The 57,671-nt window shown below is 29.2% G+C and carries 55 protein-coding genes, 1 tRNA gene and 1 pseudogene; 34 read left to right on the forward strand and 23 right to left on the reverse strand.

What is annotated here, in order from left to right:
- The 4 genes from HALO113_RS10670 to HALO113_RS10685 form a co-directional block, all read left to right on the forward strand.
- The coding region (locus tag HALO113_RS10670; protein ID WP_159779002.1) for an AraC family transcriptional regulator at window positions 1-1,314 on the forward strand (1,314 nt) is incomplete at its 5' end.
- 135 nt (window positions 1,315-1,449) lie between these two features.
- Window positions 1,450-1,671, forward strand: a complete 222-nt coding sequence (locus HALO113_RS10675) for a hypothetical protein (RefSeq protein ID WP_159779003.1) — start codon at window positions 1,450-1,452, stop codon at window positions 1,669-1,671.
- Window positions 1,672-1,687: 16 nt separating this feature from the next.
- Window positions 1,688-3,346, forward strand: coding sequence for a S8 family serine peptidase (locus tag HALO113_RS10680; RefSeq protein ID WP_159779004.1), 1,659 nt, complete (start codon window positions 1,688-1,690; stop codon window positions 3,344-3,346).
- A 2-nt stretch (window positions 3,347-3,348) separates the two neighbouring features.
- Window positions 3,349-4,968: a S8 family serine peptidase gene (locus HALO113_RS10685; RefSeq protein WP_159779005.1), complete on the forward strand. Its 1,620-nt coding sequence runs from the start codon at window positions 3,349-3,351 to the stop codon at window positions 4,966-4,968.
- Window positions 4,969-5,163: 195 nt separating this feature from the next.
- On the opposite strand, the gene lptB is transcribed toward HALO113_RS10685, so the two are convergent.
- The 4 genes from lptB to HALO113_RS10705 all read right to left on the reverse strand — a co-directional run bounded on the left by lptB (window position 5,164) and on the right by HALO113_RS10705 (window position 8,254).
- Window positions 5,164-5,970 carry an LPS export ABC transporter ATP-binding protein gene (gene lptB / locus HALO113_RS10690; RefSeq protein ID WP_159779006.1) on the reverse strand — a complete coding sequence of 269 codons (807 nt, stop codon included), beginning with the start codon at window positions 5,968-5,970 and terminating at the stop codon, window positions 5,164-5,166.
- 128 nt (window positions 5,971-6,098) lie between these two features.
- A complete protein-coding gene (locus HALO113_RS10695; RefSeq protein WP_130734344.1) occupies window positions 6,099-6,452 on the reverse strand; it encodes a carboxymuconolactone decarboxylase family protein in 354 nt (117 codons plus the stop codon).
- A 6-nt stretch (window positions 6,453-6,458) separates the two neighbouring features.
- Window positions 6,459-7,289: a twin-arginine translocase subunit TatC gene (gene tatC / locus HALO113_RS10700; RefSeq protein ID WP_159779007.1), complete on the reverse strand. Its 831-nt coding sequence runs from the start codon at window positions 7,287-7,289 to the stop codon at window positions 6,459-6,461.
- Window positions 7,289-8,254, reverse strand: a complete 966-nt coding sequence (locus tag HALO113_RS10705) for an SIS domain-containing protein (RefSeq protein WP_236554655.1) — start codon at window positions 8,252-8,254, stop codon at window positions 7,289-7,291. The genes tatC and HALO113_RS10705 overlap by 1 nt, the downstream gene beginning before the upstream one ends.
- An 86-nt stretch (window positions 8,255-8,340) precedes the next feature.
- On the opposite strand from HALO113_RS10705, the gene recQ reads away from it, so the two are divergent.
- Window positions 8,341-10,536 (forward strand): DNA helicase RecQ, encoded by a 2,196-nt coding sequence (recQ, locus tag HALO113_RS10710; protein ID WP_159779008.1) that lies wholly within the window; start codon window positions 8,341-8,343, stop codon window positions 10,534-10,536.
- 75 nt (window positions 10,537-10,611) lie between these two features.
- Here the strand turns inward: recQ and HALO113_RS10715 are convergent, their stop codons facing one another.
- Window positions 10,612-10,869, reverse strand: coding sequence for a DUF983 domain-containing protein (locus HALO113_RS10715; protein ID WP_236554656.1), 258 nt, complete (start codon window positions 10,867-10,869; stop codon window positions 10,612-10,614).
- 187 nt (window positions 10,870-11,056) lie between these two features.
- On the opposite strand from HALO113_RS10715, the gene HALO113_RS10720 reads away from it, so the two are divergent.
- Window positions 11,057-11,929, forward strand: coding sequence for an AraC family transcriptional regulator (locus HALO113_RS10720; RefSeq protein ID WP_159779010.1), 873 nt, complete (start codon window positions 11,057-11,059; stop codon window positions 11,927-11,929).
- Here the strand turns inward: HALO113_RS10720 and HALO113_RS10725 are convergent.
- Entirely contained in the window at window positions 11,917-12,153 is a 237-nt protein-coding gene (locus tag HALO113_RS10725) for a hypothetical protein (protein ID WP_159779011.1), read from the reverse strand. The two genes, HALO113_RS10720 and HALO113_RS10725, sit on opposite strands and share 13 nt — an antisense overlap.
- A gap of 69 nt (window positions 12,154-12,222) precedes the next feature.
- Between HALO113_RS10725 and HALO113_RS10730 the strand changes: the two genes are divergently transcribed.
- Window positions 12,223-13,272, forward strand: a complete 1,050-nt coding sequence (locus tag HALO113_RS10730; protein WP_159779012.1) for a DUF2891 domain-containing protein — start codon at window positions 12,223-12,225, stop codon at window positions 13,270-13,272.
- Between the two features lie 35 nt (window positions 13,273-13,307).
- Window positions 13,308-14,867 (forward strand): NAD(P)/FAD-dependent oxidoreductase, encoded by a 1,560-nt coding sequence (locus HALO113_RS10735; RefSeq protein WP_159779013.1) that lies wholly within the window; start codon window positions 13,308-13,310, stop codon window positions 14,865-14,867.
- Between the two features lie 50 nt (window positions 14,868-14,917).
- Here HALO113_RS10735 and HALO113_RS10740 read toward each other — a convergent pair whose 3' ends face one another.
- A complete protein-coding gene (locus HALO113_RS10740) occupies window positions 14,918-15,367 on the reverse strand; it encodes a cold-shock protein (protein WP_159779014.1) in 450 nt (149 codons plus the stop codon).
- Window positions 15,368-15,653: 286 nt separating this feature from the next.
- On the opposite strand from HALO113_RS10740, the gene idi reads away from it, so the two are divergent.
- The 6 genes from idi (at window position 15,654) to HALO113_RS10770 (ending at window position 18,675) form a co-directional block, all read left to right on the forward strand.
- Window positions 15,654-16,181 carry an isopentenyl-diphosphate Delta-isomerase gene (idi, locus tag HALO113_RS10745; protein WP_159779015.1) on the forward strand — a complete coding sequence of 176 codons (528 nt, stop codon included), beginning with the start codon at window positions 15,654-15,656 and terminating at the stop codon, window positions 16,179-16,181.
- A gap of 41 nt (window positions 16,182-16,222) precedes the next feature.
- Window positions 16,223-16,633 (forward strand): 6-carboxytetrahydropterin synthase, encoded by a 411-nt coding sequence (locus tag HALO113_RS10750; RefSeq protein WP_159779016.1) that lies wholly within the window; start codon window positions 16,223-16,225, stop codon window positions 16,631-16,633.
- Window positions 16,630-17,082, forward strand: a complete 453-nt coding sequence (locus HALO113_RS10755) for a peroxiredoxin (RefSeq protein ID WP_159779017.1) — start codon at window positions 16,630-16,632, stop codon at window positions 17,080-17,082. Before HALO113_RS10750 ends, HALO113_RS10755 begins: the two co-directional genes overlap by 4 nt.
- Before the next feature lie 115 nt (window positions 17,083-17,197).
- Window positions 17,198-18,157, forward strand: a complete 960-nt coding sequence (locus tag HALO113_RS10760; RefSeq protein ID WP_159779018.1) for a type I phosphomannose isomerase catalytic subunit — start codon at window positions 17,198-17,200, stop codon at window positions 18,155-18,157.
- Window positions 18,158-18,214: 57 nt separating this feature from the next.
- Window positions 18,215-18,484, forward strand: a complete 270-nt coding sequence (locus HALO113_RS10765) for a hypothetical protein (RefSeq protein WP_159779019.1) — start codon at window positions 18,215-18,217, stop codon at window positions 18,482-18,484.
- 117 nt (window positions 18,485-18,601) lie between these two features.
- Window positions 18,602-18,675: transfer RNA gene (locus tag HALO113_RS10770), tRNA-Thr, on the forward strand.
- 48 nt (window positions 18,676-18,723) lie between these two features.
- On the opposite strand, the gene HALO113_RS10775 is transcribed toward HALO113_RS10770, so the two are convergent.
- From HALO113_RS10775 to HALO113_RS10790, 4 genes are all read right to left on the reverse strand, one after another.
- A complete protein-coding gene (locus tag HALO113_RS10775) occupies window positions 18,724-19,491 on the reverse strand; it encodes a LytTR family DNA-binding domain-containing protein (RefSeq protein WP_236554657.1) in 768 nt (255 codons plus the stop codon).
- Window positions 19,472-20,518 carry a sensor histidine kinase gene (locus HALO113_RS10780; protein WP_159779020.1) on the reverse strand — a complete coding sequence of 349 codons (1,047 nt, stop codon included), beginning with the start codon at window positions 20,516-20,518 and terminating at the stop codon, window positions 19,472-19,474. Before HALO113_RS10780 ends, HALO113_RS10775 begins: the two co-directional genes overlap by 20 nt.
- Before the next feature lie 67 nt (window positions 20,519-20,585).
- Window positions 20,586-21,329, reverse strand: a complete 744-nt coding sequence (locus HALO113_RS10785) for a hypothetical protein (protein WP_159779021.1) — start codon at window positions 21,327-21,329, stop codon at window positions 20,586-20,588.
- A gap of 211 nt (window positions 21,330-21,540) precedes the next feature.
- The gene (locus tag HALO113_RS10790) at window positions 21,541-26,301 is read right to left on the reverse strand and encodes a chemotaxis protein CheB (RefSeq protein ID WP_159779022.1); all 4,761 of its coding nucleotides are present in this window, start codon (window positions 26,299-26,301) and stop codon (window positions 21,541-21,543) included.
- A gap of 144 nt (window positions 26,302-26,445) precedes the next feature.
- On the opposite strand from HALO113_RS10790, the pseudogene HALO113_RS10795 reads away from it, so the two are divergent.
- Both HALO113_RS10795 and HALO113_RS10800 read left to right on the forward strand, forming a co-directional pair.
- Window positions 26,446-26,621, forward strand: a pseudogene (locus HALO113_RS10795) (hypothetical protein); the annotation flags it as partial.
- Window positions 26,622-26,670: 49 nt separating this feature from the next.
- Window positions 26,671-27,111: a response regulator gene (locus HALO113_RS10800; protein ID WP_159779023.1), complete on the forward strand. Its 441-nt coding sequence runs from the start codon at window positions 26,671-26,673 to the stop codon at window positions 27,109-27,111.
- Between the two features lies 1 nt (window position 27,112).
- Here HALO113_RS10800 and HALO113_RS10805 read toward each other — a convergent pair whose 3' ends face one another.
- The 6 genes from HALO113_RS10805 to HALO113_RS10830 all read right to left on the reverse strand — a co-directional run bounded on the left by HALO113_RS10805 (window position 27,113) and on the right by HALO113_RS10830 (window position 31,608).
- Window positions 27,113-27,505, reverse strand: coding sequence for a DUF2721 domain-containing protein (locus HALO113_RS10805; protein WP_159779024.1), 393 nt, complete (start codon window positions 27,503-27,505; stop codon window positions 27,113-27,115).
- 92 nt (window positions 27,506-27,597) lie between these two features.
- Window positions 27,598-28,401, reverse strand: coding sequence for a hypothetical protein (locus HALO113_RS10810; protein ID WP_159779025.1), 804 nt, complete (start codon window positions 28,399-28,401; stop codon window positions 27,598-27,600).
- Window positions 28,402-28,412: 11 nt separating this feature from the next.
- Complete coding sequence (locus tag HALO113_RS10815) at window positions 28,413-29,243, reverse strand: hypothetical protein (protein ID WP_159779026.1); 831 nt, start codon at window positions 29,241-29,243, stop codon at window positions 28,413-28,415.
- A 100-nt stretch (window positions 29,244-29,343) separates the two neighbouring features.
- Complete coding sequence (locus HALO113_RS10820) at window positions 29,344-29,862, reverse strand: GNAT family N-acetyltransferase (protein WP_159779027.1); 519 nt, start codon at window positions 29,860-29,862, stop codon at window positions 29,344-29,346.
- Window positions 29,862-30,782, reverse strand: a complete 921-nt coding sequence (locus HALO113_RS10825; protein ID WP_159779028.1) for a PD40 domain-containing protein — start codon at window positions 30,780-30,782, stop codon at window positions 29,862-29,864. Before HALO113_RS10825 ends, HALO113_RS10820 begins: the two co-directional genes overlap by 1 nt.
- Window positions 30,783-30,789: 7 nt before the next feature.
- Window positions 30,790-31,608, reverse strand: a complete 819-nt coding sequence (locus HALO113_RS10830; protein ID WP_159779029.1) for an alpha/beta hydrolase — start codon at window positions 31,606-31,608, stop codon at window positions 30,790-30,792.
- 101 nt (window positions 31,609-31,709) lie between these two features.
- Between HALO113_RS10830 and HALO113_RS10835 the strand changes: the two genes are divergently transcribed.
- The gene (locus HALO113_RS10835) at window positions 31,710-33,830 is read left to right on the forward strand and encodes a TonB-dependent receptor domain-containing protein (protein WP_159779030.1); all 2,121 of its coding nucleotides are present in this window, start codon (window positions 31,710-31,712) and stop codon (window positions 33,828-33,830) included.
- Window positions 33,831-33,960: 130 nt separating this feature from the next.
- Here the strand turns inward: HALO113_RS10835 and HALO113_RS10840 are convergent, their stop codons facing one another.
- Both HALO113_RS10840 and HALO113_RS10845 read right to left on the reverse strand, forming a co-directional pair.
- The gene (locus HALO113_RS10840) at window positions 33,961-34,833 is read right to left on the reverse strand and encodes a M12 family metallopeptidase (protein WP_159779031.1); all 873 of its coding nucleotides are present in this window, start codon (window positions 34,831-34,833) and stop codon (window positions 33,961-33,963) included.
- 105 nt (window positions 34,834-34,938) lie between these two features.
- Window positions 34,939-35,505 carry a YdeI family protein gene (locus HALO113_RS10845; protein WP_159779032.1) on the reverse strand — a complete coding sequence of 189 codons (567 nt, stop codon included), beginning with the start codon at window positions 35,503-35,505 and terminating at the stop codon, window positions 34,939-34,941.
- Window positions 35,506-35,548: 43 nt separating this feature from the next.
- Between HALO113_RS10845 and HALO113_RS10850 the strand changes: the two genes are divergently transcribed.
- A complete protein-coding gene (locus HALO113_RS10850) occupies window positions 35,549-36,175 on the forward strand; it encodes a hemolysin III family protein (RefSeq protein ID WP_159779033.1) in 627 nt (208 codons plus the stop codon).
- Between the two features lie 79 nt (window positions 36,176-36,254).
- Here the strand turns inward: HALO113_RS10850 and htpG are convergent, their stop codons facing one another.
- Window positions 36,255-38,141, reverse strand: a complete 1,887-nt coding sequence (gene htpG, locus HALO113_RS10855) for a molecular chaperone HtpG (RefSeq protein ID WP_159779034.1) — start codon at window positions 38,139-38,141, stop codon at window positions 36,255-36,257.
- 177 nt (window positions 38,142-38,318) lie between these two features.
- Between htpG and HALO113_RS10860 the strand changes: the two genes are divergently transcribed.
- Both HALO113_RS10860 and HALO113_RS10865 read left to right on the forward strand, forming a co-directional pair.
- The gene (locus tag HALO113_RS10860) at window positions 38,319-38,792 is read left to right on the forward strand and encodes a lipocalin family protein (protein WP_159779035.1); all 474 of its coding nucleotides are present in this window, start codon (window positions 38,319-38,321) and stop codon (window positions 38,790-38,792) included.
- A gap of 11 nt (window positions 38,793-38,803) precedes the next feature.
- Window positions 38,804-39,499, forward strand: a complete 696-nt coding sequence (locus HALO113_RS10865; RefSeq protein ID WP_159779036.1) for an OmpA family protein — start codon at window positions 38,804-38,806, stop codon at window positions 39,497-39,499.
- Between the two features lie 89 nt (window positions 39,500-39,588).
- Here the strand turns inward: HALO113_RS10865 and HALO113_RS10870 are convergent, their stop codons facing one another.
- Window positions 39,589-40,191, reverse strand: a complete 603-nt coding sequence (locus HALO113_RS10870; RefSeq protein ID WP_159779037.1) for a hypothetical protein — start codon at window positions 40,189-40,191, stop codon at window positions 39,589-39,591.
- 149 nt (window positions 40,192-40,340) lie between these two features.
- Here HALO113_RS10870 and HALO113_RS10875 point away from each other — a divergent pair, with 149 nt between their 5' ends.
- A complete protein-coding gene (locus tag HALO113_RS10875) occupies window positions 40,341-41,270 on the forward strand; it encodes an ABC transporter ATP-binding protein (RefSeq protein WP_159779038.1) in 930 nt (309 codons plus the stop codon).
- Between the two features lie 28 nt (window positions 41,271-41,298).
- Here HALO113_RS10875 and HALO113_RS10880 read toward each other — a convergent pair whose 3' ends face one another.
- Window positions 41,299-43,713: a S9 family peptidase gene (locus HALO113_RS10880; RefSeq protein ID WP_159779039.1), complete on the reverse strand. Its 2,415-nt coding sequence runs from the start codon at window positions 43,711-43,713 to the stop codon at window positions 41,299-41,301.
- 186 nt (window positions 43,714-43,899) lie between these two features.
- Here HALO113_RS10880 and HALO113_RS10885 point away from each other — a divergent pair, with 186 nt between their 5' ends.
- Complete coding sequence (locus tag HALO113_RS10885) at window positions 43,900-44,907, forward strand: 3-oxoacyl-ACP synthase III family protein (RefSeq protein ID WP_159779040.1); 1,008 nt, start codon at window positions 43,900-43,902, stop codon at window positions 44,905-44,907.
- Window positions 44,908-44,973: 66 nt separating this feature from the next.
- Here HALO113_RS10885 and HALO113_RS10890 read toward each other — a convergent pair whose 3' ends face one another.
- The gene (locus tag HALO113_RS10890; protein WP_159779041.1) at window positions 44,974-47,328 is read right to left on the reverse strand and encodes an outer membrane beta-barrel family protein; all 2,355 of its coding nucleotides are present in this window, start codon (window positions 47,326-47,328) and stop codon (window positions 44,974-44,976) included.
- A gap of 175 nt (window positions 47,329-47,503) precedes the next feature.
- On the opposite strand from HALO113_RS10890, the gene argS reads away from it, so the two are divergent.
- From argS to HALO113_RS10950, 12 genes are all read left to right on the forward strand, one after another.
- Window positions 47,504-49,294, forward strand: coding sequence for an arginine--tRNA ligase (gene argS / locus HALO113_RS10895; protein WP_159779042.1), 1,791 nt, complete (start codon window positions 47,504-47,506; stop codon window positions 49,292-49,294).
- A gap of 104 nt (window positions 49,295-49,398) precedes the next feature.
- On the forward strand, window positions 49,399-49,599 hold the full coding sequence (locus tag HALO113_RS10900) for a DUF6132 family protein (protein ID WP_159779043.1): 201 nt from the start codon (window positions 49,399-49,401) through the stop codon (window positions 49,597-49,599).
- Window positions 49,600-49,685: 86 nt separating this feature from the next.
- Complete coding sequence (locus tag HALO113_RS10905) at window positions 49,686-49,994, forward strand: hypothetical protein (RefSeq protein ID WP_159779044.1); 309 nt, start codon at window positions 49,686-49,688, stop codon at window positions 49,992-49,994.
- Window positions 49,995-50,062: 68 nt separating this feature from the next.
- Window positions 50,063-50,359, forward strand: coding sequence for a hypothetical protein (locus HALO113_RS10910; protein WP_159779045.1), 297 nt, complete (start codon window positions 50,063-50,065; stop codon window positions 50,357-50,359).
- Window positions 50,356-51,957, forward strand: coding sequence for a hypothetical protein (locus tag HALO113_RS10915; RefSeq protein ID WP_159779046.1), 1,602 nt, complete (start codon window positions 50,356-50,358; stop codon window positions 51,955-51,957). The genes HALO113_RS10910 and HALO113_RS10915 overlap by 4 nt, the downstream gene beginning before the upstream one ends.
- Window positions 51,958-52,011: 54 nt before the next feature.
- Window positions 52,012-52,215: a hypothetical protein gene (locus HALO113_RS10920; RefSeq protein ID WP_159779047.1), complete on the forward strand. Its 204-nt coding sequence runs from the start codon at window positions 52,012-52,014 to the stop codon at window positions 52,213-52,215.
- 151 nt (window positions 52,216-52,366) lie between these two features.
- The gene (locus HALO113_RS10925; protein ID WP_159779048.1) at window positions 52,367-53,713 is read left to right on the forward strand and encodes a cytochrome ubiquinol oxidase subunit I; all 1,347 of its coding nucleotides are present in this window, start codon (window positions 52,367-52,369) and stop codon (window positions 53,711-53,713) included.
- 11 nt (window positions 53,714-53,724) lie between these two features.
- A complete protein-coding gene (cydB, locus tag HALO113_RS10930) occupies window positions 53,725-54,762 on the forward strand; it encodes a cytochrome d ubiquinol oxidase subunit II (RefSeq protein ID WP_159779049.1) in 1,038 nt (345 codons plus the stop codon).
- Between the two features lie 120 nt (window positions 54,763-54,882).
- Window positions 54,883-55,407 (forward strand): DUF2202 domain-containing protein, encoded by a 525-nt coding sequence (locus HALO113_RS10935; protein ID WP_159779050.1) that lies wholly within the window; start codon window positions 54,883-54,885, stop codon window positions 55,405-55,407.
- A gap of 13 nt (window positions 55,408-55,420) precedes the next feature.
- Window positions 55,421-56,881 carry an NAD(P)/FAD-dependent oxidoreductase gene (locus HALO113_RS10940; RefSeq protein ID WP_159779051.1) on the forward strand — a complete coding sequence of 487 codons (1,461 nt, stop codon included), beginning with the start codon at window positions 55,421-55,423 and terminating at the stop codon, window positions 56,879-56,881.
- A 56-nt stretch (window positions 56,882-56,937) separates the two neighbouring features.
- A complete protein-coding gene (locus HALO113_RS10945; protein ID WP_255477900.1) occupies window positions 56,938-57,069 on the forward strand; it encodes a hypothetical protein in 132 nt (43 codons plus the stop codon).
- Between the two features lie 294 nt (window positions 57,070-57,363).
- Complete coding sequence (locus HALO113_RS10950; RefSeq protein ID WP_159779052.1) at window positions 57,364-57,660, forward strand: hypothetical protein; 297 nt, start codon at window positions 57,364-57,366, stop codon at window positions 57,658-57,660.
- Window positions 57,661-57,671: the final 11 nt, after the last annotated feature.

Raw genomic sequence — 57,671 nt, forward strand, 5'->3', positions numbered from 1 at the left:
ATATATAATAACCCCAAAAAAAATAAAGAGTTTTTAAATATTGATGTATTAGAAAAAATCGCAACTATTAAATCGGAAGATTTAGGAAAATTTGAAGAGAGTATAAAACTTTTTTTAAAAGTATCAAATTACTACAAAGAAAGTAATGAAATTAAAAAATTTGATGCAAAAGCAAAGTATTATTGGTCTTTATTTGCCATTGCAAGTAATTATAAAGATTTACATAAACTTGATTCAGCAACCTATTATAATAAATTAGGATTTAAATTAACAAAAGAAAATGATTATACATGTTGTAATTGTTTATTTACATTAAATCAAGCAGCCGTTGAAGTTCAAAATAAAAAATTTCAAATAAGCATTGATAGTATAGATAAAGCAATTCCAACACTTGAAGCTTGTCGCCTAGAAGGTAATTTAGCTGCTGCATATTATTATAAAGCTAAAAATTATGAAGGTTTATATAATTCTAAATTAGCAGTAATCAATTATAAAAAAATGGACTCTCTCTTTAATGATCCAAATATTTTAAATCCTAAATTTATAGATGCGTATAAGTATTTAATAAGGCATTATAAAAAGAAAAAAGATTTAAAAAGACAATTGCTATATATTGATAAGTTTGTGACAATTGACAGTATATTACAATCTAAAAATAATCATTACAGGGATTTATTAAAGGATAAATATGAAATACCTCAATTGCTAGCTGAGAAAGAAAAAATTATTAAATCTCTTAATACTAAAAGTAGTTCGCTAAAATTTTACCTTAGCTTAACTTTTATATTTATTCTTACATTGAGTATGATTTTGTATTATCAATATAAAAAAGAAATAAAATTAAGAATTCGTTTTGAAAAACTTATCAAAGAATTGAACTCTGACAACTCTATTAATAAGAAAAAAACAGAAGGTAAAATTAAAAATAGTGATAGAGATATAGGGATGCCAATTGATGTCTTTAATAATATTGTAGAAAAATTAATTTTATTTGAAAAGGATAAAAAATATCTAGATAATAATTTGACATTAGAAAAACTTTCTTCAATTTTTGAGACTAATACTAAGTATTTGTCAAAAGTTGTTAATATTACTAATAAGAAGACTTTTCCTAATTATTTAAGTGAATTAAGGATACAGTATATAATCAAAGTGTTAAATACTAATAAAATTTATAGAAATTATACTATAAATGCTCTCTCTAAAGAAGCAGGTTTTAATAATTCAGATTCTTTTTCAGCTGCATTTGATAAAATAACGGGAATGAAACCCTCTTTTTTTATTAAAGAGCTTAGTAAAACAAAAGATGGTTAAGTGTTTGTATATTAAGTGTTTGTTTTTTATTTTTTGGCCTAAATTCATGAATTTAGGTTAGTAGTTTTTTATTTATTTATTAAACTTGATAGAGTATTATATCTTTGAAAAGAAGAATTTATAAAAGTTTTAAAGATGAAAAATCAAAAAAAATTTCAAATTGAAAGATTCCAAATTGCGAAGTTGTCTAATCCGAAAACAATTTTTGGAGGAACAGGTGTGGGAGATAATGACCCTACAACTAATACACAAAATCCAAATCCTAAACCTAAGCCAGATGATCCAAAGCCTGGTCCAATTATTCAAGGGCCTGGCAATCCTAAGCCTAATTCGACTGCATTTTGTAGTCCATTTTAACTAAACAAAGCAGAGTATGTTTAAAAATGTTATTTTCTTTTTATTATTATTAATCATCACAAATTGCTCTATTTACAATAATAATATAGTGATAAAGAAGTTTAATAATGAAGATAGATTTTGGTATCAAAGAGATTTAGAAAAGGATTCAATATTTGGTATTTCATTAATCAGGTTATATGAGGAAAATAGACTATTACAAACAAAAAGCGAAATCATTGTAGCCACATTAGACACCCAAATTGACCTTAATCATAATGATTTACTAGGTCAAATTTGGGTAAATAAAAAAGAAATTCCAAATAACGGTATTGATGACGACAAGAATGGTTATATAGATGATATAAATGGTTGGAATTTTTTAGGAACTATAGGAAGACATCATACTTCAAGGAATAACTATGAATATGTAAAAATTGTTAGAGAAAATAAAAATGCTTACGAAAACAATACATTAGATTCATTAGAACGTAAGGAGTATAAGAGAGCTTTAGACTACTATAACAATGCGAATAATTATTATAAGCCTTATTTAAGTTCTTTAAAATATGCTAAAGAAGTTTTTAAATTAGCTTTAGATAGTTTAAACTATTATTACCCAAATAATAATTTCAAGTATAAAGAATTAGACAGTATTTATAATTCGATTAAAAAAGGAGATATCCGAACATTTAATCAAATAAGAGAAGCTAGTGCAAAAGATTTTACTGCATTAGTTTTTACTTTAAAATCACTTTATCAACTTAATTATAGTAATTACGAGCAAATTGATGAAAATGAAAAAATGTTGGACTCTATAGTTAATTCGAATTTGAATATTTATTTAAAAGAGAGAAGATATATTGGCGACAATGTTAATGAATTATCCAAAAGCTATGGTAACCCTTTACTAAACATATATGATAGACAATTAAATCATAATACGGAAGTTTCAGGAGTTATAGCTGCCAATAGAAACAATAAAAAAGGTATTAAAGGCTTTTCAAATAATATTAAAATAATGCCTATTTGCATCGCAAATAATGGTAGTGAACACGATAAAGATATAGCTAATGGAATATATTATGCGGTTAATAATGGTGCGAAAATAATTAATATGTCATTTGGTAAAGAATTTTCAATACATAAAAAATGGGTCTTTGATGCAATAAAATATGCAGAATCAAAAAAGGTCTTAATAATTCATTGTGCAGGTAATAATTCTATGAATATAGATTTCAATCCCTTTTATCCTTCAGATTTTGATTATTTTAAATCGGAAGAAAATGTTGAAAACTTTATTAATGTTGGCTCTATTTCCAAAAGAACTGATAATACCTTGGTTTCCCCATTTTCTAACTATGGTAAAAATAATGTAGATTTATTTGCTCCAGGTGAAGATATTTATGTTGCAATTAAAAATAGTAATTATGGGTACGATTCTGGAACTTCCTTGGCCGCACCTATGGTTTCGGGTACAGCTGCTTTAATTTGGTTGTATTATCCTAATCTAACGGTACAAGAAGTAAAAAAGATAATTTTAGAATCGGGTGTTACGATAGATAAAATGGTAGTAAAACCAGGAGCAGAAAATGAATTAGTTCATTTTTCCGAATTATGTAAATCGGGTAAAATTTTAAATACCTATAATGCTATGAAAATGGCTGAGGAAATGAGTAGAAAGAAAACGAATTAATAATGAAAATACACCTTCTTTCATTCTTATTTGTTGTAAACTGTTTTTCTCAATCAAACATTGTCAATACAAATGAATGGCAATTAAATAATAATTCTAATGGTATTTTTTTAGAAAAATGGTATAGTGAAAATTCTAAAGAAACAAGTAACACAATCATAGTTGCCACATTAGATACCCAAATAGATTTGGATCATGAAGATTTGAAAAACAATATTTGGGTCAATAAAAATGAAATACCAAATAATGGAATTGATGATGATAAAAATGGTTATATAGATGATAAAAATGGTTGGAATTTTGTAGGCAAACCCAATGGCGATTATTATGTTTATGGCAATTTTGAATATGTAAGGATTATTCAAAAATGGGATAGTATATTTAAAAATAAAAATCCAAACGAAATTCAGGAAAATCTTCTTGCTAGTTATTACACTTATAAAACTGCTAAAGATTTTCATGAGTATTATGTAAATTATTATACAAATTGGAAAGAATCCTTAGAATTTGACATATCTATTTTTCCTATTATTACAGATAGTTTAAAACTATATTTCCCTAAAGAAGATTATACTTTAAAAGATTTAGACAGCCTATATATAAAGTATAAATTAAACGATAAATCGTATTGGCAAAGAAGAATGGATAACGATAAAGATTTTGGGGCTTTATTGAGTTATAAAATAAACATTGAAAAAAACGAAAAGACAATTGAAAACTTAGTGTATAATAAAAGCCAAAAAGATTCTATTTTAAATCAAAATTTAAATATTGATTTTGTTGACAGGAGATTAATTAAAGATAATCCTAAAATATTAGAAAAAGGATATGGAAATCCCATAGTCAATTCTTTTAACAAACTGGAAATTCATGGTACTAAAGTATCAAGTCTAATTTCTTCAAAAAGAGAAAACAATAATGGTCTTTATGGTTTTCATAATCAAATTAAAATTATGCCTTTGAGCATATCTGTTTCGGGAGATGAACATGACAAAGACATTGCAATGGCTATTTATTATGCAGTAGATAATGGGGCTAAAGTAATTAATATGTCTTTTGGAAAGGAGTTTTCATTAGAGCAAGAATGGGTTAATGACGCTATTAAATATGCAGAAAATAAAAATATATTAATTATTCATAGTTCAGGAAATGAAAGTAAAAATTTAGATACAAATTTATATTACCCAACTGATGTAAAATATGGAGAAGTAAATGAATTCTCATCAAATTTTATCACTGTTGGCTCTATTTCTAAAAGAACAGATAGTACTATGGTTTCCCCATTTTCCAATTATGGAAAAAACAATGTAGATATATTTGCTCCTGGTGAGGAAATTTATGTAGCCATTCCAGATAATCAATATACCTATGATTCTGGAACATCCTTGGCTGCGCCTATGGTATCGGGTACAGCTGCTTTAATTTGGTTGTATTATCCTAATTTAACCGTACAAGAAGTAAAAAAAATAATTTTAGAATCAGGTGTTACGATAGATAAAATAGTTATTAAACCAGGAACAGAAAATGAATTAGTTCATTTTTCCGAATTATGTAAATCGGGTAAAATTTTAAATACCTATAATGCTATGAAAATGGCTGAGGAAATGAGTAAGAAAAAATGAAAGTCTTAGATGAAAGTATCTGTTTTTAGTACTATTGATGTAATAAGCTAACTTAGAAGAAAAGGGTGTCGAAAAATTATAACTCAACGTTTAGTTTGTCACTTCGACGACAGGAGAAGTCACATTATCAATACTATGTGATTTCTCCCTTTAGTCGACAAGACAAGATTGCTGACTTTTTCGACACCCTTTTCTTTATTCTTTATTCTCTTCCTGTTTCAAAAGTTCTCCTTTACCATGAATGATTGTGGTTTTAGGAGCTTCAAAATCAATTTTTTTCTTTCTTAACTCGAAGTTTTGTCCAAGATATACACGTCGTACTACTTCATCTTCTGCCAATTCTTCTGGTTTTCCTGCTTTTAAAATGCCGCCTTCAAACATTAAATAGGTTTTATCGGTAATGGCAAGTGTTTCTTGTACGTTGTGATCGGTAATTAAAATACCAATATTTTTATTTTTTAACTGCGCTACAATTCTTTGAATATCTTCTACTGCAACGGGGTCAACACCAGCAAAGGGTTCGTCCAGTAAGATGAATTTAGGATCGGTAGCTAATGCTCTTGCAATTTCGGTACGTCTTCTTTCTCCTCCAGATAATAAATCACCTCTGTTAGTACGGATGTGTTGCAAAGCAAATTCATCAATTAAAGCTTCCATTTTGGCTTCTTGTTCTGCTTTGGAAAGAGAAGTCAATTGCAAAACACTCATAATATTGTCTTCAATACTTAATTTTCTAAAAACAGAAGCTTCTTGCGCTAAGTATCCAATTCCATTTTGAGCACGTTTGTACATTGGAAAATTAGTAATATTCATATCGTCTAGATAAATAGTACCGCTATTGGGTTTAACCAATCCTACAATCATGTAAAAAGAAGTTGTTTTTCCAGCACCATTTGGACCTAATAAACCTACAATTTCACCTTGATTTACTTCAACGGAAATTCCTTTTACAACACTTCTCTTTTTGTAGGTTTTTACTAAATTTTCTGCTCTTAATTTCATTTTGTAATGTGTCAATTAGACAATGAGGCAATGTGCCAGTTTTTTGTAAAAATAATAAATAATGTCTTAATTAGACAATTCGCCTATGTGCCAATTATTTGTTAATTATAAATCGACATATTGACACATTAAATCATTGGCTCATTCTCAAGAGCTTCCCAAAACTCGTAAGCTCTTCTTAAATGTGGAATAACAATGGTACCGCCTACTAAAGTAGCAATTCCCATAGCTTCCATCATTTCTTCTTTAGTAATACCTTCTTTATACGACGTTTCTAAATGGTATTTGATGCAATCGTCACAACGTAAAACAGCAGAAGCAACTAAACCAAGGAGTTCTTTGGTTTTTACATCCAAAGCTCCAGCCATGTAGGCATTTGTATCTACATTAAATATTCTTTTGATTACTTTGTTGTTATCGGCTAATAATTTTTCATTCATTTTAGCACGATAATCATTAAATTCTTGAACTAAATTAGACATAGGTGTTTATTTTGTGGTTGTTAAATTTGTAGTACTAATTTGTTTTTTAACTACAGCAGCGCTTATAAAAATACTAATTTCATATAGTATCATAATGGGAATGGATACAATAATCTGACTTAATACGTCGGGTGGCGTTATAATGGCAGCTAAAATTAATACAATGACTAAAGTATATTTTCTGTATTTTCTTAAAAATTGAGGTGTTACTAGGCCTATTTTTGTTAAAAAATAGATGATAATGGGTAATTCAAATAATAAACCACTGGCTACTGTTGAGGTTTTCATCAAACTAATATAGGAAGTAATATCAATCGAATTGTTTATTTCTGGGCTCACTATATAACTGGCAAAAAACTGTACAGATAAAGGTGCAATAAGGTAATATCCAAATAAAACACCAATAAAGAACAATAACGAAGAAACAATTATAAATGCAGATGCATACTTTTTTTCGTTTTCATATAAAGCCGGACTAATAAATTTCCATATTTCCCACAAAACAAAAGGAAAAGAAAAAATAAAACCAACAGTTATTGATGTCCACATATGTATCGAAAATTGACCACCCATTTCTCTATTTTGAATAGGTAAATTAATTTCTGTAACACACAAACTCTTATCTAAACCAAATTTTTGTGCTAAATCACAAAAGAATTGATACGTAAAAAAATCAGGATTTTTAGGTCCAAAAAGAACGCGATCAAAAATGAAATCACTGAAGAAAAAAGCAACCACAGAACAAACCAAGATTGCAATCGTGCTACGTATTAATAACCATCTTAATTCTTCTAGATGGTCTAAAAAAGACATTTCGCCTAAATTTTTCTTTGCCATTATACAATTCCTTCTTTTAGTATATCATGTAAATGTAAAATTCCCTTGTAAATGCCATCGTCTGCTACTACTAATTGAGTTATAGCATTGTTTTCTAAAATACTTAAGGCATCAGAAACTAAAATAGATGAGAGAATGCTCTTTGGGTTTTTAGTCATAATGTCTTTGGCTTGTAAATGCGTAAAAGTATCATTCGTATTCAGCATTCTTCTAATATCGCCATCTGTTATGATTCCTATAATTTTTCCTTCTTCAATAACAGCAGTTACACCAAGTCTTTTTTCGGATATTTCCATAATAACTTGTTTAATACTTGCTTCAGGAGTAACTTGAGGAGTATGTGTGGTGTCTAACATATCTTTGACACGTAATAAAAGCTTTTTACCTAAAGCACCACCAGGATGATATATAGCAAAATCTTCACTTTTAAAATTTCTTAGTTCCATTAAAGCAACAGCTAAAGCATCACCTAAAACTAATTGCGCTGTAGTGCTATTTGTAGGAGCTAAATTGTTTGGACAAGCTTCACTTTCTACATAAGCATGTAAAACATAATGCGATTCTTTTCCTAAAAAAGAATTCAAATCGGCTGTCATACCAATTAAAATGTTGCCAAAACGTTTTAGAAGAGGAACTAAAACTTTTATTTCAGGGCTATTACCACTCTTTGAAATACAAATAATAACATCATCAGGTAATACCATGCCTAAGTCGCCATGAACAGCTTCTGCAGCATGAAGAAAAACAGAAGGTGTACCAGTTGAATTAAGGGTGGCTACAATTTTTTGAGCAATAATAGCACTCTTTCCTATTCCAGTAACAACCAGTCTTCCTTTAGATTTATAGATAATTTCAGTAGCTTTCGCAAAATCTTCTGTAAGATACTCTGTTAAATTAGCAATACTCTTACTCTCAGTTAAAATAGTATTTTTTGCCGAATTTAAAATCGTTGATATAGTGTTCAAAGTATAAAATAGATTAATGTTTTGTTTTATTAAAGAAAATTGTATCTTTATGTTTGCAAATTTAGGTAAAATCATATTAATAAAGAATGAAACCAAACGAAATTGATTTACACAAAGAATTAAAAAAATATTTCGGGTTTAACCAATTCAAAGGACTTCAAGAACAAGTTGTTAACAGTATTATTTATGGAAATAATACTTTTGTAATTATGCCTACGGGTGGAGGAAAATCATTATGCTATCAACTTCCTGCGCTAGTTTTAGATGGTACTGCTATTGTTGTATCTCCGCTTATTGCCTTAATGAAAAATCAAGTTGATGCCATTAGAGGGCTAAGTTCTGAATCGGGTGTGGCCCATGTATTAAATTCTTCATTAACCAAAACAGAAATTAATCAAGTTAAAAGCGACATTACTTCTGGAGTAACCAAACTGTTATATGTAGCACCTGAATCATTAACCAAAGAAGAGTATATTCAATTTTTAAGAGGCGTAAAACTGTCTTTTGTAGCTATTGATGAAGCACATTGTATCTCGGAATGGGGACATGATTTTAGACCAGAATATAGGAATTTAAAATCTATTATTAAGCAATTAGGTGATATTCCTATCATTGGTTTAACAGCAACTGCTACACCTAAAGTTCAAGAAGATATCTTGAAAAATTTGGATATGCCAAACGCCAATACTTTTAAAGCTTCTTTTAATAGACCCAATCTGTTTTATGAAGTGCGTCCTAAAACCAAAAATATAGAAGGAGATATTATTCGTTTTATAAAACAAAATAAAGGTAAGTCTGGAGTTATCTATTGTTTAAGTCGTAAAAAAGTTGAAGAGATTGCGCAATTATTGCAAGTCAATGGAATAAGTGCAGTGCCTTATCATGCGGGTCTAGATGCTAAAACAAGAGCCAAACATCAAGATATGTTCTTAATGGAAGATGTTGAAGTGGTAGTAGCTACCATTGCTTTTGGAATGGGTATTGATAAACCAGATGTGCGATTTGTAATTCATCATGACATACCGAAATCATTAGAAAGTTATTATCAAGAAACAGGTAGAGCAGGACGTGACGGAGGAGAAGGTCATTGTTTAGCCTATTATTCTTATAAGGATATAGAGAAATTAGAAAAATTCATGGCAGGTAAGCCGTTAGCCGAACAAGAAATTGGTTATGCCTTATTACAAGAGGTCGTGGCTTATGCAGAAACATCAATGTCGAGAAGGAAATATTTACTACATTATTTTGGAGAAGAATTTGATTCAGAAAATGGAGAAGGTGCAGATATGGATGATAATGTGCGTAATCCTAAAAATAAGGTTGAAGCAAAAAATCAAGTCCAATTATTGTTATCTGTAATTAGGGACACTAAAGAATTATTCAAATCTAAAGAAATTATTTTAGCGCTTACTGGTAAGGTAAATGCTATTATAAAAGCGCATAAAATAGATAATCAGCCTTTTTTTGGTAAAGGAAGTGAATACGATGAGCGCTATTGGATGGCTTTAATAAGACAAGTTTTAGTAGCTGGATATATAAAAAAAGATATTGAAACGTATGGTGTAATTAAATTAACTCCTAAAGGAGGTGAATTTATTAATAAGCCTGAAAGTTTTATGATGTCTGAAGATCATGAATACAGCGAAACTGAAGATGAAAATGTAGTAGCAGCAGCGAAATCTTCTGGAACAAGTGATGAAGCACTAATGAGTATGCTAAAAGACTTGAGAAAGAAAGTGGCGAAAAAAATAGGTGTGCCACCTTTTGTTGTTTTTCAAGATCCTTCTTTAGAAGATATGGCTTTAAAATATCCAATTTCTATTGAAGAATTAGGAAATATTCATGGAGTAGGTGAAGGGAAAGCAAAAAAATATGGTAAAGACTTTGTAGATTTAATAGCTCGTTACGTAGAAGATAATGATATTATTAGACCTGATGATTTAGTGGTTAAATCGACTGGAGCAAATTCTGGATTAAAACTGTATATCATTCAAAACGTAGATAGAAAATTAGCTTTAGACGATATTGCTAAGGCCAAAGGTTTAGATATGGATGGCTTGTTGAAAGAAATGGAACAAATTGTTTATTCTGGAACTAAATTAAATATTAGCTACTGGATTGATGATATTTTAGACGAGGATCAACAAGAAGAAATTCATGATTATTTTATGGAATCTGAATCGGATAATATAAAAGATGCATTAAAAGAGTTTGATGGAGATTATGATACCGAAGAACTTCGTTTGATGCGTATTAAATTTATTAGTGAAGTAGCCAATTAAGCTAAATAAACTTTGTAAAACTGTTCAAAATTTGCAATGAAGAATATTCTTTTTTGTAATGTTTTGAACAGTTTTTTATTTTTTGTAATTCTTAAAGATATAAATCCAAATTAAGCGAGAAAGTTTGATGTTGAAAATGGACAAAGCTAAAATTACAATTCCAATGATAGGAAAAATTCGCAAATCGAAAGTAGCTTTGAAAAAGGGATTTGCAACAAAATAAGTTAATAAAGCCTCTGCACACCCTAAAGCATAATTTACAAACATAGCTCCAAAAAAGAAACCCGGTTCTTTTTCAAATTTAAAATTACAATTTGGACAATTAGTGTTCATTTTTGGAAAGCCAAAACCAATATTGAATAACCCGTTTTTAAAAACTTTACCTTTAGTACAATTCGGACATCTATTTTTAAATAAGTTCAAGAGAGTAAGTGTCATTTGTTTTTTAATGCAAATATAAAGGATAGTTTGAAGATAGAAGTTTTGTATTTTCGCAAAAAAGTGTATAAAAAAGACATTTATGATTTATCCTATTTATAAAATTGAAAATTTTGAAGAAACCTTTTTTAAGAATAATTTTTATATCAATTCTTTTGCCAATCATTTAAAAAAACATCGTTTTATAGAAGATTTGCATAGACATAATTTTTATTTGCTAGTGTTTTTTACACAGGGTAACGGAGTACATTCTATAGATTTTGTAAACTATCCAGTTCAAAAAGGGAGTTTGTTTGTAATGCAACCAGGACAAATGCATTCTTGGAAATTGTCTCAAGATATTGAAGGATATATTGTTTTCTATTCCAAAGAAATTTTTGATTTGTATTTTAAAAATAAGAGTATTGAAGAATATGCTTTTTTTAAATCTTTTCAGAATAATCCTGAAATTGTATTGTCAAATGAGAAAAGTAAGCTATTAGAAATGTATTTTAATTTGATGTTGGACGAAAAAGAGAATAATCAGATTTATAGAAAAAATAAACTTATTAATCTTTTAGATTGTATTCTTATTGAAATTACAAGATGTTATGAATCGGAAATTTTGATTGTAAATTCAAATTATCATTTAAAATTAAAACAATTTGAAACATTTTTAGAAGAGCATTATAAAATAGAAAAATCACCCTCTTATTATGCCGATAAAATGGCAATTACCTTAAAACATTTAAACAGAATTACAAAATCTATTCTTGATAAAACAGTAACCGATGTTATTACTGAACGCTTACTTTTAGAAGGAAAACGCTTGCTTGTGGAAAGAAAACGTACTATTAACCAAATTGCTGACGAATTAGGATTTACTTCACCTAACTACTTCATCAAATTGTTTAAGAAAAGAGAAGGAATTACAACTAAGGAGTTTGTTCAAAAAGTTAAAAATCAAGAATTATAGACTTCTCCTCGATGTGGTTTTAAAGCATCTCGAACCGCAATCATGTCTTTTTCTTCCACAACCATATAAGCAATAGCATACATTTCATTTATGGGTTGCCAACCAGTTATGTTGATAGTTAAATTTTCAATTTGAATATATTCTTTTAAATGAATTTCATGATGTTCTGCAGTTTTTGCGGCTGCCATACCTCTAAAATCCCAAATTAGTTTTATTTTTCGCATTCTGAAACGCTTTTTTAAGAGTTAAAAATCAAAGGTAGGTTTTTATTAAATTTGGAAAAACTTTGTCTTATGAAATATTTTCTTTTTTTTATTTTTTTTGTGAACCAATTTTTTGCACAAGAATTGACTCTCGAACAGGCTAATCATTTGGCTACATTACCAATTAAATGTCTGCAACAAGAATATCCAAATAAACTAAATCAATTATTAAAAGATGATTTCGAATTAGCTTCTCCAAAAGCATTACATCCCGCTTTTTACGGTTGTTTTGATTGGCATTCTTCTGTTCATGGACATTGGAGTTTAATGTACTTGTTGAATAGCTTTAATAATTTAGAAAATAGAGAATTAATTATTCAAAAATTGCAAACTAACTTGTCTAAAGAAAATATTGAACAGGAAATACTTTATTTTGAAAAACCTCACGAAAAATCTTTTGAAAGAACTTATGGCTGGAATTGGTTGCTAAAATTGCAATTGGAGTTGGAGCAAAGTAAAGAGCCATTTGCTAAGCCCTTATCTGAAAATTTAAAACCACTAACCAATTTGTTAATTGAAAGATATATTGAGTTTTTACCGAAATTATTATATCCTATTCGTGTAGGAACACATTCTAATACTGCTTTTGGATTAACAAATGCTTGGGATTATGCTGTTTTTTCAAATAATGTAGTATTTCAAAATGTAATTAAAGAAAATGCTTTACGAATGTATGGTACAGATGAAAATTGTCCGTTTACATGGGAACCTAGTGGTACCGATTTTTTATCTCCTTGTATGGAGGAAATTGGATTAATGCAACGTGTTTTGTCTGAAAAAGAATTTTTACCTTGGTTGGAAAAATTTGCACCTCATTTATGTAAAAAGAATTTCGAGTGGGAAACTGCTAAAGTTTCTGATAGAACAGACGGACATTTGGTTCATTTAGATGGTTTAAATTTTAGTAGAGCTTGGAATCTATATGCTTTAATTAAACAGTACCCTAAAAAATTTTCTTATTTAAAAAAGATTGCAGACGCTCATTTGCAATTTTCATTACCTTCTGTGGTAGATGGGAATTATGAAGGAGAACATTGGTTGGCTTCCTTTGCTTTGCGTGCTTTTGGGGTGAAAAACTAAATACAAATGTTTACTTTTGCAAAAAAAAATAAAGAATGCCACGCGAATTTCAATTTCAAGTTTCTCCAGAAGTTGCAGCAAACGAAGTTTTGTTAACACATCATGTTGCTAAATTATTTCAGGTTTCTCCAAAAGAGATTCAAAAGGTAATAGTGGTAAAACGCTCTATCGATGCCCGACAAAAAGCAATTAAAATAAATATTAAAGCTAACGTCTTTTTACAAGACGAAGCTTTTATTTCAACCCAAATAGAATTGCCCGAGTATCCAGATGTTACTCATGCTTCTGAGGTAGTTGTAATAGGTGCTGGTCCAGCGGGTTTATTTGCAGCTTTACAATTAATCGAATTAGGATTAAAGCCTATTGTTTTGGAAAGAGGAAAAGATGTAAGAGGAAGACGAAGAGATTTAAAAGCGATAAATGTAGATCATATTGTAAACGAAGATTCTAACTATTGTTTTGGAGAAGGTGGTGCAGGAACGTATTCTGATGGTAAATTATATACACGATCCAAAAAAAGAGGAGATGTAGATAGAATTTTAAGACTTTTAGTTGGTTTTGGAGCTTCAGATGAAATTTTAGTAGAGGCACATCCTCATATTGGTACCAATAAATTACCTCAAATTATACAAGATATTCGAGAGAAAATTAGAGCATGTGGAGGAAAAGTGTTATTCGAAACTAAAGTAACTGATATAATAATTAAAAATAATGAAGTAGCTGGAGTAGTAATGCAAGATGGGAATACAATTGAGGTAAATAAAATTATTTTAGCAACCGGACATTCGGCAAGAGATATTTTTGAATTGTTAGATAGAAAGAAAATTTTCATTGAAGCAAAACCGTTTGCTTTAGGCGTTCGTGCAGAACATCCACAGGAATTAATTGATAAGATTCAATATTCTTGTGATTTTAGAGGGGAATTTTTACCACCTGCACCGTATTCAATTGTAAAACAAGTTGCAGGTAGAGGGATGTACTCTTTTTGTATGTGTCCTGGTGGTGTTGTCGCACCTTGTGCCACAAGTCCTGGTGAAGTGGTAACGAATGGTTGGTCGCCTTCTAAGAGAGATCAAGCAACGGCTAATTCTGGAATTGTGGTTGAATTGCGATTAGAAGATTTTAAGCCTTTTGCAAAGTTTGGCGCTTTGGCCGGAATGGAATTTCAAAAAGATATAGAACAAAGAGCTTGGCGTTTAGCAGGAAAGACTCAAAAAGTGCCTGCCCAAAAAATGGTCGATTTTTCTCAAAAAAAGATTTCAACTGAAATTCCAAAAACTTCTTATGTTCCTGGAACTACTTCTGTAGAATTAGGAGAAGTATTTCCTTCCTTTTTAACCCAAACTATGCGTGAAGGTTTTGTGCAATTTGGTAAAAGTATGAAAGGTTATTTTACAAATGAAGCTATTTTGCACGCACCAGAAAGTCGAACTTCTTCTCCTGTTAGAATTCCTCGTGATCCAATTACTTTGGAGCATTTAGAAATAAAAGGTCTTTATCCTTGTGGTGAAGGAGCAGGTTATGCAGGAGGAATTATTTCCGCAGCCATAGATGGTGAAAAATGTGCTATTAAAATTAAAGAGAGTTTGTTGTAAAAACTTCTTATTTGGTAAGTGTTTTTTAGGTTTATATTAATAATGCATGTTTAAATGTGTTTTTTTACATTTACTGCATTCATTCCTTTTACTCCTTTTTCTAGTTCATAGGTAACCTTATTGCCTTCTTTCACTTCATCAATTAAACCATTTACATGAAAAAAGAATTTGTTGTTAGAATCAAGTTCTTTAATGAAGCCAAAGCCTTTCGAAGTGTTGTAAAAGTCGACAACCCCTTTTTTTGTTAAATCTACTTCTTCTGTTTCTTGTCTTTTAGGAATGCCTATTTCTATACTTTCGGCATCAATAATTGCTTTTTTTGAAGGATCAGGAGGAGTATTGGTTAAATGACCATTTTCATCCACATATACATATAATTCTTCTCCAGATAATTTAGGATTAGCTTTTCTTGCTTCCTTTTTTTCTTGTTTTTCTTTTCTTTTTTTAGCGCGAAGTTTTTCTTGCTCTTTCTTATTAAAACTTTCTTGAGATCTTGCCATTAAGTGATTTATAATTTTAAGGTGTTATTATGATGATAAAAAATTAAAAAAACAATTATGATATCTTATAGTAGTACTTAAAAGTATAAAAAAGGTAAAATAATGAGGAGAATTTAAAATTTATAGATTACAAAGATATGATATTATTTGTAGCGAATTGTAAAATTGATTTATTTTTAAATTACTTTATTATACTTAATTATACAACTGTTAATCTTGTCACAAACTTTTAAAGCCAAGAATAACCCAAACTTTTTTTGTATTTTTGGAACATTAATAAATAATTATGAGTGAAGAAAAAGTAATTTTAGTGGATACAAATGATGAAGCTATTGGATTAATGGAAAAAATAGCAGCTCATGAACAAGCACTCTTACATCGAGCTTTTTCTGTTTTTGTTTTAAATGATAATAATGAGGTTATGTTACAACAAAGAGCGGCAGAAAAATATCATTCACCACTATTATGGACAAATACGTGTTGTAGTCATCAAAGACCAGGTGAATCCAATATTGTAGCAGGTAAAAGACGATTAATGGAAGAAATGGGATTTGTAACCGATTTAAAAGAACTTTTTCATTTTATCTATAAAGCCCCTTTTGATAATGGTTTAACAGAGCACGAGTTAGATCATGTTATGATAGGAAGATATAATGGTAAACCCGTTATCAATACACATGAAGTCGAAAATTGGAAATGGATGAAAATAGAAGATATAAAAGAAGATATGGTTCTTAATCCAGAAGTTTACACGGTTTGGTTTAAGATTATCTTTGATGAATTTTATCATTATATTGAAAATCATAAGTTATAATTTTCTTACCTATATAATATTCTTAAACGAATTAATTTCAAATGAAAGCGACAGTTTCAAGGAAAGCACATTTTAATGCTGCTCATAGATTGCATATAAAAGATTGGTCTGAAGAAAAGAATAAGTTAGTTTTTGGAAAATGTAATAATCCTAATTATCATGGTCATAATTATGAATTAATAGTAGGTGTTACAGGAGAAATTAATCCAGAAACCGGTTTTGTAATAGATGTGAAAATCTTGGCCGATTTAATTAAGGAACATGTAGAAGATGTTTTTGATCACAAAAACCTCAATCTAGACGTTCCCGAATTCAAAGATTTAAATCCAACAGCAGAAAACATTGCTGTGGTAATTTGGAACAAATTAAGACCTTATCTAGATTCAAATATGGAAATAGAGGTGGTTTTGTATGAAACACCTCGAAATTATGTAACTTATAAAGGAGTTTGACTATGAAAATAGGAGATAAAGTACCCGATTTTACTGCAAAAAATCATTATGGAGAAGATTTTAAATGGAGTGAGCAAATTGGAAAACCCATAGTGATTTATTTTTATCCAAAAGACGATACACCAGGATGTACTGCTCAAGCCTGTAGTTTTAGAGATGAATATGAAGATTTTAAAGATTTAGGTGCGGAAGTAATTGGTATAAGTGGTGATTCTGAAAAATCTCATGTGAAATTTGCTGAAAAACATAAACTTCCGTTTATTTTATTATCTGATAAAGACAAATCGCTAAGGAAGTTGTTTAAAGTGCCTACGAATTTGCTAGGATTGCTACCCGGTAGAGTAACCTATATAATAAATAAAGAAGGAATTGTACTTGAGATTTTTGATAGTATGAAAGCAAAAGATCATATTCCATTTGCTTTAAATGTAATCAGACAGATTGGATAGTTTCATACGTTTTATTATTTTAAATGGTTAACTAACGTAATTAGAATTGTAACGAAACTTAAATTATTTGTTGAATATTTTTATTGATATTTGTAATAATAAATAATTACATAATATGAAATTGTACCCACTTTTATTTGATCCTATTTTTAAAGAACGTATTTGGGGTGGAACCAAATTAAAAACTTATTTAAACAAAACAATCACTTCAGGAATAACTGGAGAAAGTTGGGAAATTTCTACTGTTCCTAATGATGTAAGTGTAGTAAGTAATGGTACTTTAAAAGGAAAAAATATAAATGAATTGATTGCCTTATATGGCGAAGATTTTTTGGGTAAATCCGTAATTGAAAGATTTGGTAATGAATTTCCCTTATTGTTTAAATTCATAGATGCCAAAGAAGATTTATCTATTCAATTACATCCTAATGATGAATTAGCAAAAAAAAGACATAATTCTTTTGGAAAAACAGAAATGTGGTATGTGATGCAAGCAGATGCAAATGCACGTTTAGTAGTTGGATTCAAAGAAGATTCAAATAAAGAAGCTTATTTAAATCATTTGCAAAATAAGAATTTGGTTGCTATTTTAAATGAAGTGCCAGTTAAAAAAGGAGATGTGTTCTTTTTAGAAACGGGTACGATTCATGCTATTGGTGCTGGAATAGTTATTGCAGAAATACAACAAACTAGCGATATAACTTATAGAATTTATGATTGGGATAGAGTAGATGCAAATGGAAATGGAAGAGAACTTCACACGGATTTAGCACTTGACGCTATAAATTATAAAAAAACAGATTCAAAAATTGAATATTCCAATACGATAAATGATTCGAATAAAGTTGTTGATTGCTCTTATTTTAAAACTAATTTCATTTCTTTAAAAGGGAGTTTTAACTGGCAAAAAAAGCAAGAGGCTTTTACAGTTTTAATGTGTACAGAAGGTGATTTTGAATTTTTATACGAAGGAGATAAATATGTTTTGAAGGCTGGAAATACCATTTTATTACCTGCTGTTATAGCACATTTAACACTGCAAGGTGATGCGACAATTTTAGAAATTTCTATTTAATTAATTATCATTAAAATATATTGTTTAATTTTGCTATAAATTTTAAATAAATACAAAATGGCAAGCGTTAAAAACTTGAAAAAAGAAATCAACTATGTTTTAGGTGATTTAGTAAATGTAGTGTATGTGTGGGAAATGACTAATGGAGGAAAACCTACAGAAAACACAGATGCTATTATTGATGAAATCTATGATAACTATGATGCTTTAGTTACAAAAATCAATAAAAAAGAGGTAGAGAATAAAAAAGCACATTTTAAACAAATTCGTAAAGAATACGAAAATACTGCAAATCAAATAGTTGAAAAAATCAACAAATTAAATTAAAAAAAAATATAAAAAAAAGCGGATTTTTCTTTGCAAATATAAAAATCAAAATTATATTTGCACCGCAATAAAGGTAACACACCGTATGAAATAAGACATTGTTTACCTTTTAAAATTGCCGGTGTAGCTCAGCTGGCTAGAGCAGCTGATTTGTAATCAGCAGGTCGTGGGTTCGAGTCCCTCCATCGGCTCAAAAAGGAAAGTGAAAGCTTTCCTTTTTTTGTTTTATACACTTCTATTTATATTTCTAACCAATCTCTAAATAGTTTAGTTTGACTTTGACTTGTTACAAGAAATTTATCGTATCCTAATAGCCTTATAGCTAAATTATTTTTAGCATATTTCTCTATTTTTAGAATATGTTTTTTGTGAACTATTTCACTTCTATTTATCCTAAAAAAAGAGGAACTATCTAATAATGTTTCAATATCTTTTAACGTATTTTGTGATAATAGATGTTTTTTGGAGTTAATATCTATGGCAAATATTACTCCTTCTTCGGCTGAAAAAAAAGAAATGTTATCGGTTTCAACAAAATAGATTTCTTTACTTGTATTTATTGTAAAACGTTTTTTTAGGGTTGTTTTTTCTAATGGTTGGGTTAAAATCTGATTTAGTTTTTGAAGAATATCATTATTAGAACTAGCTGTTTTTTGTAATAGTAAAAATTTTTCCCAAGCTTTTTTAAATCGTTCAAAAGAAAATGGCTTTAAAAGATATTCTATACCATTTGTTTCAAAAGCATGCATTAAAAAATCGTTGTATGCTGTAGTGAAAATAATGGGACATGTAATTTTAACTTGAGAATAGATTTCAAAAACATTTCCATCTAATAATTCAATATCTGAAAGGATTAAATCTATTTTTTGATCAGATTGTAATGTGGAGATGCCTTCTTCTACGGTGCTTATTTCTGCTACAATAACGAAGCTTGTATTCAATTGTTCTAAAAAACGTCTTAATTTTTTTCTAGCAGGAATTTCGTCTTCAATAATAATTATTTTCATTCGTTTTATTTGAAATTAAAGGAAGAATTACTGTAAAATTATCTTGTGTTTTAATTATTTGTATTTTGTTTTTCGATAATAAAAGATATTGTTCTTTTAGGTTTTCTAAACCTTTGCCAGATGATAAAGGAACTTGTTTTATGTTAAGGTTATTAGATACTGTAATTTCCTTGTCTATTTTAATTACAATTTTAATTGGATTTTTTTCATTCCCTATATTGTGTTTAATTGCATTTTCAATAAGAATTTGAAGCGCTAAAGGTACTATTAATTGATTTTGTATTATTTCTTTTTCTTCTATTTTTAATTGGAATGCCAAATTGTATTTGTGCTCAATAAGTGAAAAATATTTTTTTATAAAATCAATTTCCTCTTTTAATGGAATTGTTTTTTTATCACTTACTCGTAATACATACCTATAAATTTCTGCAAATTCATTTAAAAATTCGGAAGCTTTATTTTTATCTTCTTCTATAAGCTGGTCTAATACATTTAGGTTGTTGAATAAAAAATGAGGGTTAAGCTGCGTTTTAAGTTGTTTAATTTTACTTTCTGAAAGGGCATTGCTATAGCTGTTTAGTTGTTTGAGGTATTTTTTATTGTGTAAATGATAATAATAAGCCAAGAAAAAACTACCATAAATTATAGCATCCATAAAATAAGAAACTATAGCGTGTGTTAATGTTTCAGTATTAAAATTTCTTTCAATATTGTTAAATAGGAAAGCAATGGCAAAACCGATTAGATTAATAATTGCTAAATAGATTAGTATTGCAATACTGAAAGTTTTTATTGCATTTTTTATACTGAACGGGTTCTTTTTTTGCCATTTTTTAATGAGATACAATATAATTGAAAAGAAGATACAACTACTAATAAAACTACTAATAGCCGCTTCTGGAGTAAAAAGATACCCACTTAATTCTCGTCTTATAAGATATCTAATTTGAATCGATTGTGCGTATCCAAATAGAAAAATAAAATATAAAAAATAACGATGCTCTTTTATTTTTTTTACTAATTGCATAGTGTTTGAACATTTTTACAAAAATAGTGCTATAACCTATATAGCACTATTTCTTTTTTTCAATTCTTTATTTTTGCTCTGGAAAAGAAGCAATGATATTGCCATTGTCATCGAAAAAATCAAGTTTTGCTTTATTGTTTTTATCCACATAAAACATGGCTTTTGGCTTTCCTTTATCATCAAACAAAAACAAACCGTTATTCAAACTCCTTGTTTTGCCTAACATAACTCTAGGTGCACCACCAATAATACCTTCAGATTCATATTGTTTGTATTTTTCTTGCATTAACTTGGGATTTTCTTTGCCAAGTATTTCGAGTTCTTTGGTTATTTCTGCGTTTTTTTCTTGTGTTTCTTTTGACGGCCTATCGTTAAAAACTAAACTGGTACTCACAAAACGTTTCTCACCTTCTTGAAAATCTTGGTTTAATAGTTGCATAACTTGGTCACCATTATATTGATCATAAGTTAAAGATAGCCCTGAGCTATGACCGTTTTTTGTTTTTGCCCCATCATAGATAAAACCACCACACTCAATGCCATCTTCGTTAAAAAACAGCATGCCAGAGCGTTTTTTTCTCGTTTCATTTGTGGTGCGACCATTAATAATTGTATTGCCATTTGGGAATTTATCTACATTGGTTATAATCATTTTTACGGTACCATCTTTTTCTACAATGTTAATGCGTTCAACATCTATTTCGCTAAATTTTTGATTTCCATTTTTTTTGAATGCTGAGGTTGCTAAAAACATTGTTCCTAATGCAGTGATAGCAGCAAAGGTTCTTAAAAATATTAATTCTTTTTTCATTGTTGTTTTATTTTAAATTGAATTATTTAATAACCCAAAACTAGAAAGTATGAGAATTTCATACAATCTAAAAACGATGTAATAAGGAAAAAAAGGAATGAATTAAGGAAAATTTAAAATGAATGGTTAATGGTTAATTCTAAAAAAAGCGTGACTATTTTTTTATGGTATAGTTGCTATTTAAATAGAGTAGGAAGAAAATGAAGCGGTATTAATCGGTCCATTTTTTTATAAGGCTATAGAGTTTTTCTTTCTTAATAGGTTTAGGAATATAATCATTGCATCCTGCTTTTATAGCCTTTTCATGGTCACCGGCTAATGCATAAGCCGTTTGTGCAATAATTGTTACGTCTTTATTGAAAGTCCTAATTTCTTTCGTAGCTTCATAACCGTTTAATTTTGGCATTTTAATATCCATAAGTATTAAGTTTATATCTGGATTTTTTTTGCAAATCTCCACGGCTTCTAATCCGTTTCTAGCATGAATTATTTCTGCTACTACATCTTTTAACAAAATATCTAAATGTTGGAAACAGGTTTCATCGTCTTCAGAAACTAGTATTTTGGGTACTTTATTTATTGGGCTAAAATCTGTTTTTTGCTCGATAGCATTTTTTATTTTTTCTTCTTTTTTAGATTCGTTATCTTGAATCGGTATACTAAAATAGAATATAGAACCGATTCCTTCCTCTGATTCTAACCCAATAGTACCACCTAATATTTCAACATAGGCTTTGGCTATAGTTAACCCTAGTCCTGAACCTTCAAAAGCCCTTATATCTGAAATGTCTGCTTGTACAAATCGGTCAAAAATGGCTTCTTGTCTATTTTTGGGTATACCAATACCTGTATCTTTAATTTGGCAAAATAATTGTTGATTTTCTAAAGAATAACTAATTTCAATCGTGCCAGTATCGGTGTATTTTATAGCATTTTTAATTAAATTAGTTAGAATAGAATTTATTTTTCTTTGATCGGAATAGATTATAAGGTCTTTTTTAATTATGGGTTTTTTTAAAATAAGATTTAATCCTTTTTGTCTTGCTTCAGATTTAAAAAACTCGTAATTATTTTCAATTTCTTCGCATATATTAAATTCTTTAATGTAAACTTCCATTTGTCCTGTTTCCACTTTAGAAATATCAATCAAATCATTTAAAGTATTCAACATGCGATAACCACTTTTTTGTATAATTTCGATATATTGTTGTTGTTCTTCTCCAGTAAGATTAGGTTCTAAAAGTAAATTGGTAAAACCTACAATGCCATTCATAGGGGTTCTTATTTCATGGCTCATGTTGGCTAAAAATGCCGATTTTAGTCGATCACTTTCTTCTGCTTTGTCTTTAGCTTTTATGAGTTCGCTTTGAACCGATTTAATATCTGTAATATCTAATGCAGTTACCATTTTCAATTTCCTTCCATCTATCCAATCAATGTCTCTTTCATTGCACCTATACCATTTGTTATTGAATTTACTTTTGTAATCCCAAATGCAAGAGTTCGATTTTTCAGAATCGGAGATAATTTGTTTTTCCGTTTTCTTACCTTGAATAATTTCTTCGCTTTTTTTGCCTAAAATAGGAGTGTTATTTTTCCAAACTTCATTAAAAATTTTATTTGTGAAAATGAGTTCATCAGTTTTAGGGTCAACTACATAGACTATTTGATTGATAGCGTCAAAAAGGGTTAGTGTTTTTGCGTGCTGCAATTGTTTTACTTTATCAGCTTCTATTTTGTCGTTTATGTCACTATATATTTGTATTAATCCAATGATTCTATTTTTTGCATCAAATATGGCATCTGCTCTTAAGGAAACCGAGAATTTTCTATTATTTTTATTCATCATTTCTAGTTCGCCATTCCACGATTTGCCTTCCATAATTTTTCCATAGACTTCTTCTGATAAGGAAGATGAACTGTATAAAGTTTTAACTGAATTATGTGGTAGCTCATCATTTTCATAACCAAAAAGTTTTGTAAAGGCTTTATTGTGATAAAAATGAGAACCCTCTTTAGTACTTATAGATATTGCTTCTTTGGTAGAATCAAAGGCTTTTTTAAAATGACGTAGTTTTATAGATTCTTCTTTTCTAATAGAAATGTCTTGTGCAGCACCCCAAAGTGCATAAATAGTTCCATTTTCATCTTTTAAAGCTTCTCCTCTTACCCACATCCATCCTTTCGATTTGTCTTTACGAACAGTTTGTAATTCTAACTCATATGGGATGCCTTCTTTTGCGGTTTTATCTAAAGAAGAGGACAGGATTTCCCAACTCTCCTTTGTAAATAATTTTTTATGCTCTGAATAGGGGGGAACAGGTTTTTCAGAATCAAAACCATACATTTTATATAACTCTTCTGTCCAAGTAACTTCATTTGTAGCGATATCTAAATACCAGCTTCCCACTTTTGCAATTTCTTGTGCTTTTTTAAGATGGGTTTCGCTTTTTGATAATTCTGCTTCTTTGCGTCTTAATTGATTAATATCAACAAATGTAATAACCACACCATCAATTACTTTTTTGTTAGTAATAAACGGAATTATTCGAATTAAATAATGATTTTCTTTGTTATCAATGACTTCTTTTTCAAAAGTAACTAGTTTTTCAAGAGCAATTTTTGAATCTTCTAACATTTGTTTCCAAGCAGCTTCATTGAAATTAGAAGAAAAACTAGAAATAGGTCTTCCATAATCTATTTCTTGAAGGTTGAATAATTTTTGTAAGGTAGGCGTAAATTTTCTTATTCTTAAATTAGCATCTAGAAAAAGTGTACCAATATCTGTGTTATTTAAAAGATTATTAACATCGTTATTTAAATTTTGTAATTCTCTATTTTTTTCTTGTAATTCTGCATTAACTGTATATAGTTCTTCGTTTACAGATTGTAATTCTTCATTGGTGGTTTGTAATTCTTCATTTGAAGCCATTAATTCTTCATTTGAAGATTGCAGTTCTTCATTGCTGGTTTCTAATTCTTCAACAACTTTTTGTAATTCAGCTTTGGTAACAATTAACTCATTTTCTAATTCTTCTTGTCTTTGGCGAGAAATTTCGTCTATAGGAATATCTTTAATAATCATTACCTCTTCCTTAACCTCTTTGTCTTCGCTAAATTGCAATATATATGTATTGATTAATTCTTTGTAGTCATTAGATTTGTGAATTGTAATATCAAATACAAAAGTGGTATGTTCTGTTTTATTTATAAGATCTTTTAAAACTACGGGCTTATTTTCAGTTTCTAATTTTTGAACTCCATTTTTTATTGCTACCGCTATTTTGGGACTAACAATTTTTAATAAATTATTTTGAAACACACCTTCCGATTGAATAATCTTTTTGCCAGCATTACCACTTATAAATAAAACATTGTATTCATTGTCTATAAAAATGGAATCTGGGCTAAACTTTTTCGCTAAATATTTATGAAATACAATTTCTGGACTTGTTTTAAATTTTAAATCAAGACCTGTTCGTATATGTTCAGAAGCTTTAAATTTTAAGTCGTCTAACTTGTTCTCTAATTTGTCATTTTTAGGAATGGATTTTTCATCTGAAATATTTTGATAAATTTTCCATTTTGTATCTACAGTATCGTAATATTTAGCATTATCTCCTAATGATTCACTACTTCCTAAAAACAGAAAACCAAATTTATTTAGCGAAAATTGAAAACGATCCATGATTTTCTTTTGCACTTTATTATCTAAATAAATGAGAAGATTTCTACATGAAATTAAATCCATTTTAATAAATGGAGGATTGAGAAATAAGTTATGTTTTGAAAAGACTATTTTTTCTCTTATGCGTTTAATAATTTGAATTTTATTACCCGTTTTAATAAAATATTGTTCTAAGAAATTTTTCTTTATTTCATTAGCCGTATTCACATGAAATAATCCAGCACTAGCAATACTCACGGCTACTTCATCTACATCTGTTGCAAAAATTTTGAAATCAATGTTTATTTTTTTGGAACGAATATAATTGTCAAGTAGAATGGCAATAGAGTAGGCTTCTTCACCAGTTGAGCAACCAGCAACCCAAATGCGAATGGTTTCAAATGATTTTTTGTTTTTACAAATGGTAGGTATAACTTTATCTTCTAGAATATGGAAAGCCTCTTCGTCTCTAAAAAATCGAGTGACACCTATAAGAAAATCTTGTTGTAAAGCTATTTTTTCTGCTTCATTATTCTTAAGGAAATTGTAATAGTCAAATAATTTGTAAATGCTATTAATTCCCATTCTTTTTTCAATTCTTCGTAGAAGCGTATTTCTCTTGTATTCTCTAAAGTCTATACCTGAATAATTAAAAATATCGGTTAATATATATTGAATTAATTCTTCATTTAATTTGGGATTATAATCATCTTGAATAAAGCTAAGCCTATTCATTTCTAACGTTTTTAGTGTGTTGCCAATTTCTTTCGTTTCAAGAATAAAATCAAATTGATTCGTAGCAATAGCCGAGTTAGGCATGCCGTCAAATTGAGCACTACCTGGTTCTTGAACTAAAACAATGCCACCAGCTTCTTTTATCGTTTTTATACCTCTAGAACCATCTGAACCCGTTCCAGAAAGGATAATTCCAATAGATTTTTCTTTATATTCTTCGCCTAACGAATGGAAAAAGATATCTATAGGAAAGTTTAAATTTTCTTTTGGTCCTTTGTTTATGAGATGTAATTTACCATCTTTTATAAATAAGTTTTTGTTTCTTTGATTGAGATAAATGCAATTAGGTTCTATCTTGAGTTCTTCTTGTGCAGTGAAAATTTTCATTTTTGTGTGTTTAGCCAAAAGTTCTGGCATTAAACTAACAAAGTCTGGTGATAGATGTTGAATAATTACAAATGACATTCCAGTATCTTGTGGAATGTTGTCAAATAAATGTTGAATAGCGTCTAAACCACCAGCCGATGCACCAATACCTACAACATAGAAACTTGAATCTTTATTTATCATACTATACTTTTTATTATCTTATAATTTTTTGTGGTTAATAGATAATAATATTTTTTACTTTTAAGCAAAATAAATGTGGTCTGAAATCTGTAATTTTTCAGATAATTAAAAAAGATACTCAATGTTCTAAGATAGTTTTTTATNAAGATTTGCCAATTATGAAACAAATAATAAAAGAAGTTATCCAAGTTTACAATCAAAAAAGACCTCACTACTCTAATCATATGTTAACTCCAAATCAAATGCATCAACAATCTAATCTAAAAATGAGAACTTATAAAAGAAAAAACACTTGCAAGAACGTTCTTGCAAGTGTTTAATTTAATTATTTTTGTCTAATAAATCTGTATCGATTTTTTAGGACTAGTCATGAAACTACATAGAAGTGAAATTCAAATCCAATCTGTAAATGAATGGAGTAAAAATAGTAATATTAATTTTAGTGGAAAAAAGGTTTTAATTGTAGAAGATACGATTATAAATGCCGTTTTACTTCAAAAAATATTGTCTAAATGGGAAATCCAATCGGAACATGTTGAAAATGGTAAAATTGCATTGGAAAAGATAAAAAATACATCCTATGATTTTATATTAATGGATATACATATGCCTGATATGAATGGAATAGAAGTTACTAAACAAATTAAGACAACTGAAAATTTGAATAAAGATACACCCGTAATTGCATTAACTGCTGATACCATGTTAACTGTTGCTAATTATGAAAATAACTATTTTAACGGATTTTTATGGAAACCATTTGAAATAGATAAGTTGAAAAATGTTTTGCAACAACTGTTTTTGTCTTAAATTATTTTTCGTTTAAATCACTTAGATGAAGACGTAATGCTTTAACTGAAATGCTTATTTCCCAAAAGGATAGCCCTAAAGAGATAAGTAAACTTAACAAAGAAAGACCAAAAAGATAGATGCCCACTAATTGATGGCCTAAAAACAATAATAACATGGCAAATACTGATAAAAATAAGCACATTACTCCAGATAATTGCATGTATCTAATGAGCGTTAATCTTAAATTTAAATTTTTTATTTCTAATAAAATTACTTTGTTTTCCTCTTGATCGTAGGTTTTTTTTAAACTTCTAATGATTTGTGCTATAGTCAAAAACCGATTAGTATACGCTAAAAGTATTAATGAAGTAGCAGAAAAAAGTAGTGCAGGAGTTTCAATTGATAAGTTCATTGTTTTCTTTTGTGATGTTCAAAGTTCGGGAAAATTTTAAAAATTAAAAAAAATCGCTAATCATTATTTTTAGATTAGCGATTAGTTAAGAATTATCTCCTTGCTCTTTTTTTTGTTTTTACCACTGTAGTTTTACCTCTCTTGTTTTTGTGGACAACGGTTGTTCCTCTACGCGAATGTACTACAACTGTTGAACGACTTCTTCTAGGAGTATATACTTTCCTAGCAACTACTACACGTCTTGTAGGTGTTCTTATATAATGTACACGATGAGGAGCACATCGAGTATAGAAAACAGTATGTCCATAAGGCTTCCATGGTTTCCAGCCTCTTGGATAATTTCTCCATCTATAAGGAGATTTCCAAACAACATAACCTGGAGCGTAAATATAGCGTACACTTGGCCAGAACCATACATTTATAATGATTGCAGTAGGGTTAACTTCAAAACTATTTGGACCTTTACCACTTTTATCTATTTTCTCTTCAATTGAAGAAGGTTCTATTATAGTATTTTCTGCATATAAATCTTCATCGCCTTCAATTTGAAGTATAGCTTCTTCATTTCCAGTTTTTTCAATTCCTATGATTGCAATGTCTTGTTTTTCTGTGTCATTTAAATAGGTGCTTAAAACAATAACATGCGTGTCGTTTTCTTGAATGTCGTTTACAATAATATAATCTATTTCTCCATCATCATTTAAATCTAAATTGTTTACATTATTGTTTTCTTCATTAATCATTTTTTCAAAATCTTCTAAATTTGTAGATTTCTTAAAAATGGCTAACGCACCTTCAAGACTAAAGTTATCTCCAGTATGTTCTGGTTGGTCATTTTCTTGTGAAAAAGTTATACTAATTCCTAGAAGAAACACTAAAGTGAAGAATTTTTTCATAAAGTCTATTTTTAAAGTGTAATATTGTAAACTACTCCATTAGAATGCGTATATGTAGCTTGGTTATCACAAGTATTGTTTCCATAATCTAAAATTCCGTCTAGTAAAGCTCCTTGTAAATTAAGTTGCCCTTGTGAAATATAAGTACAAGAATATTTTTTTATTAGAGGACTAACAACAGTAACAGTTAACGAGGAACCATTAGGTCTATTTACGGTATGAGTGCCAGATAAAACTTCGTATTCATTATCATTTAAATCAATAGTATTTACACCAGCAATTTGTTGTACAATTCTAGTTCCGTAAAAAGTAAAAATATTGCCACTAATAGTTGTTAATTTTCCGTTAGTTACTGTTCTTGACCATTTAGGTATTTGTGTATTACTAGTTTGATTTTCATAAACTACCGTACCTTCTATTTTTCTTCCATTCACATAATAATTAGAACGTTCAATTGTCATGTGACTACCATAATTAATTAAGTAATCGTCAAAAGTAATTGTTATTATACCTGAACGTAAAATACCATTATGTAAACAATTTGTTCCAAAATCAATTGCAAATGTTATTGGAAATTGTCCTAAAGTACCACTTTGGACAGAAATTGTTGCACAAGATGGAAAAGACATGGTTGTATTTCCATTTCTATTAGAATAAGTGTCTTGATTATTAGCAACGTCTAACCCTAAATCAAAATCTAATTCATTTGATAAATCAATTTGTGCATTAGCTGTAAGTAATTCTTGGTCTACTGTTATTGTGTCTTCGTCTTTATTACAAGATTGAAATAATGTTGCTGTAACAAAAAGTAGTGTAGCTGTAATAAGATTTAATTTTTTCATAATCAAAGTTTTTATGTTTATAGATAAGATTAAAAAAGATAAAAAAGGTTTAATTGAAATGTTAATTTTTTAACAAATTCTATCCAACAAGTGTGCCAATTTATTTTAGTAACCAATCCTTTTTTGAAATTCCATATACAGGATTTCCTTCAATCCTATTGTTTGATGTAATGTGTCCAATTATTTTTCCGCCTAATTTTTCCATTGCTTTTTGAGATCTAAAATTAGTTTTTCCTACATGAAAATGAACATCATCTACATAATTGAAAGCATAATCTAACATGAGTTTTTTAATTGTAGCATTATAAATTGTACCCCAATATTTTCTTGATAAGAATGTAAATCCTATAACTACATTGCTATTTTCTATATTTAAATCATAATAACGTGAAGAACCTATAATTTTCTTATCTTCTTGGTCAATTATTACAAATGCTCCTTTAGAATCCAAGGCCTTTTGAAAAAAATCTTGAAAAACTTCTTTGATATATCGATCATTATTGGGATGTTGTTCCCATAATAATTTATCTGACGCAATAGCATATAAATCGTTAAAATCTTCTTTTTGTAAAGGACGTATGAGGATTAAATCATTACTTAATATGGGCTGTAAATTCATTATAGTTTGATATTAATTTTATATATTCTACTATATCCGTTTTCATATTGATTGATTTCTTTTTCAAATTCTACAATGGTTTCAAAATGTCTATTGGTAACATGATTTCTCTTACTAGTAAAATATAAGGTGTGGGTATCTCTGTCATAATAAGGACAATAATCCATTGCTTTCGAATTAATTATATTTCCCAAACTTGAAGCTAATTGCCAATTTCCATTTGTGTCTTTATAACTAATATACAAATCACCACTTCCTAAGCCATCATCTCTTTTGTAACCTGTGAAAAGTAAAAAGGATTCATCTGAAGCAATAAAAGCATTAAATTCATAACCCGAAGTATTAATAGCCGTTCCAAGGTTTTCTGGATTAGTAAAAGAATTATTTTTCCAATAACATACAAAAATATCGTCCTTACCTAGTGATTTATCATTTTCGGAAGTAAAATATAAATTCCCATTTAAAGCAACAGATGGGTAAAATTCATCTTTAGCTGAATTAACAGGTATTCCAATGTTAATGGGATGAGACCATTTTTCTTTTGCATCTTTCCTTTCAACATACCAAATGTCATAATCTTTACTTTGGTTTGAAGTGTCTTCCAAAGGTCGGTTTGAAGAGAAGTACAATCGCAATCCATCTGCGCTTAGAAAAGGTTCTATGTCTCTATGGTCACTTGAGAAAGAGACTAATTCAGGAGTTGTCCATTTGTTTTTTATTTTTTTACTGTAGGCAATTCGAGAAATTTCTTCCGTTGTATTTTGTATGGTAAAATAGATTTCATCTTGATTTTTAGAAAGCGTAAAATCTCTACAATTAGTAAATTGGATTAAAAAATCAAAGGCTGGAACTACCGTTTCATTTTGGCTAATACCATTTGCAAAAGTTAGTAAAACGAACCAAAAATATATTGTTTTCATAAAATGATTATTTGGATTCTTTATAGGGAAATTCTAATAAAAAGGCGTGGTATAAGCTGTTGTGTAATATAGTGGCATGATTTTCTTTAGAGAAAAATTGAAAATTTGATTGAATGGTTTTCGGATATTTTTTTAATTCTGAAGCCAAGTTTTTGGCATCTCTAATCATAATCTTATGTTCTTCACCAACTGCTACAAATACATAAACTGGTTTTTGAATCTTGGTTAAATATGTGTTGGCTTTTTGTAACAAGGATTGGTCATCCCACCATAAACTCGGACTAGTAATGATATAATGCGTAAATAATTCTGGTTTTTTGAATAAAATTTCTGTAGCTAACAGACCGCCTAAAGATTGACCAATGATATATTTTTTATTCGAAACCTTATAGTTGTTTGAAACGTAGGGCTGTAATTCTTCTTCAATAAAGCGAATGAATTTTTCAGAACCACCCGTTGTGGGATAACTTTTTTTTAAATCATTTATTTCAGTTGGAAAAGTAAAATCTTGTTTCCTGTCAATATTAGCTATACCTACAACAATAGTTTTTGGCATTTGTAATTGAAGGTTAAAAAATTGAACTAACCCACAAACATGCATGAAATCCTCATTCATGGACCCATCTAATAAATAAATTACTGGATATGTAATGGTGTCATTTTGAGTATATCCTTCTGGTAAATAAATATTTAATATTCGATTTTGAGAAAGAATATCTGAGTATAATGATACAGTTTCTCCAATATTCAGTGATTTTTTATTTTCTTGGCTTACAGTTCTTGTTGATAAGAGAAGAAAAATGAATAATAAGATTTGATGTTTCATGACAATTTATGAAAGTTTATCAAATATAAGTATTTATCAATTTTTATGTAACGATTACTACGATAATGTGACTAACTTTTCATAATAGATTGAATTAAAAAATGAAAAAAAAAATTATTCTAGGTTTGTTTTTATTTAACCCTTACACTATTGAAGTCTTTTCACAAGAAAAAGAAAATAAATCGGAAGAGAAAAAAGTAGAATTAAGTGAAGTGGTATTGACTAAACAAAAAAAAGCAATAGAACAAAAACCAGACAGAACTATTTTTGATTTTGAATCTCAAGCTCATCTTACTACTGGTTCTGTTATGGAAGGTTTGAAAAAGTTACCAGGTTTAATTGTCTCTGATGTAGCAGGAATGATGTATCAAGGAAAACAATTGGATGTTTTTTTAGATGGAAGACCGTTAAATATTTCTTCAAATGATTTGAATGCTTATTTAGAAGGTATGCCTGCCAATAGTATTGAAAAAGTTGAAATAATCACTCAGCCTGGAGCCGAATTTCCAGCAACATCAGGAGGTGCGATTATAAACATTATTACGAGTAAAAAAGCAAGGAGTTATTTAAGTGCTACTTATTCTTCTGGAGCCAATTTTACAAATTATGATAAATTAAGATCAAGGTTTAATAATAGTTTGTTATTAAGTTCAAAAAATAAATACTTTGGTTGGCAATTGAACTTAGGTCAAAATTATAGAGAAACAGCACTATGGTCAACTATTTCTAGTGTAGCTAACCAAGTTGAAACCATATTGTCTGATACAGATTCTGATAGAATAGGGCGTACAACTTTTGCAAAATCTGCTTTTACGTTTGATTTCAAAAGAGATAGGTTGCTCATAAATTATGATGTTAATTTTACCAATAATAGGGTTTATGTGTTAGGAAGTGGTCTTGGTTTTAACACAGATGATAAAACAAATAATAAAAATGTGAGACAAGAAGCCGTAGCTACTTACCAAAAGAGATTTCAAGATAGTCGTAAAAAATTGGATTTTAGGTTGATGTATAATACCAATAAAAATGATTTTAACTTGTTTTCTAGAAATCAAAATACAATAGCTTTAGATAATAATTCTCAATTTGATTATGTGAATTTTAAAATAGATTATTCTCAAGATCTAAAAATTTTAGATGAAGGTAAAATGAGTGTTGGAACATTATATGATAATCTTACTTTTGAAACACAAAGTTTTGGGACTACAAATCTTGATTACTCTAGACGCACAGCAGCCACTTATTTAGAATTCCAAAGTTCGTATAAAAATTTTGATTTTATTTTAGGAGGTAGAACAGAAGATTATTTTATAAACGGTAAGACCGATACAAATGAATTAATTCCATTTAATCAATTTAGATTTTTTCCTAATGCAAGTATTCAATACAATTTTGCACCACAAATATTTTTAAATTTAAATTATAATAAAAAGATAAGTTTGCCAAGCACTACATCTTTAAATCCAAACAATACAAATTATCAAAATCCTAATATAAATTATTCGGGTAATCCTCAATTACAGCCCACTATTTTTAACAATTTTGAAGCAAAGATAAGTGCTTTTGATTATGCATTTATAGGATATAATGTGAGTATGATTGATAATCAAGTTATTAATAGAGTATTGCAAAACAACACTTCTGTATCCAATACTACAATAAACGTTGATCAATTAAAGATTCATAATTTTAATCTTGGGTTACCACTGCCCTATATGTTATTTACAAAAGGGTTAAAAGAAACTATGAAGTTTGATTTTAATCCAGATAAGATTAATTTTTTATATGTATATACGGGGTATCAACTACATGAAATACCCGATTTAAATTCAAAAGGTTTTTGGGTGTTTAATTTAATGTCTCAAATAATTTTGCCAAAGGAAATAAAGTTTGTGGCTAATTATAATTATAATACAAAAGGAGGAAACTATTATTATTTTATTGCTAATAGACCTTTCAACCAGAGTTTAGATTTAACCTTTTCAAAGAAGTTTTTCAAAGATCAATTATCTATATCCATAAATGTTGATGATTTGTTGAATACAAATAGACAAAGTTTTGGTTCTTCCGGAACAGATTTATTGTTGCAAAGTAAATACGATTCAAGAAGATTTGGATTTTCTTTAAATTATAAGATACCTACTAAAAATAAATTAGCAAAAGAAGATGCTAATTTGTTAAACAAGGAGAAAAAAGAAGATAACATTCAAATTGGGAATTAATAAAATAGAAAAAACCGTCTAAAAAGAAATTAGACGGTTTTTCATGCTTGATCTGTTTGTTTGTTGATTACAAATTTATAACGAATTTTAAAATTGGTTTTACAATAAAATTATAGATTTTGTTAAAGTTTTATTCTTCATTATACATAGCCCTAATTTGTTCTTTGTCTCCAGTTGATAAATAAGCTCTTTGTAAATTCCAGATGGAACCATCTTTTTTTGTCATAATAGGTGTGTTACTATCATATACCACAGAAGCACTCGCTCTTGAACCATATAGCATTATGGAGTTGTAATCAAAAGGAGTAGTAGTGCGAGTTTTACTCTTCTCATAAGGGGAAACCCAATTTGGTTTTAGATTAGTATAATTTATTTTAATAAAATTATCCCTATCTGATTTTTTTTGTTCATGAAATAAACCTATCGAATGACCAATTTCATGAGCTATATTTCCAGAGCCATAGTACCTTGGGTCAATACTAATGATTTGCTCACCACCTTTCTTGCCAATGCTGGTTGTGTAAGCTGATCCATTATAATTTTGTTTTATTAAAATATAATCTCCTTTTTTTTCAGAAATTTCAATAAAGTTAAAATCCAATTGTGTACCCCACATTCTTGTAGCTACTAACCATTTTTCTTTTAAATCGCTAGAAATACTATCTGCAAATTTCCAACGGATATTTTTTTCAGGCCAAAGGTTTTTTTTCGACTGATTTACATCTTTTTTTTCATTTAATAATTTAAAATCCTCTCTTTCTAAAACTATATCCCCATCAAATAAATATTTATTATTTTCAATTTCGAGTAATTTTATTTTATTGTCCAAATAAATAGCTTCTATTATTCTTCCTGTTTTTTTAGGATTATAAATTTCATCGGTTATAGAATTAATTTCATAAGTGTTATCTGTTATCTCTGTTGTGTTATTATTAACACATGAAATAAAGAAAAAAGAATAAATTATTAAATGATGAAATTTTTTTGTAAAAATTTTTATCATAAATCAAAAATGTTTGTTGTTTGTATGATAAAATTAGATAAAATGAGTGGTTAAAATTTACAAAAATATTGCAGATATTGTTAAATATTTTGTGTTAAGTTATTGCTATCTCGATTTAATATTTTTCTCACAAAGTAGTATGATTTCAAGAATTCTATTTTGCCTTGTTTCTTCTCTTTTAGCTTGATTTAACCAATGCAAGTATCCTTTTTTATAAGTTTTACTAAAATTTAAGAAATTGGAATGTGCTGTAGGGTTGTTAGTAAATGAGCGCAATAAATCAGAAGGGATTTCTAAATTCTCTACCGCATCTAAACTTTCCCATGATCCATTTGACTTAGCAATAGTAATTTTTTTTAAGCCGCTTTCATGAATTAATTCTTTTTCTAGCAATTCTTCAATATAGGATTTGTTTAATTTGCTCCACGCACTCTTGTCTTTTCGCGGTGTAAATAATTGTTTTCTACTGTTTTCATCTAATCTTTTTACTGTAGAATCAATCCATCCATAACATAAAGCTACTTTTACAGCTTCTTCCCAACGCATACTTTCTAATTCACTTGCTACTTTGTGAAAAATTAAATAAACACCTTCAAAACTAGTATGATTTTCATGTAACCAATTTCTCCATTCAAAATCATTTTTAAAATATAGTATAGGTTTTTCTTTCATGTAATTTTAGTACCTTTGTTGTCAAATAGTTGTCTCAAATAGTATGAGTTTAAAAATCAAAAATAAGGAAGAATTTTTAAATACTATTTCCCATGGAGTAGGTATTTTATTAGGAGTGTTTGGATTAGTTGTTTTATTGTTAAAAAATCGACAGGCTACTCATTTTAGTACATTGAGTATTTGGATTTATGGTTTTTCTTTAATTGCTCTATATACAGCTTCAACGGTTTATCATGCTATTGAACATGAAGGGAGAAAGAAAAAGGCCCAGATAATGGATCATATCGGAATTTTTCTCCTTATTGCAGGAACTTATACACCAGTTTGTTTGATTACATTAGAACAAACTACAGGTTGGCGTTTGTTTTTTATTATATGGAGTATTGCTGGAATAGGATTAGTAATGAAATTATTTCTTACAGGAAAAGTAGAGAAATTATCTCTAATAATGTATCTATTAATGGGCTGGTTGGTTGTTGCTGAATTGAACCAATTGTTAGATTTACTTTCTACTGAAGCTTTAACTTATATGGCAATTGGAGGTGTGTTTTATACATTAGGCACTCTTTTTTATGCTTCTAAGCGAATTCCATACGGTCATTTTATTTGGCACTTATTCGTTTTAGGAGGAAGTATTTCGCATTATTTTATGATTTACAGTATTGTTTGAAAAATTAATATTAAAGTAAAAAAACCTGCAAGTGAAAATTTGCAGGTTTGTCTTAATACATAATTCTTTTGTCTTAATACTATTTCAGCGTTTCAAAACTACGTTTTACAAAAGAAGTTAATTCTTCTCCTTTTAATAAACCTTGTGATAATTTAGCTAAATCTAAGGCTTGTTTTACTAAACTGGCTTTTACTTCGTCATTTTCTGTATTTAAAATAGAAGTCGCTAACTCAGAATTGGTATTTACCACTAAATTATACATTTCTGGGAAATTACCCATACCAAACATACCACCACCACCAGACTGACTCATTTCTTTCATACGTCTCATGAATTCTGGTTGAGTAATTAGAAAAGGTGCTGATTTGCTGTCCATTGCTTCTAATTGAACACTGTATTTCTCTTTAGGAACATTGGCTTCAATTACCGATTTTAAACTTTCTTTTTCTTCATCTGATAATTTTGAAAGTTGTGCATCCTCTTTTTGAATTAATTTTTCAATAACATCACCATCAACGCGTGCAAAAGTAAGATTCTCATTGTCTGCTTCTAATTTTTGAATTAAATGCGACACAATTGGACTATCTAATAACAATATTTCATATCCTTTTTCTTTCGCAGCTTCAATATAACTGTGTTGTGCTTCTTTATTAGAAGCGTATAGTAAAACTAGTTTTCCGTCTTTGTTGGTTTGGGAATCTTTTAATTGCTCTTTTAATTCTGCTAAAGTGTAATATTTTTCATCAACTGTTGGGTATAATACAAAATCACCTGCTTTCTCATAAAATTTAGGCTCAGAAAGCATTCCGTATTCTAATACAATTTTAATGTCGTTCCATTTTGCTTCAAAATCAGTTCTATTTTCGTTGAATAACGATTTTAATTTATCTGAAACTTTACGAGTAATATAATTAGAAATTTTCTTTACATTTCCGTCTGCTTGTAAATAAGATCTTGAAACATTTAATGGAATATCAGGTGAATCAATCACACCTTTTAGCATAGTCAAAAATTCGGGTACAATTCCATCCACATTATCTGTTACAAAAACCTGATTTTGGTACAATTGGATTTTGTCTTTTTGAATTTGTAAGTCAGCTCCTAATTTTGGAAAATACAGAATACCTGTTAAATTAAATGGATAATCCACATTTAGGTGAATATGAAATAAAGGTTCGTCAAATTGCATTGGATACAACTCACGATAAAAACTTTTGTAATCTTCATCGTTTAAATCACTTGGTTGTTTTGTCCAAGCTGGATTGGGATTGTTAATAATGCTCTCAACCTCTTTATATTCTGTTTTATAATCTTCAGGAGCATCTTCTGGTCTTGGTAACGCTTCTTGCTTAGTTCCAAAAACAATTGGAATAGGCATGAATTTGTTGTATTTAGTAAGTAAACCTTTAATTTTTCCGTCTTCTAAAAATTCTAAAGAATCTTCTGCGATATGAAGAATAATTTCGGTACCTCTTTCTGTCTTATCATGAGGAACCAAAGTAAATTCTGGACTTCCATCACAAGACCAGTGAGCAGCTGGTTCATCTTTATAAGATTTAGTGATGATATCCACTTTTGATGCCACCATAAATGCCGAATAAAAACCTAAACCAAAATGACCTATAACACCTGAATCTTTGGCAGTATCTTTGTATTTTTCTAAAAATTCTTCTGCACCAGAAAAAGCAATTTGGTTGATGTATTTTTCTACTTCTTCTAGGGTCATTCCTAAACCTTGATCGATAATGTGTAATTTTTTACCTTCTTTATCAATTTTTACTTCAATTTTTGGGTTACCATATTCTACTTTGGCTTCACCAATACTAGTTAGATGTTTTAGTTTTAATGTTGCATCTGTCGCATTTGAAATTAATTCACGTAAGAAAATTTCGTGATCACTGTATAAAAATTTTTTAATTAACGGAAAGATGTTTTCTACTGATACATTTATTTTTCCACTTGACATATTTAATTCTTTTTTAATTATACTTTTTGATTCAATAACTTAACAAAAGGAATACCAATTTATAGAAACTGACAAATTGACTGAATGGAAATTTTAGAATTGAAAAATGATATTATGTAACTAATAATGAAATTTTCCATTATACATTTGTAAAAGAAATTTAAACAAAAAAACAAAATGAAAAGATTATTTTTAATACTAGGTATAGTTATTTCGATAGCATCTTGTAAATCTACATCTCCTGTAGGAACAAAATTAGATATGAAATCAGAAGTAGCTTTAAAAGGAGATTGGATTCTTTCTCATGTGAGTTATCCAAACTCAGATTATGTTAAGTTAAAATCATTTGACTTAGTTGATTCTAACTGTTTCGTAGGAAGTAGATGGAATTTTGTATCAAACAACAACAAAGGTTCATTTAACTTGACAAATACGGCTTGTTCTTTATATTCATCTGCCATTACTTGGTATGTTAATAAAGAGGGTCGATTTGTAATGAAAATTTTAGATGCAGAAAAAGCAAAGAAAGTTGAGTCGGGTTATGTTTTAGATCTAATAAATGTTACCGAATCAACATTTCAATTGATAGATCATGTAGTTATAGCTGGAAAAAATACCGATGTAACTTATCAATTTGTAAGAAATAATTAAAAAATAAAAATATGAAAAAGTCAATAATACTATTATCTGCTTTATCAATGAGTTTACTAGTAAGCTTAAATAGTTGTAAAGCAGTAAAGAATTCAAATAATACTCAAAAAGGAGCTGCTATAGGAGCAGTAGGTGGAGCAATTATAGGTGGAGTAATTGGAAATAATGTAGGGAAAGGTGGTAATGGTGCTTTAGGTGCTGTAATTGGTGGTGTTGTAGGTGGAGTTGCCGGTGGTGTTATAGGTAATAAAATGGATAAACAAGCTAGAGAAATTGAAACTGCCTTACCTGGTGCCGAGGTAAAAAGAGTAGGAGAAGGTATCCAATTAGTTTTGGGAGAAAATTCGGTTAATTTTGATTTTAATAAAGCTACTTTAACACCTTTGGCAAAACAAAATTTAGACAAATTAGTTCCTGTATTTAAAGATTATGCAGATACAGATATTACTATATTTGGTTATACTGATAGTAAAGGTGCTGATGATTATAATCTAAATTTATCTCAGCAAAGAGCTACTAGCGTAAAAAATTATTTAGTTCAAAAAGGACTATCCTCTTCTCGATTTGTAATAAAAGGTATGGGAGAAGCTGACCCAATAGCTGATAACGAAACGGATGCAGGAAGAAGCAAAAATAGACGTGTTGAATTTGCTATTGTTGCTAATGAAAAAATGATACAAGATGCTCAAAAAGAAGGGCAGAATTAAAGATAAAAGCTATGAAAAAGACAAAGCCTGTTATAAAAATAACAGGCTTTTTGGATTAAAGTATTATTATTCTATTTATAAAGACTTGATTAATAGTATTCATTAAATTTGTAAATAAGACCTCCTGTAACATTGTACATGATTCCTGTAATGGAATTTGGATAATTGTCATAGGTAAACTCACCATCAAATCCATAATGCTGAGAAAGATTAAAAATTACTGAGGCATCAATTGCAAAATATAATCCTTGCGTAATTTTTATTTTAGGTGTTAAGCCGATGATAGCATTTACCGTATTATCATTGTTTTTATGTTCTGTTGATTTAATAAAAGAATAACCTCCACCTAAATGGCCAGATAAGTTAAACGAACTATATAAACTTGTTGGATCTATTAAATCTGAAATATTAACGGTACCTTGAAGGGAAAATCTTGTTATGTTAATTCCCGATTCTTTATTGTATATTAAATTATCAGTTCTAAATTTATCAGAACCAAAATCTAATTTTGCTCCAAAGGTTTCATCGAAATCATATAGTATTCCTCCTCCAAAATGAGATATATTAGTGATACTTGGTTGTGTAACACCGTTAAGGCCATAATTAACTTCAATGCCAAACTGAGCTTGTGAAGTGATTGAACATAAAAATAAAGTTAAAAGCAAAGTGATTGAAAAGAAATTTCGTTTCATTTTAAAATTTAATAGGTTATTATTTAGGGTGCCGCAAGATAGAAATTAATTTTATTTGATAAAATCCTTTTTATTAACAATTTTTATCTTTATTAAATAACAAAAGAAGATTGATTTTATTGTAAGTTTGTTTGATAAAATGTGAGTCTATGTTGAAAATTTCTAATATATTATTTTCATATACTAAAAATCCTTTGATAAAAAACATTCATTTTTCTTTGGAAAAGGGTCAGTTTTTAGCTCTAATAGGGGAAAGTGGATGTGGAAAAAGTACCCTATTAAAATTAATTTATGGATTGTATGATTTAGAGTCGGGTTCTATTTTTTGGAAAGATGAAGAAGTTCTAGGTCCAAAATTCAATTTAGTACCTGGAATGCCTAAAATGAAATATTTAGCTCAAGATTTTGACTTAATGCCATATACTACTGTAGCTGAAAATGTGGGTAAATTTTTGTCGAATTTTTATCCTGAGGAGAAAAATGAAAGGATAAATGAACTTTTAGAAGTTGTAGAAATGATACATTTAGCAAATACAAAAGTAAAGTTTTTAAGTGGCGGACAAATGCAACGAGTGGCTTTAGCCAAGGTACTTGCTTTAGAACCAGAATTGTTGTTGCTAGATGAACCTTTTAGTCATATAGATAATTTTCTAAAGAGTAGTCTTAGAAGAAGGATTTTTAAGTATTTAAAATTAAAAGGGATTACATGTATTATGGCTACACATGATACCAATGATGTACTTTCTTTTTGTGATGAAGTGTTAATCATGAAAGACGGTCAAATGATTGAAATGGGAGCAACAAAAGAGGTTTATAAATACCCTACATCCTATTATAGTGCATCATTATTTGGAGAAGTAAATATTATAAAATGGGAAAGTAACACCCTTTATATATATGCACATCAATTAGAAATAGCTACTCAATCTACTTTTGAAGTGATAGTTAAGCATTGTTATTTTAAGGGTGATAAATATTTAATTGAATCTGTTTTTCAAAATCAAATTATTTATTTTGAAAACAAATATGAAATTGAACCTAATGCTGTAATAGGTTTAAAAATCAAAATAGACTTGTAAATATTACAAGTCTATTTATAAATTAGTTTTAATTTTTTAAGTGTTTTTCTAAAAATTGATCTTCTTCCCAAAGAAGATGAAAAATATTTTCTTCAGCAGCATAACCGTGACTTTCTTTAGGTAATAATACCATTCTTACTGGAGCTCCTAATCCTTTTAAAGCTTGAAAATAGCGTTCTGTTTGTAATGTGAAAGTTCCTGGGTTATTGTCTGCTTCTCCATGAACAAGAAGTAAAGGTGTTTTCATCTTTGATGCGTTCATAAAAGGGGACATGGAATTATATACTTGAGGAACATCCCAATAATTCCTTTGCTCGCTTTGAAATCCAAATGGAGTTAATGTTCTATTATAGGCGCCACTTCGTGCAATTCCACAAGCAAATAAATCAGAATGTGTTAATAAATTAGCTGTCATAAATGCGCCATATGAATGCCCACCTACAGCTACTTTTTTACGATTAATATATCCTAAATTGTCCAAAGCGTCAATTGCAGCTTTTGCATTTGCAACTAACTGAGGGATGAATGTGTCATTTGGTTCCGTTGTGCCTTCGCCAATAATCGGAAAAGAAGCATCGTCTAAAACAGCATAACCTTTAGTTACCCAATATACAAATGAACCATAGGATGGGAAAGTGAATTCGTTTGGATTTTGAGTAGTTTGACCTGCGCTGTTTTTGTCTTTAAATTCTTCAGGATATGCCCATATTAATAAAGGTAATTTTTTGTCTTTTTTGTTTCTATCATAATTTGCAGGCAAATATAATGTTCCTGAAAGCGTAACCCCATCATTTCTTTTGTAAGAAATAACTTCTTTATATACATTGTTTAAACTCTCAAAAGGGTTTTTAAATGAAGTAACTGGTGTGAGTTTTTTGTTTTTTAGATTTCTAAAATAATAATTTGGATATTCATTCTTTGACTGAATCATAACTAATAAATCTCCTTTTTTACTATCTTCAATAGATAATAAGTCTTCTTTTTTGTCTTTTAAAGAGGAAGTATAAATTCTTTTTGTTTGTAAAGTTTTACTATCGAACTCATCTATAAAAGGGAATTGCCCTTCTTTGGTATAACCATCTCCCAATAAGTACATTTTATTGTTTTCTATTGCTAAAACATAAGTGGCAAAATCATTTTTCTTCATTTCAAAACTTCCAGGATCACTATATTTGTCTTGATAATTTCTATCCCAAATTAATTTTGGATCTGCACCTTCCACTGATGGATTGATTAGATAAGTTTTACTATTTCTTGTATCGTACCAATTATCAGTAACAACAGCAATTGTATTATTTCCCCAACGAATACCAGCAAACCTTTGTTTTACTTTTAATAATGATTGAGGATCTTTTGTAAATGGAGCTTCCCATAAAAATAATTCGTCTCTAAATTCAACTTCATTCGCCTGATCACCACCATCGAGTGCTTCTACATAAAAAAGCGTAGCAGGAACATCATTTCTCCAAGATAAATTTCTTTTACCAGTACGAGTAGACATAAAACCTTTAGGTGTAATTTCATTTAGTGGTAAGGAATTAACAGTTTTTATTTCATTTCCTTCTTTATCATATACTACCGATGTTTGAGGAAAACGATTAAGAGGAACTAAGTAAGAAAATGGTTTCTCTATAGAAGTAATCATAATGTAATTTCCATCTGGAGAAAAACTAATGTCTGAATACATACCCGCTGTCTTGCTAAAAGGAGTTTTTGTTCCCTTTAAATCAATTTTATAGATTCCAGAGGTTACTAAATTTTCAAAATTGGCTTCATCAATTTTATTTTTCAATAAGTCTTGATAAGTCCTGTTTTGTGATATTTTACCTTGGCTTTCGGATACTGTTGGCCCTTTAGGAAGTTCTTGTTTTCCATTTATCAAATCGGTTCTATTATTTGCAATAGTTTTAACTAATAAAGCATTACTGTCTTTAAACCAGCTTATAGGGTTACCCATATTCGCATTAAGAAAAACTTTACTTAATTGGGTTGCTTTAGCAGTAGCTAATTCAATATACCATAATGTTACTCCTGTATTAGTTGTATGTGTAAAAGCTATATACTTTTCATTAGGAGACCAAGAAATATTAGTTATTTTTGGATTTTCTGGTAAACCCGTAACTTGTGTTTCAGTTTTGGTTTTTATATTTCCAATTTTAAGATTGTTTATATAAGTAACAGTACTAGATATATTAGTTATAGGGTTAATTCGTAAGCCGCCTAATCTTAATTCTTCTTGATTTAATTCTTCTAATTTTTTATAAGTATTTCTATAGCTCAAAAGCATGAATTCTTTTTTTGAATCCATAGAAACACTAGGTGCTCTTTCAAAATTTGCAAGCGCTAAAATTTCCTGAGAAGGTTTTTGATAGGTTATATTTTCCTGAGAAAAACTAGTTAAACTAGCAGTTAAAAGCAGAGCGCTAATAATAAATGCTTTCATTAGTAATGATAAAATTGGTTAGTTATTTCAAAAATATTGAAATTAAAATCGTTAATTCTGTAAATTATGTTAAAATGTAAGTATAAATTATTTAAATTTGAGATAAGTGAAAAAAAGAGCTGAATAATTTATTTAAAATGATAATTTATTAAATTTGCCATGCTTAAAATATTAAAAGTGTAAGAAATGTATCATTCAAAAATAACAGGATTAGGATATTATGTACCTGATAATATAGTAACAAACGACGATTTGTCAAAAATAATGGATACCAACGACGAATGGATTCAAGAGCGTACAGGTATTCAGGAAAGAAGACATGTGATTAGAGGAGAAGATACAACAACCTCAATGGGAGTAAAGGCTGCCAAAGTTGCAATTGAAAGAGCAAAAATCGATAAAGATGATATTGATTTTGTCATTTTTGCTACTTTAAGTCCAGATTATTATTTCCCTGGACCAGGTGTTTTAGTACAACGCGATTTGGGCTTAAAAACAGTTGGTGCTTTAGATGTTAGAAATCAATGTTCGGGTTTTGTATATGCGCTTTCAGTTGCGGATCAGTTTATAAAAACAGGGATGTATAAAAACATTTTAGTGATTGGTTCAGAATTACACTCTACAGGTTTAGATATGACTACAAGAGGACGAGGTGTTTCTGTTATTTTTGGTGATGGAGCTGGAGCGGCAATTTTAAGTAGAGAAGAGGATACTACTAAAGGGATTTTATCTACTCATTTGCATTCTGAGGGACAACATGCAGAAGAATTATCATTAATTGCTCCAGGAATGGGTAAAAGATGGGTTTTGGATATTTTGGCTGATAATGATCCAAATGACGAAAGTTACTATCCATACATGAACGGTCAGTTTGTATTTAAGAATGCTGTAGTGCGATTTAGTGAAGTTATTATGGAAGGTTTACAAGCTAATAATTTAGAAGTTTCTGATATTAATATGTTAATTCCTCATCAAGCTAATTTGAGAATTTCTCAGTTTATTCAACAAAAGTTTAGATTAACTGATGATCAAGTGTATAACAATATCCAAAAGTATGGGAACACAACAGCTGCTTCTATTCCAATTGCTTTAACTGAAGCATGGGAACAAGGGAAAATAAAAGAAGGCGATCTAGTTGTTTTAGCTGCTTTTGGTAGTGGTTTTACTTGGGGAAGCGCAATTATTCGCTGGTAAATTTATTTTTAATATAAAAAAATGCGATTCAAAATGGAATCGCATTTTTCTTTTTAAATAAGATTTTTACAATAAACCACCACTTTTTTGGGTTTGATTATCATCTCTTTCTTTTCTTTGTAATGCTCTATTTTTTCCACCACCAAAACGATAATTAAAACCTACATATACCGTTTGACTTTCCCAATGAAAAGCACCAACTTGTCTGTAAGGCAAATCACCATCGAAACTAAATTTCATTACATTAAATAGGTCACTAAAGCGTGCACTTATTGTTCCTTTTCCTTTGAGTACATTATAACTCGTACCAATATCGGTTCTCCACATTGGTTTTCTAATAAATTGTAAACTAAGATCTTTACCTCTATACATTCCAAAAAGTTGAAAACGTAAATCTTTAGTTGCCTTAAAAGTATTGTTTATTCTTGCATTAAAAATTGTTGCATCAGCTTCTACAGATTGTGTACCCACTACGCCTCTTATCTTTCTAAAATAAGCATCTAAACCAAAATTTGCACTCCACCATTTTGTAAAGTTTAAATTTCCTGAAACTTCCATCCCATAAGCGTCATTGTCTTTGAAATTATTATAACTTAAAATATTTTTGTTTGGATCAGTTGGACTTTCGTAAATATATCGGTTAATTTCATCATAAATTTTTCTATAAAAAACACCAGAGGTTATCGAACCAATTTTTGTTCTCCTTGTATAATTAAACTCAAAAGAATTGGTAAATTGTGGTTCCAAATCAGGATTTCCTTTTGAATCTATTGTAGGAGTGGACCATTCTCTAATAGGATTGATTTGTTGTATACTTGCTCTATCTACTCGTCTAGCTACGCTAAAATTAAAGGAATGGTTGTCATTTGGATTATAACTCACAAAACCAGATGGGTATACAGTTACAAAGCTATCAGAAAAATGGGCTTTATTACTTCCTACTTGATTGAAATCGGCTTCAGCTTCAAATTTTTCAAGGCGCGCACCTAGTTGTGCACTCCATTTTTTCCACTGTTTTCCATAAGTTGCATATGCTGAATAAATTCTTCTTTCATAATTAAAGCTAGAATTGTAAGAATCATTTACATTTAATAAATTATCGGTACTTTCTATTCTTGTTTGTAAACCAGTTTCTAATTTAGCCGTTTCACTTATTGGATTAACATAATCAAGATTAATAAAAATATTATCATCTGTATTGTCTACTGTATTTAAAGTATAACTAGGGATTAAAGGAAAAGTAAAAGTTGTTCTTTCAGGGCTGTCATTAGTATTATAGTTAACTTCTAGCTCAATATTTTCTCCTTCTTTTTTGAAATTATGTTTATAATCAAAATTATAAGTTTGAGAAGTATTGTCTGTTTTTGAATTAAATAATTGCAAAATATCAGCTGTAGCAGGGTTTTCATAATTCACATCTGTTTTACCTATTCCATCACCATAAAATAGATTTTGAGTTGTGTAAAAAGAGAGTGTATTATTGTCATTTAAAAAATAGTCTACACCAACTTTAAATAAGTGAGATGTGTTTTTGTTATTAAAGTCAAAATCTTGTCTGTTTCTATTGTTAGTTTCAAAACTATTTATGTAGCCATTATTAGCATTTTTTCCGTGGTTAAAACCATAATTTCCATAAAAATTGACTTTGCCTGTTTTGTAATTTAAATCAATTGAAGAATTTGCTTTTGGCGTTTTACCAAAAGTAACACCTGAATTGACCGAACCATTAAAGCCATCATTAGCATTTTTATGCAAAACAATATTAATGATTCCACTCATACCTTCAGGGTTGTATTTTGCAGAAGGATTGGTAATTAATTCAATTTGTTTTATTGAAGCAGAAGGAATTTGTTTTAACAATTGTTCAGGTGAAATATTCGTAGGTTTGCCATCAACTAGAATACGAACATTCGAATTTCCTCTTAAAGTGATTTGATTGGTTTGTGCATCTACAGAAACAGAAGGAATATTATTCATAATCTCTCCAGCTGTGGCTCCTGCACTAATTAAATCTTTTCCTACATTTATTACTTTTCGATCTATTTTTTGTTCCATAATAGAGCGTTCTTTAACTACTTCCACACCTTCTAACTGGGATACATCTTCTTGAATAGCAATAATGCCTAAATCAATTCGTGCTGTTTCAGACAAATCAACTTGTTTAGTTATTGTTTTGTAACCAATAAATTGAATTTCCAAAGTGTATTTTTGTGGAACTAATTTGTTAATTTCAAAAATACCCAATTCATTTGTAATTCCTCCAGTAACTACAACATCATTACTTTTAAGAACAATGGTTACATAAGGTAAAGGTTCGTTTGTTTTTTGGTCAACTACTTTTCCAGTAATATTCCCTGCCACTTGAGCAAATAATGTGTGCCAACTACTCAAGGCGAATAAAATAAATAATTTTAATTTCATTTTAATAACTGTTTAACGTGATTTGATTGATACTATACTAGACTTGCTTTTTCAAGCTTTGTTACAGGAATATTTTTTTTTTAGCTTTTTTTTAACACAACAGAAATTTTATAAACTAATTACTAAATACTAATCACTATTCATTAAATTTGCACCTTCATAAAAATTAAGAAAAATGACATTACAAGAAACACTAACCAAACACATTTTAGAAGCCGTTCATTCTGTTTTCAATTTAACCATTGATAAAGTAGAATTTCAAGCAACTAGGAAAGACTTTGAAGGTGATATTACAATGGTCGTTTTTCCTTTAGTAAAAGCATTAAAAGGCAACCCTGTTGAAATAGGAACAAAAATTGGAACCTATTTAGTTGAAAATGTACCCGTAGTTGAAAAATTCAATGTGGTAGCGGGATTTTTAAATATCGTTATCGCTGATGCTTTTTATATTGATTTCTTCAATAGTATTAAAAATCAGGACACTTTTGGTTATGTTAATCCAAAAGAAGATGATAAAGCTGTTATGGTGGAATATTCTTCACCTAATACAAATAAGCCCTTGCATTTAGGCCATATTCGTAATAATTTATTAGGTTATTCCGTAGCTGAAATTATCAAAGCTTCGGGTAAGAAAGTTTATAAAACACAAATTATAAACGATAGAGGTATTCACATTTGTAAGTCGATGTTGGCTTGGCAAAAATTTGGAAAAGGGGCAACTCCAGAATCTACTGGATTGAAAGGGGATAAGTTAGTTGGTAATTTTTATGTTGCATTTGATAAGCAATATAAAAACGAAATCAACGAATTAATGGCTCAAGGTAAAACAGAAGAAGAAGCAAAAAAGGTAGCACCATCCATTCTAGAAGCGCAAGAAATGCTACGTAAATGGGAAGCTGGTGATGAAGAAGTAGTAGCACTTTGGAAAAAGATGAATCAATGGGTATATGATGGTTTTGAAGAGACATATAAGAACTTAGGGGTTGATTTTAGTATTCCTAATTATTACGAAAGCAACACCTATCTTTTAGGAAAAGAAGTAGTTCAAATGGGCTTAGAGAAAGGAGTTTTTGAGAAAGATTCTGATGGTTCTGTTTGGATTGATTTAACGGCAGAAGGTTTAGATAGAAAGATTGTTTTACGTTCCGATGGAACGGCAGTTTATATGACGCAAGACATTGGAACGGCTATTCAACGTGTGAAAGATTATCCAGATGTTGGCGGTATGGTTTACACTGTAGGAAACGAACAAGATTATCATTTTAAAGTATTGTTCTTAATCTTAAAGAAATTAGGATTTGATTGGGCCGAACATTTATATCATTTAAGTTATGGAATGGTAGAATTGCCTTCTGGGAAGATGAAATCGAGAGAAGGAACTGTTGTTGATGCAGATGATTTAATGGAAGAAATGACGGAAACCGCTCAAAAGATTTCGGAAGAATTAGGTAAATTAGATGGATACTCAGATGATGAAAAAGTAGCTTTGTACAAAGTAATTGGATTAGGTGCATTGAAATATTATATGTTAAAAGTTGATCCTAAGAAACAAATGATGTTCAATCCAGAAGAATCGGTTGATTTTAATGGAAATACAGGCCCTTTTATTCAATATACCTATGCACGTATCCAATCGATTTTAAGAAAAGCTGATTTTGATTATTCTTCAGTCACATTGAGTGGGATTGAAATGTCTTTACACGAAAAAGAAAAAGAATTAATCAAACAAGTACAATTATTTCCAGAAGTGATACAAAATGCAGCAACTAATTATAGTCCGGCCTTAATTGCAAATTATACGTATGATTTGGTAAAAGAATTTAATTCATTTTATCAAAATGTACCTATTTTACCTGAACAAAATTTAGAAAAGAAAGCCTTTAGAGTACAATTATCTAAAATGGTAGGAAATACTATTAAAAATGCGTTCTACTTGTTAGGTATTCAAGTTCCACAAAGAATGTAGAAAATAACTTTTAGAATACAAAGAGGCTTTTTAAGCCTCTTTTTTTTGAATGTAACATGAGTTACTTATAAGTTTCAAATTGCTTTATATATTTGATAAAAAAGATGACAAAAAAAGGATATATAATTACTGGTATAGGAATTTTGGTTGGATTAATTTTTGGATATGCTTACTATTATTATATAGGTTGTGCTTCAGGAACTTGTGCAATAACTTCTCATCCTATAAACAGTACTTTATATGGAGGAGTTATGGGTGGTTTATTTTTCAATTTATTTGTTAAATCTCCCAAAAAAGACAAATAAAGTACATAAAATAAAGTAAGTTGATGATAATAAACAATGGTTATATATTTAAAGTATTGATTTTAAATAGTATTTAATTTTTATTAATGAAGTTTACGAGCGTTGCAATATTAGTTTATTTAATGGTTTTAATGGCATTACCTTCTGTACGTGCCATAAAACTACAATTGGGTAATGAATGTGAAGAAAATTGCGATGCATCTAAGCAAAATGAATGTGAAAAAGGGAATTTTATAATGAGTCTAAGTTTTAGCCCTTTACAAATAATTAAAACACTCACATTTAATCTTTCCATTTCAAACACCGATTTTGAATTAAAAAAAGAATCTTCTTTTTATGAGTCTTTTTTTGTCAGTGCTTTTCACAATACTATTTGGAACCCTCCAAAGTTTTAGTTACACTTTTTAGAACTTATTTTTTCTATGCTTTGAATAGTATAGTGTAACTACATATAACAATTTTTATGAAAAAAAATATATTACTAATCTTATTTTTTTCTCTAATGGTTTTAGGGAAAGAAATGATAAATAACACGAAAGAATTAGCCGCTTATTCAACTGTAGAAATAAGTAAAAATAAATACTTATCTCATAATTTTAATACCCATGAAACAACACAATGTGCTCAATGTCATGGTTGTAAAAACGGAATGGAATTTACTGTCGAAAAGGATTCGCTAAATCTGAAACTTATAAATAAGTTGTCAAAAGATACTATAGAAAATAATAGTAAAGAAATGCCTAAAAGAAATAAGTTATGAAAAATTTCTTCAGATTAGTCTTTATAGTTATTATTTATCAATCCACATCAGGGCAAACTAATTTTCCTTATGACATAATACTTACTCCTATTTCTATTTCGGGCTTACCTGGATTACATTCCTACGCTTTTGCTCAAGACAATGGTAAATGGTTAATTATAGGAGGAAGAAAGGATGGGATTCATGCGCGTCAACCTTTTAATGCTTTTCCTGAAAATCAAAATAATGATTTAATTTATGTGGTCGATATTGATACACAACAAACTTGGTTTGTTTCCTTAAATTCTTTAAGTACAGGTTTGAAAGAACAACTACAATCCACAAATATGAATTTTTATCAAGATGAAGACATTTTGTATGTAATTGGAGGTTATTCTTATTCAACATCAGCCAATGATCATATTACACATGATAAACTTACTGCCATTCATGTTCCAAATTTGATTAATGCTATTATCAATAATACGCCAATCGCTACATATTTTAAGCAAATAAGTAATCCCTCATTTGCTATTACTGGAGGGCAACTGGGTAAAATTGATAACTTTTTTTATTTGATTGGAGGACATCGTTTTGATGGGAGATATAATCCTATGAATAATCCTACTTTTACGCAAACTTATTCTAATTCTATACGAAAATTTGAAATTGACAATAGTAACAGTCAACTTTCTATAATTAGTTATTCTGAGATTATTGATGCAGTGCATTTACATAGAAGAGATTATAATTTAGTTCCTCAGGTTTTCCCTAATGGAGAATTAGGCTATACAATTTCTTCAGGGGTTTTTCAAATTAATGTCGATTTACCATTTTTATATCCAATAGATGTTAAGTCTAATGGCTATTTTCCTCAAACCTACTTTAATCAGTATTTGAGTAATTACCATTCTGCAAAAATTGGTTTATATAATTCAATAGATAATGTTATGCATAATTTGTTTTTTGGAGGAATGAGTCAATATTATTATTCTAACGGACAATTAATACAAGACGATACGGTTCCTTTTGTAAAAACTATTAGTAGGACGACAAGAACCTCGGATGGGGCATTATCCGAATTTCAATTACCAATAGAAATGCCTAACTTAAAAGGTTCTGGAGCAGAATTTATAGTTAATAAAAATCTTCCACATTATTCAAATGAGGTGATAAATCTTTCAAATATAACAGCTAATGAATTTGTTATTGGACATATTTTTGGAGGAATTCAAAGTACATCTACTTCTGCTTTTACAGATAATCAAACTAATCTAACCAGTGCAGATCCAACGGTCTATGAAGTTAAACTAATTTTAAATCAAAATCTCAATTCTAATGCAATTGATGGAACTAACCCTTTCTCTTTTTCAGTTTTTCCTAATCCAGCAATAAATGATAGGGTTAAAATAAATTTTACAATACCTTATGTTTCCGATTTGGAATATATTATTTCAAGTATAGATGGCAAAATACTTTCAGAAGGAACTATTGAAGATATAAAAACAGGATTTAATGAAATGAATTTTAGCTTAGATGAAGTAAATCAGGAGACAGTTGTTCTGACATTTATTTTTGATCGCAAATATTTTGAATCAAAAAAAATAATTCTCAAATAATTTAAAAAAAATTATATATTTATAAACTTGAATAATAACTAAATAAAATTAATAATGAAAAAAATTGTAAGTATTTTAGCTATTGTAGCTTTTATGTTTTCGGTAGATGCTAATGCACAACAACCAAAACAAAAGAAGAAAGAAAAAGAAAAAACAGAGAAAGCTTCTTGCTCAAAAGAAGAAAAAAAATCTTGTGGCAGTGAAGCAAAAGGTTCTTGTTGTGCTTCAAAAAAAGCGGAAGCTAAAAAAGAAGAATAATAATTTTAAGCCTAATAATAGAAACCGCTTTTTAGCGGTTTTTTTATTTTTAAGTGAAAAGTTAACAGGATACTTTGTTTAAAATTGTAACTCTTGTTACCATCTTTTAAGGTAAAATAAGGTAAATTTGTAAGACTTTAAATTTACAATCATGGATGTTGAAATACTCGCTCGAATCCAATTTGCCTTTACCGTTGCTTTTCATTATATCTATCCTCCTTTAAGTATTGGTATTGGCCTTATTATGGTTATTATGGAAGGTTTATATCTTAAAACCGGAAATAAAGAATATGAAATTCTTACTCGATTTTGGTTAAAAATTTTTGCTATTACCTTTGGTATAGGTGTAGCAACTGGTATTATTATGGAATTTGAATTTGGTACTAATTGGGCCATCTATTCAAAATATGTAGGTGATATTTTTGGAAGTGCTTTAGCAGCGGAAGGACTATTTGCTTTTGGATTAGAAAGTACTTTTTTAGGAATTCTGCTTTTTGGCTGGAATAGAGTATCACCTAGAATTCATTTTATTTCTACTATAGGAGTCTTTTTTGGTTCCATGTTTTCAGCCGTTTGGATAGTTGTTGCGAATAGTTGGCAACAAACTCCTGCAGGATATCATATTGTAGGAGAAGGTGTTTATGCTCGTGCAGAAGTTACTGATTTTTGGGCTATGGTTTTTAATCCTTCTAGTATAGATCGTATCATTCATGTATGGCAAGGAGCATTTTTAGCTGGTGCTTTTATGGTATTGAGTGTTCATGCCTATTATTTAAGGAAAGGTAGATACATTGATATTTCTAAGAAAGCCTTTAAAATGGCATTGGTTGTAGCAACTGTAATATCTTTTTCTCAATTGATTTCAGGACACAGTTCTGCTGATGGAGTTGCTAAAAACCAACCAGCAAAACTAGCTGCGATGGAAGGACATTTTGAAAAAGAAGCCCCAGCGGATTTATATATTTTAGGTTGGGTTGACAAAGAAAAACAGAAAGTAACAGGATTAGGAATTCCAGGTGGGTTGTCTTTTTTAGTACATCAAGATTTTAATGAGTCTATCATCGGATTAAATGCTTTTCCTAAAGAGGACAGACCAAGTCAGCTAAATGCGGTATTTCAATTTTATCATATTATGGTTGCTATTGGTATGTTTTTAATTGGATTAACAATCTATGCTTGTTTTTTATGGTGGAAAGGGAAATTGTTTGAAACGAAATGGCTCTTATGGATTTTTTCATTTTCTGTTATTTTACCTCAAATAGCCAATCAAGTAGGTTGGTTTACGGCTGAAATGGGAAGACAACCTTGGATTGTTTATGGACATTTAAGAACAAGTGAAGGTTTCTCTCAAGAAGTATCGGCAAATCAAATTGTATTTTCTTTGGTATTATTTACGATAGTTTATGCATTACTTTTTTTATTGTTTTTATATTCTTTAAATAAGAAAATTAAACACGGACCTTATGAGGAAGCTGAAAATACATTAGAAATTATTTAAAAAAGAATTAAATGGAAACATTTTTAGGAATCGATTATCCTACACTTTGGTACTTAGTAGTAGGGTTATTATTTTCAGGATATGCTATTTTAGAAGGATTTGATTATGGAGCGGGTGCATGGCATTTGTTTTTAAGAAAAGATTTAAGTAGAAGAATAGCTATAAATGCTATTGGTCCCATTTGGGATGCTAATCAAGTATGGCTAATAATTGGTGGTGGAGCACTATTTGCCGGCTTTCCAGTAATGTATGCTACCATGTTGTCTGCTATGTATATTCCTTTTATGTTATTTTTAATGTTGTTGGTTTTGCGATCATCGGCTATAAAATTTAGAAGTGCAGAAGAAATGTTGTGGTGGAGAAATACTTGGGATTATATTTATTTTATTTCAAATGTATTAATTTCATTTTTGCTAGGTGTCGTTTTAGGAAATGTTTTAGAAGGGTTTGAAATAGGGCATGAGTTTAGCTATCAAGGTGGTGTTTTTCTATCATTTTTAAGTCCGTATGCGATTATGGTAGGAATTACTACACTTTTTCTTTTTATGACACAAGGGGCTATTTTCTTATTATTGAAAACAGAAGGAAGATTACATGAAAGAATTACTTTTTTATTACGTAAAGGAATGATTTTCTTTATAATTAGTTTTTCCATAACATCTTTATACACTTTAGTTTTTATACCTGGAGTAACCGATAATTTTAAAGAAACTCCTGCATTTTTTATTTTACCTATTTTGGCATTCTTGGCAGTAGCCAATGTGCCGCGATTAGTTTCAAAGAAGAGATATGGATATGCTATAATTTTTTCTTCATTAACCATGGCCTTTTTATTAATGTTAGTTGCTTTCCAATTGTATCCAGTATTGTTGCCTTCAACTATACATCCCAATCATAGTGTTACCATTTATAATGCTGCGTCTTCTCAAAAGTCTTTAGGAATTATGCTGACTATTGTGGCTATAGGTTCTCCTTTATTAGCTGCCTACTTTATTTTTCTCTATAAAACCTTTTATGGTAAAGTAAAACTAGACGATACTAGTTATTAATATAAATAAATTTTATTATAAGAAAAGTGCCTAAAAGGCACTTTTTTTTATGTAACAAATGTAGCTGTACAAGCTAATAAATAATGGCAAATTTGTATAGTAATCTTAAAAAATAAACCAATGAAAAATACTTTTAAATTAATTCTTTTGGGAATTTTCCTTCTTTCATTAACCTATATATCCTGCCAAAATAATTCGGAAGTAACAGGTTTGAGCCAAGAAGAAATTAACCAAATGAAGTTTATGCTAGAAGAAGAAAAAATGGCTTTTGATATCTATTCTTTTTTAGGTAACAATTGGGATTTGCAAATATTTAGAAATATAAAAGAAAGTGAAGCCAAGCATATGGAGGCTGTAAAAAGACTTTTGGAAAGAAACGAGATCACTTATGAAATTTCTTCTCAATCTGGAGTCTTTATTAATCAAGAATTGCAACATCTTTACAACGATTTAATTCAAAAAGGTTCAAATTCAATTATACAAGCTTTAGAAGTAGGAAAAAATATTGAAGAAAAAGACATTGATGATTTACAAATGGCAATTAGTAAAACAAATAATGTTTATGCAAAAGAGATTTATACTAATCTTTTAAATGCTTCATATAATCATTTAGGTGCGTTTAATCGTAATCTTTCAAGATATTAAATCTAATAATAAAATGTCAAAAATAGTAATATTAGGAGCAGGTATTGCAGGTCATACTGCTGCCGCTCATTTAAGAAGAAAATTAGGTAAAGAACATGAAGTACTTGTGGTTTCTCCGAATAAAAATTATCAATGGATTCCTTCAAATATTTGGGTAGGAATTGGAAGAATGAAATCAAAACAAATTCTTTTCCCATTAGAACCCTTATATAAAAAGAAAAATATTGGTTATAAACAAGCTAAAGTAGTTTCTTTTCATCCTGAAGGTAACGAAAACTCCGAGAAACCTTTTGTAAAGGTAGAATATGTATATGGAGAGAAAAAAGGAAATCAGGAAAAAGTAACATATGATTATTTAATTAATGCAACGGGTCCCAAATTAGCTTTTGAATTAACCGAAGGATTATTGCCAGCAACTAATAAAGTGTATTCTGTATGTACTTATGACCATGCTGAACATGCCTCTGAAGCATTTCTTAAATTAGTCAATGAACTAAAATCTACCAATAAAAAAGCAAAAATTCTTATAGGGACAGGTCATGCTAAAGCGACTTGTCAAGGAGCTGCTTTCGAATATATTTTAAATGTCGAAAAGGAACTAGTTAAATATGGTATTAGAGATAAAGTAGAAATTACGTGGATTTCTAACGAATATGAGTTAGGTGATTTTGGAATGGATGGAATGCTTTTAGAATATAATGGTTTTAATATGAAGTCTAAAGATATGGTTGAAATGATTTTTGAAGACAGAGGAATAAAATGGATTTTAGGCGCTGGAGTTCAAAAAATTGAAGAAGGTATAGCTTATTACGAAAATTTAGAAGGAGAATATAAAACTGAAACATTTGATTTTGCAATGCTAATTCCTGCATTTTCAGGCCATGGGTTTAAAGCATATAATAAAGAAGAAGACGATATCACAAACAAATTATTTAAAGGGTTTATGATCGTAGATGCTGATTATACAGCCAAACCTTATGAAGAATGGACTGTGCAAGATTGGCCAGAAACGTATCAAAATCCTAATTATAAGAACATTTTTGCACCAGGTATTGCTTTTGCACCTCCTCATTCTATTTCTAAACCTCGTAAGAGTAAAAATGGTACAGAAATCTTTCCTTCACCACCTCGCACAGGCATGCCTTCAGGAATTACTGCAAAGTTAGTAGCCGACAATATTATTGATAGTATTAAGAAAGGAAAACAAAGTTTATCTCACAAAGGGTCATTAGGAAATATGGGAGCAGCTTGTATTGCCTCTGCGGGTTATGGATTGACACAAGGAAGTGGCGTAAGTATAACTACTTTTCCCATCGTACCAGATTATATAAAATATAAAAATACAGGTGGAAGAGATATAAATAAAACATTTGGAGATATAGGACTTGCTGGTCATTGGGTTAAGTTAGCCTTGCATTACGCATTTATCTATAAAGCAAAGATGAAACCTTTGTGGTGGCTAATTCCTGAATAAAATTATTGATTAACCTCAAAGTACAACCAGAAATTCACACTTAAAAAAAATGTAAGATGGGACAAAGAATATCAAAATCACAACACGCTAAAATGAAGAATCCTATAATTCAATTTTTTAAATTTATCTATTTAAATATACGTATTTTAAAAATTGTAGCAGGAGGGCATGGCGGAACAAGAAACTAATTGTCATTCTATAAGATGATGTTTAGTAGTTTTTATTGGTTAGTAAAAAGAGCATTTTAGAATGCTCTTTTTTGTTTATAAGAAGGTAGAATAAAGAAAATACGTATAAATACGTATAAAAAAATGAAAAAAATACGTATAAATACGTATTGATTTAATGGTTTGAAAGGAATAAATTTATATACAAAATTTTACCAAACCAGATTTATAATGTTCTTGTTATTTTTTTGAGTTGAACTTTTTTCGAGTGAGATGTTGCTTCTTAACCTATTTTTTTAACTCAAAATTTATAGTATGAAAAGATTAATACTTATTTTAGGTCTAATTATTTTGAATTTTTTAACATTTGATTATTTAACGAACCATTTTACGGTTCAATATACTCTTGGTAGACTGATGATGACTTTTATAGCTTCAATTATAGCTGTATCAATCGTTTGTTTCTTTATTACATCCTGTAAGTATATTTTAAAATTATATATTGAGCAATCTTCCATTTCTTTTAAAACAATTTATTTTGATTTATTTTTAAATATATCAATAGCTATATATATTCTATTAATTTTTGCTGCTATCTATTTCTATATTTAAAAGTGTTCTAT

This window comes from Flavobacterium sp. 9AF, from assembly GCF_902506265.1.
GTDB lineage: Bacteria > Bacteroidota > Bacteroidia > Flavobacteriales > Flavobacteriaceae > Flavobacterium.

Excerpts from the sequence above, each read along its gene's own strand:
- HALO113_RS10890 (WP_159779041.1), bottom strand. The coding sequence starts at position 47,328 with ATGAAATTAAAATTATTTATTTTATTCGCCTTGAGTAGTTGGCACACA.
- HALO113_RS10775 (WP_236554657.1), bottom strand. The coding sequence starts at position 19,491 with ATGAAAATAATTATTATTGAAGACGAAATTCCTGCTAGAAAAAAATTA.
- HALO113_RS10780 (WP_159779020.1), bottom strand. The coding sequence starts at position 20,518 with ATGCAATTAGTAAAAAAAATAAAAGAGCATCGTTATTTTTTATATTTT.
- HALO113_RS10940 (WP_159779051.1), top strand. The coding sequence starts at position 55,421 with ATGTCAAAAATAGTAATATTAGGAGCAGGTATTGCAGGTCATACTGCT.
- HALO113_RS10720 (WP_159779010.1), top strand. The coding sequence starts at position 11,057 with ATGATTTATCCTATTTATAAAATTGAAAATTTTGAAGAAACCTTTTTT.
- HALO113_RS10865 (WP_159779036.1), top strand. The coding sequence starts at position 38,804 with ATGAAAAAGTCAATAATACTATTATCTGCTTTATCAATGAGTTTACTA.
- HALO113_RS10875 (WP_159779038.1), top strand. The coding sequence starts at position 40,341 with ATGTTGAAAATTTCTAATATATTATTTTCATATACTAAAAATCCTTTG.
- HALO113_RS10750 (WP_159779016.1), top strand. The coding sequence starts at position 16,223 with ATGAAAGCGACAGTTTCAAGGAAAGCACATTTTAATGCTGCTCATAGA.
- HALO113_RS10835 (WP_159779030.1), top strand. The coding sequence starts at position 31,710 with ATGAAAAAAAAAATTATTCTAGGTTTGTTTTTATTTAACCCTTACACT.
- HALO113_RS10905 (WP_159779044.1), top strand. The coding sequence starts at position 49,686 with ATGAAGTTTACGAGCGTTGCAATATTAGTTTATTTAATGGTTTTAATG.
- HALO113_RS10800 (WP_159779023.1), top strand. The coding sequence starts at position 26,671 with ATGAAACTACATAGAAGTGAAATTCAAATCCAATCTGTAAATGAATGG.
- HALO113_RS10880 (WP_159779039.1), bottom strand. The coding sequence starts at position 43,713 with ATGAAAGCATTTATTATTAGCGCTCTGCTTTTAACTGCTAGTTTAACT.
- HALO113_RS10730 (WP_159779012.1), top strand. The coding sequence starts at position 12,223 with ATGAAATATTTTCTTTTTTTTATTTTTTTTGTGAACCAATTTTTTGCA.
- lptB (WP_159779006.1), bottom strand. The coding sequence starts at position 5,970 with ATGAAATTAAGAGCAGAAAATTTAGTAAAAACCTACAAAAAGAGAAGT.
- HALO113_RS10765 (WP_159779019.1), top strand. The coding sequence starts at position 18,215 with ATGGCAAGCGTTAAAAACTTGAAAAAAGAAATCAACTATGTTTTAGGT.
- HALO113_RS10695 (WP_130734344.1), bottom strand. The coding sequence starts at position 6,452 with ATGTCTAATTTAGTTCAAGAATTTAATGATTATCGTGCTAAAATGAAT.
- HALO113_RS10910 (WP_159779045.1), top strand. The coding sequence starts at position 50,063 with ATGAAAAAAAATATATTACTAATCTTATTTTTTTCTCTAATGGTTTTA.
- HALO113_RS10785 (WP_159779021.1), bottom strand. The coding sequence starts at position 21,329 with ATGAAAAAAGAATTAATATTTTTAAGAACCTTTGCTGCTATCACTGCA.
- argS (WP_159779042.1), top strand. The coding sequence starts at position 47,504 with ATGACATTACAAGAAACACTAACCAAACACATTTTAGAAGCCGTTCAT.
- recQ (WP_159779008.1), top strand. The coding sequence starts at position 8,341 with ATGAAACCAAACGAAATTGATTTACACAAAGAATTAAAAAAATATTTC.
- HALO113_RS10935 (WP_159779050.1), top strand. The coding sequence starts at position 54,883 with ATGAAAAATACTTTTAAATTAATTCTTTTGGGAATTTTCCTTCTTTCA.
- HALO113_RS10725 (WP_159779011.1), bottom strand. The coding sequence starts at position 12,153 with ATGCGAAAAATAAAACTAATTTGGGATTTTAGAGGTATGGCAGCCGCA.
- HALO113_RS10675 (WP_159779003.1), top strand. The coding sequence starts at position 1,450 with ATGAAAAATCAAAAAAAATTTCAAATTGAAAGATTCCAAATTGCGAAG.
- HALO113_RS10820 (WP_159779027.1), bottom strand. The coding sequence starts at position 29,862 with ATGAATTTACAGCCCATATTAAGTAATGATTTAATCCTCATACGTCCT.
- HALO113_RS10845 (WP_159779032.1), bottom strand. The coding sequence starts at position 35,505 with ATGAAAGAAAAACCTATACTATATTTTAAAAATGATTTTGAATGGAGA.
- HALO113_RS10680 (WP_159779004.1), top strand. The coding sequence starts at position 1,688 with ATGTTTAAAAATGTTATTTTCTTTTTATTATTATTAATCATCACAAAT.
- HALO113_RS10950 (WP_159779052.1), top strand. The coding sequence starts at position 57,364 with ATGAAAAGATTAATACTTATTTTAGGTCTAATTATTTTGAATTTTTTA.
- HALO113_RS10735 (WP_159779013.1), top strand. The coding sequence starts at position 13,308 with ATGCCACGCGAATTTCAATTTCAAGTTTCTCCAGAAGTTGCAGCAAAC.
- HALO113_RS10740 (WP_159779014.1), bottom strand. The coding sequence starts at position 15,367 with ATGGCAAGATCTCAAGAAAGTTTTAATAAGAAAGAGCAAGAAAAACTT.
- HALO113_RS10870 (WP_159779037.1), bottom strand. The coding sequence starts at position 40,191 with ATGAAACGAAATTTCTTTTCAATCACTTTGCTTTTAACTTTATTTTTA.
- HALO113_RS10925 (WP_159779048.1), top strand. The coding sequence starts at position 52,367 with ATGGATGTTGAAATACTCGCTCGAATCCAATTTGCCTTTACCGTTGCT.
- HALO113_RS10900 (WP_159779043.1), top strand. The coding sequence starts at position 49,399 with ATGACAAAAAAAGGATATATAATTACTGGTATAGGAATTTTGGTTGGA.
- HALO113_RS10885 (WP_159779040.1), top strand. The coding sequence starts at position 43,900 with ATGTATCATTCAAAAATAACAGGATTAGGATATTATGTACCTGATAAT.
- HALO113_RS10915 (WP_159779046.1), top strand. The coding sequence starts at position 50,356 with ATGAAAAATTTCTTCAGATTAGTCTTTATAGTTATTATTTATCAATCC.
- HALO113_RS10840 (WP_159779031.1), bottom strand. The coding sequence starts at position 34,833 with ATGATAAAAATTTTTACAAAAAAATTTCATCATTTAATAATTTATTCT.
- HALO113_RS10760 (WP_159779018.1), top strand. The coding sequence starts at position 17,198 with ATGAAATTGTACCCACTTTTATTTGATCCTATTTTTAAAGAACGTATT.
- HALO113_RS10860 (WP_159779035.1), top strand. The coding sequence starts at position 38,319 with ATGAAAAGATTATTTTTAATACTAGGTATAGTTATTTCGATAGCATCT.
- HALO113_RS10815 (WP_159779026.1), bottom strand. The coding sequence starts at position 29,243 with ATGAAAAAATTAAATCTTATTACAGCTACACTACTTTTTGTTACAGCA.
- idi (WP_159779015.1), top strand. The coding sequence starts at position 15,654 with ATGAGTGAAGAAAAAGTAATTTTAGTGGATACAAATGATGAAGCTATT.
- HALO113_RS10685 (WP_159779005.1), top strand. The coding sequence starts at position 3,349 with ATGAAAATACACCTTCTTTCATTCTTATTTGTTGTAAACTGTTTTTCT.
- HALO113_RS10805 (WP_159779024.1), bottom strand. The coding sequence starts at position 27,505 with ATGAACTTATCAATTGAAACTCCTGCACTACTTTTTTCTGCTACTTCA.
- HALO113_RS10715 (WP_236554656.1), bottom strand. The coding sequence starts at position 10,869 with ATGAACACTAATTGTCCAAATTGTAATTTTAAATTTGAAAAAGAACCG.
- HALO113_RS10810 (WP_159779025.1), bottom strand. The coding sequence starts at position 28,401 with ATGAAAAAATTCTTCACTTTAGTGTTTCTTCTAGGAATTAGTATAACT.
- HALO113_RS10790 (WP_159779022.1), bottom strand. The coding sequence starts at position 26,301 with ATGATAAATAAAGATTCAAGTTTCTATGTTGTAGGTATTGGTGCATCG.
- tatC (WP_159779007.1), bottom strand. The coding sequence starts at position 7,289 with ATGGCAAAGAAAAATTTAGGCGAAATGTCTTTTTTAGACCATCTAGAA.
- HALO113_RS10825 (WP_159779028.1), bottom strand. The coding sequence starts at position 30,782 with ATGAAAACAATATATTTTTGGTTCGTTTTACTAACTTTTGCAAATGGT.
- HALO113_RS10920 (WP_159779047.1), top strand. The coding sequence starts at position 52,012 with ATGAAAAAAATTGTAAGTATTTTAGCTATTGTAGCTTTTATGTTTTCG.
- HALO113_RS10830 (WP_159779029.1), bottom strand. The coding sequence starts at position 31,608 with ATGAAACATCAAATCTTATTATTCATTTTTCTTCTCTTATCAACAAGA.
- HALO113_RS10850 (WP_159779033.1), top strand. The coding sequence starts at position 35,549 with ATGAGTTTAAAAATCAAAAATAAGGAAGAATTTTTAAATACTATTTCC.
- htpG (WP_159779034.1), bottom strand. The coding sequence starts at position 38,141 with ATGTCAAGTGGAAAAATAAATGTATCAGTAGAAAACATCTTTCCGTTA.
- cydB (WP_159779049.1), top strand. The coding sequence starts at position 53,725 with ATGGAAACATTTTTAGGAATCGATTATCCTACACTTTGGTACTTAGTA.
- HALO113_RS10945 (WP_255477900.1), top strand. The coding sequence starts at position 56,938 with ATGGGACAAAGAATATCAAAATCACAACACGCTAAAATGAAGAATCCT.